Raw genomic sequence first — 56,506 nt, 5'->3', positions numbered from 1 at the left:
GGTGCTGACCCCGCCGCCGGCGCCCTGCACCAGGACGCGGTCACCGGGCGAGACCGCGGCGTTGGTGAACAGCATCCGGTAGGCCGTCAGCCAGGCCGTCGGCAGGCAGGCTGCCTCCTCGAAGGACAGACCGGCCGGCTTGGGCAGCAGGTTGCGGCGGGGCACGACGACCTGCTCGGCCAGCGTGCCCTGGTGCAGCTCGGACAGGATGCTGCGCCGGGGGTCCAGTGTCTCGTCACCCGTCCAGTCCGGGTCGCCGACCAGGGCGTGCACGACGACCTCGCGGCCGTCCTCGTCCACCCCCGCCGCATCGCAGCCGAGCACCATCGGCAGCCGGTCGGCGGCCAACCCCACGCCGCGCAGGCTCCACAGGTCGTGGTGGTTCAGGCTGGCGGCCCGCACCGTGACGGTCGCCCATCCCTCGGCTGCCTGTGGCTCGGGGCGGTCGCCGACCGTCAGGCCGGACAGCGGGTCATCGGCGGACTGGGAGGTGCAGGTGGCAGCAAGCATCCACCGACAGTACGAGGTGGCGGCTGCTAGAGCCGGGCGACCCCTTCGGTCCGGGCGGCCGCGGCGACCGCCTCGGCGACGGCCGGAGCCACCCTGGTGTCGAACACGCTGGGGATCACGCACTCCGCGCAGAGGTCGTCGCCGACGACCGCGGCCAGCGCCTCGGAGGCGGCCAGCTTCATGCCCTCGGTGATGCGGGTGGCGCGCACGGCCATGGCGCCGCGGAAGACGCCCGGGAAGGCCAGCACGTTGTTGATCTGGTTGGGGAAGTCGCTGCGGCCGGTCGCGACGACGCGTGCGCCGGCGGCACGGGCGACGTCGGGGTGCACCTCCGGGGTGGGATTGGCCATCGCAAAGACGATGCCGTCCGGCGCCATCGACGCGACCGCCTCGACCGGGATCGTGCCGGAGGACAGACCGACCAGGACGTCCGCCCCTGCCAGCGCCTCGATGAAGCTGCCGGTGCGGTTGTCCTTGTTGCTGATCTCGGCGAACAGCCGCTTCACGCCGTTGAGGTCCGCGCGGCCGGCGTGCACCATGCCTTTGCTGTCGGCGATCGCGAGCTCGCCGATGCCGGCCTCGAGAATCATCTTCGATACGGCGATACCGGCCGCGCCGGCACCGGAGACCACCACGCGCAGGTCGGACAGCGAGCGTCCGGTCAGGGTCGCGGCGTTGCGGAGGGCGGCGAGCACGACGATCGCGGTGCCGTGCTGGTCGTCGTGGAAGACCGGGATGTCCAGCCGCTCCTGCACCCGCCGCTCGACCTCGAAGCAGCGCGGGGCACTGATGTCCTCGAGGTTGATGCCACCGAAGGCCGGTGCCAGCCGCACGACCGTCTCGACCAGGTCGTCGAGGTCGGTGACGTCGAGGCAGATCGGGACGGCGTCGATCCCACCGAACTGCTTGAACAGCAGCGCCTTTCCCTCCATCACCGGCAGCGCGGCCGTCGGACCGATGTCGCCCAGGCCCAGCACCGCCGTGCCGTCGGTGACGACCGCGACCGTGTGCGACTTCCAGGTGTAGTCGTAGGCGAGGTCGGGCTGCTCGGCGATGGCGGTGCAGATCTTCGCGACACCTGGGGTGTATGCCAGCGACAGGTCCTCCCGGGTCTCCAGCGGGACGCTCGAGACGATCTGGACCTTGCCGCCCCGATGCAGGGCGAAGGCGGCGTCGGCGTCGCGGTCGGTGACCGGACCGACCAGGTCGAGAGCAGGTCGGGGCGCCGGCGTCGACACGCGCGAGCCCTCCAGCGGGGCGGACATGGTTCTCCTCGGACGGGATGGGTGGGCGAACGGCGCGGACCGGCCCGACGGGTGGGTCGAGCAGGGGCCGGCCGGACGGGGGTCACCCGTGCGAGACCACCCCATCCTCGCAGGTCCGGCGGCCGGTCGGCGCCGGACCCCTGACTAGGGTTCGTGGTGTGCAGGTCGACGAGCTGAAGGTGCCGGGTGCGTGGTCGTTCACCCCGCGGCAGTTCCCCGACCCCCGCGGGGTCTTCCTCGAGTGGTTCAAGGCGGAGGTCTTCGCGCGAGCGGTCGGCCAGCCGCTGACCGTGCAGCAGGCCAACCACAGCGTGAGCAGCCGGGGCACCCTGCGCGGCGTGCACTTCGCCGACGTGCCGCCGGGACAGGGAAAGTACATCTACTGCACCCGTGGAGCGGTCCTCGACGTCGTCGTGGACATCCGCGTCGGGTCGCCGACGTTCGGCATCAGCGACGCCGTCCGGCTCGACGACCGGGACCGTCGCGGCGTCTACCTGTCCGAGGGACTGGGCCACGCCTTCCTGGCGCTGACCGACAACGCCGACGTCACCTACCTGTGCAGCGAGCCCTACAACCCCGGGCACGAGCACGGCATCTCCCCCCTCGATCCGGCGCTGGACCTGCCGTGGCCGGACGACGTCGAGGCGCTGCTGTCCGACAAGGACGCCGCCGCGCCCACGCTCGCGCAGGCCCAGGCGTCCGGGCTCCTCCCGGCGTACGACGACTGCCTGCGCTGCTACGACAGCCTGCGCGGCAGTCTGCGGACCGGCAGCGGCCAGTAGCGCAGCACCACCCGGCCGAACACCTGCGCCGGCCCGTACCTGCGGCTGTCGTCGGTGACCGCCGGGTTGTCGCTCTCGAGCCACCACAGCTCGTCCACCGAGCGGACAGCCCGCTTGACCACCAGCAGGTCCGGCCGCGCCGGGAAGCGGGCCACCACGATGCATCCGGCGGTGACCCGACCTGCTCGTCGTACGAGCAGGCAGTCTCCGGGGTGCAGGGTCGGCAGCATCGACGGTCCCTCGACCAGGACGGTGCGCAGTGGACCTCCAGGGCTAGGGTCGTGACAGAGACCAGACCCCACCACGATCGGAAGGACGAGCATGCTCCTGCGCAGCTTCCTCACCGCCCTGCTCACTCCGCGGACCGTCGTCTCGGCCCACTGCGACCTGCCCTGCGGCGTCTACGACCCCGCCCAGGCCCGTATCGAGGCGCAGTCCGTCAAGGCCATGCAGGAGAAGTACCTCGCCAACGAGGACCCGGTCTTCCGCGGCCGGGCGATCGGCATCATCGGCGAGCGGGCCACGCTCGTGAAGCACCACCTCGCCGTGCTGTGGCACGACTACTTCAAGGCCGAGCACTTCGAGAAGTACCCGCAGCTGCACACCCTGGTCAACGACACGATCAAGCTGGCCAGCGGCACCGGCGCCAAGCAGAAGATCGACCCCGCCGAGGGCCAGAAGCTGCTCGACGGCATCGACGAGATCGCCACCATCTTCTGGGAGACCAAGGGCAAGGCGTACGAGAAGCCGGCCGCCTGATCCCGTTGCCGAAGGCCGGTCCCCGTGCGGGGCCGGCCTTCGGCATGCCAGGGTCTGCGGATGGCCGAGAGAGTGCTGGTACCGCCGCCGTGGAACGCCTAGTCCGCCCGGCCGTCGAGGCCGACGTGCCCGTCCTGCTCGAGCTGGTCCGCGAGCTGGCCGCCTACGAGCGTGAGCCGGATGCCGTCGAGGCCACCGAGCCGATGCTGCACGAAGCGCTGTTCGGGCCGCGCCCGGTGGCGTCGTGCCACGTCGCCCTCGCCGCCGACGGATCGGTCGCGGGCTTCGCGCTCTGGTACGTCACCTTCTCCACCTGGAAGGGCCGTCCCGGCCTGTGGTTGGAGGACCTGTTCGTCCGGCCCGCGGTCCGTGGACAGGGACTGGGCCGGGCGCTGCTGCAGGAGCTCGCGGCGGTGTGCGTGGAGCGTGGCTACCCGCGGCTGGAGTGGTGGGTCCTCGACTGGAATCAACCGGCGATCGGCTTCTACCGCTCGCTGGGTGCCGCGGCGCAGGACGCGTGGACGACCTGGCGGACGGAGGGCCGGCACCTCCGGGCGCTGGCCGAGGGCGCAGCCGGGCCCGAAGGCGTGCGCTGAGTGTCGGATGCTTCCGTGCGGACATAGGATTGTCCTGACCGGTGCGACCCACCGGTGCGTCCGGCTGCCGCTACCCGGCCCGGGCCCATGAGCAGGAGCGACCGCCGGCCACGCCGGCACCCGGAGGGCGCATGGCCGACCGCAAGGGCACGTCGACCAGGACGGAACGACCCGTGGCGGAGAACGCCGCCGCACTCTCCGGCGACGCCGGCCGTGACGTCGTGGTGCTCCGGCTGCCGGCGGCAGGTGCCTATCTGTCCGTGCTGCGCACGGCCACCGCAAGCCTGGCATCGCGGCTGGACTTCACCATCGACGACATCGAGGACCTGCGGATCGCGGTCGACGAGGCCTGCGCCATGCTGCTCACCCAGGCCATGGCCGGCGCCGACCTCGAGTGCCGCTTCGAACTGACCGCCGACGCCATCGACGTGGCGGTCAGCGTCCTGACCCTCGACGGGCAGCAGCCCTCGCGCGACACCTTCGCCTGGACGGTGCTGACAGCGCTGGCCGGTGAGGTGGACAGCTCCGTGGACGGCGACAGCCGGGTGACGCTGACCCTGCACAAGACCAAGGCCGACGACGACGGCCTGGCGCCGTGAGCGAGGCTCCCGGCATCGACGCTGTCGAGACCCCGGCGCAGCCGTTCCCGCCCGGCCAGGAGACGGTGCTCGACCTCGATGCACCTCCGGTCGAGGTGGAGGCCGTGCCGCTCACGGCCCGCGCCGAACGGACCGCCGCCGACCGCGCGCGGGCGCGGGCGATGTTCGAACGGCTGTCCACGATGCCGGAGGACGACCCGTCCCGGGTCCGGCTGCGCGAGGAGCTGGTCGAGGCGCACCTGCCGCTGGTCGAGTACCTTGCGCGCCGCTTCCGCAACCGCGGTGAGCCGCTCGACGACCTCATCCAGGTGGCGACGATCGGCCTGATCAAGTCCGTCGACCGGTTCGATCTGGAGCGGGGCGTGGAGTTCTCCACCTACGCCACCCCCACCATCGTCGGCGAGATCAAGCGGCACTTCCGCGACAAGGGCTGGGCGATCCGGGTGCCGCGCCGCCTGCAGGAGCTCAAGCTCAGCCTCACCAAGGCCACCAGCGAGCTGTCCCAGAAGAACGGCCGCTCCCCCACGGTGGCCGAGCTCGCGCAGCACCTGGGGATGACCGAGGAGGAGATCCTCGAGGGGCTGGAATCGGCGAACGCCTACTCCGCGGTGAGCCTGGATGCACCCGACGGCGGCGACGACGACTCACCGGCGGTCGCGGACTCCCTCGGCGTGCTGGACGACGCACTCGAGGGCGTGGAGTACCGCGAGTCGCTCAAGCCGCTGCTCGAGCAGCTCCCGGCGCGCGAGAAGAAGATCCTCATGCTGCGGTTCTTCGGCAACATGACCCAGTCGCAGATCGCCGCCGAGCTCGGGATCAGCCAGATGCACGTCTCGCGCCTGCTGGCCCGCACGCTCGCCCAGCTGCGCACCCGGCTGCTCGCCGAGGAGTAGGGCCGGTGCGGATCTCCAGCCGGTACGAGCCGTCGCGCAGCGCCGGCAGCTAGTCGATCCCGCGGAAGGCCAGCCGCGCCTCGGGCGTGGCCAGCTGGTGGAGGACGCCGCCCGCCAGCAGGAGCACCGGCAGCGCGGCGTACCAGACGCGGCCCTGGAGCAGTCCCACCCCGACGGGCACGGCGAGCAGCTGCACGACGACGGCCGGCGAGCGCGACCAGCCAGCAGTCCTGCGCAGGCCGCGCGCCACGAACAGCACCAGCCCGCCCACGACGACAGTGAACCCGGCCTCCACCAGCGTCGCAGTACGGTCGTACGGGGTGCCGAACACCCCGGCGAGGCCATAACCGAAACCGAGCAGGGCCAGCGCCCCGCCCTCGAACCCCACCAGCAGCGCGGCGCGGGTCACGGGCGAACTCACGATCGGCCAGACTACTGGCGGTAGGGTCGCTCACATGCGTGCGCTGCTGGTCGTCAACCCCAAGGCCACAGCCACCACCGAGCGGATGCGCGACGTGCTCACGCGCGCCCTGGCCAGTCAGGCCAAGCTGGATGTCGTGCAGACCGAGGCCCGCGGCCACGCCACCTCGCTGGCCCGCCAGGCCGTGGTCGACGGACTCGACGTGGTGGTGGCGCTCGGCGGCGACGGCACCGTCAACGAGGTGGTCAACGGGCTGCTCGCCGACGGCCCGGCCGCGGGGCTTCCCGCACTCGCCGTCGTCCCCGGTGGCAGCACCAATGTCTTCGCCCGGGCCCTCGGCCTACCGGCCTCACCGGTCGAGGCCACCAGCCAGCTCCTCGACGCCCTGCGCGAGGACCGCCGGCGCAGCATCGGCCTCGGGCAGGCCGACGAGCGCTGGTTCACCTTCTGCGCCGGTCTGGGCATGGACGCCGACGTCGTACGCCGGGTGGAGCGCAAGCGGGCCGCCGGCCACAAGGCGACGCCCGGGCTGTTCGTACGCCAGGGCCTCCGGCAGTTCTTCCTGCACGGCAACCGCTCCGAGCCGGCCCTCACCCTGCACGCCGACGGACGGCCGCCGGAGCGGATCGGCCTCGCGCTGGTGTGCAACAGCGACCCGTGGACCTATCTCGGCTCGCGGCCCGTCCGGCCCTGCCCCCATGCCTCCTTCGACGACGGGCTGGACCTTTTCGGCCTGCGCACCCTCGGCACCCTCAGCACGCTGCGGCACCTGCGGCAGATCCTGTCCCGGCGGGCGCGACCGCGCGGCCGCTCCGTGCTGTCGCTGCACGACGCCACGGGCTTCCGGCTCACCGCGGACCGGCCGGCGGCGTTGCAGGTCGATGGCGACGACCTGGGCGACCGGACCGATGTGATCTTCCGGGCCGTGCCGGACGCCCTCGACGTCCTGGCCTGAAGTTCCCGGCGCGCGGCAGGTGTAGCCGGTCGGAACGCGGGGCACGGCGAGCGCATGCGGGACAACGTGACGAAGGCCTCACCCCCGGAGCCGAATCACGTTCGGTCAACGCTTGCCACGCTCGTACCGCCGGTGCAAGGCTGAACGACAAGAGATCCGGCGACGGCTCTCAGCTGGATGAGGTGCCGGGCTACCCCCTGGCGACTACTAAGTTGCCCCTCGTGCTGCCTTTCGGCGGCACGCTCCTGACCCCCGCGGTCGACGTGCAAGGGCGCGCGGCCGCAGAACTGAGGAGTTGGACCGATGGACTGGCGCCACGAAGCGCTCTGCCGCGACGAGGACCCGGAGCTCTTCTTCCCGATCGGGACGACCGGGCCCGCCGCGACACAGGTCGAGCAGGCGAAGGTGGTCTGCCGCCGCTGCCCGGCGGTGGAGCCCTGCCTGATCTGGGCGCTCGAGACCGGCCAGGACGCCGGCGTCTGGGGTGGCACGAGCGAGGACGAGCGGCGTGCCCTGACACGGCGTGGCGCCCGCGCCGGCGTCCGCGCCGGCTGACCGTTCGCTTGACCGAACGCTGGATCCGGCCCCCGGTGCTGGCGCGCGAGCCCGCACCGGTCTGGGTGGCGGTCTGGCGGTTCCGGCTGCTCTCGCTGCTCCTGCTGGGTCTGCTGGTGGTGGGCGGTGTGCTGGCCTTCCGGCAGGTCACCGGGGCGAGCGCGCAGGACCCGGGCATCGGGGCCCCTCCGGTTCCGGCCGGCGGAACGCTCTGGACCCGAGGCGCGGTCTCGAGCGGGGTCTAGAGCGGCACCCGCAGCACCGCGCAGGTCCCCTGAGGGGTGCCGGGCTCGACGACCAGGGAGCCGCGCAGCTCGCCCTCGACCAGCGTGCGCACGATGCGCAGGCCGAGCCGAGCCGATCCCGACAGGTCGAAGCCCGCCGGCAGACCGGCCCCCTCGTCCCGCACCTGCACCACCAGCGCACCGGGCTCGCGCGCCGCGGCGACCACGATCAAGCCCTCCCCCGGCTCGGGGTAGGCGTGCTCGACGGCGTTCTGCACCAGCTCGGTGAGCACCATCGACAGCGCCGTGGCCACCTCGGCGGGCAGGTCGCCGAAGCTGCCGCTGCGCCGTACAGCGACGTTCGCGTCGGGTGCGGCCACCTCCGCGCACATCGCCAGCACCCGGTCGGCCACCTCGTCGAACGGGACTTCGCCCTCGAGCGTCTGCGACAGCGTCTCGTGCACGATCGCGATGGACGCGACGCGCCGTACGGACTCCTCGAGCGCGAGCCGGGCCTGCGGCGCGTCGACCCGCCGGGCCTGCAGGCGCAGGAGCGCGCCCACCGTCTGCAGGTTGTTCTTCACCCGGTGGTGGATCTCCCGGATGGTGGCGTCCTTGCCGAGGATCTGGCGGTCGCGGCGGCGCAGGTCGGTCACGTCGCGCACCAGCACCAGGGCGCCGCGCGGCTCACCACCAGGCGTCAGGGGCAGCGCACGCAGCAGCACCGTGGCGCCCTGCGCCTCCACCTCGGATTCGCGCGGCTCGCCGAAGCGGAGTACCGCCGCCAGCGCGGCCGAGGCACCCGGCTCGTCGAGCATGCCCGGAGCAGCGGTCAGCCGGGCCACTGTGCTGCCCAGGTGCGCCCCGAGCAGATCGCCCGGAACGCCGAGCCGCCGGTACGCCGACAGCGCGTTCGGGCTGGCGTAGACGACGTGCCCGGTGCGGTCCAGGCGCAACAGACCGTCCCCCACGCGCGGCGCGTGCTCGGGATCGGGCACGGGGCCTGGGAACGGGAAGCGGCCCTCGCCGATCATCTGGAGCAGCTCGCCGGCGGTGGTCAGGTAGGTCAGCTCGAGCGCACTGGGCATCCGGGTGGCCGTCAGATCGCTCTCCCGGGTCAGCACCGCGAGCACCCTGGAGCCTCGGCGCACCGGCACGACCTCCACCCGTACCGGCACCCGGCCGCGCCACGCGGGCTCACCCTCCCGCGAGAGGCGGCCGGTCGAGGCGGCCAGCTCGAACCGGCGAGCAGCGGCGGCCGGCACCTCGGCGCCGACGATGTCCTCGGCCCAGGTCGTCGGGCCGGTCGTCGGCCGCATGTGGGCGACCGTCAGCCAGGAGCCCTCGTGCGTACGGACCCGCAGGACGAGGTCGGCGAAGGACAGGTCCGCGACCAGCTGCCACTCGCCCACCAGGCGGTGCAGCCACTCGACGTCGCTCTCGTCCAGGCCGGTCCGCGCCCGGACCAGGTCAGCGAGGGTCGACACCCGCCCAGGGTAAGCAGGCGTACCGGCCGGGCAGGCACTCGTCGCTACGAGGCGACCGCGAGCGGGGAGAGCCGGCCGAGCACCCAGGACAGCCCGTCGGGGTCGGTGCGCCGCTCGCGCCAGCCCTCGAGCATCACGTCGACGTCACTCTCGCGCCGCACGACAGCGAGCACCTGCACGTCGGTGCACGTCCCGTCGTAGCCGTCAGCGCGGCAGAGGTAGAGCTCGCCGGTGTCGCGCAACCAGGACAGCCGCCAGGCGTCGTTGGAGCCGCTACGTCGCCAGGTGGCGGCCAGGTCCAGCTGGTCGGAGGTTCCGCGGCGGGGGTCGTCGGCGATGAAGGCGACCTCGTCCGGCCAGGTGCTGTGTGCGGTCACGGTGCCTCCTCGAGAGCGGTGCGCAGACGAACGGATCGCGCTGAGCAGCAGGCTGCCTGGCCGCGGCGTACGCCCCGTGTCGGCCACAAGAAGACTGCGTGACGGTGTGCGGGGCGCGGCTGGCAGACTCAACGCTCATGACCGAGCTGATGGTGGATGTCCTCCAGGCCGCGCGCGAGCAGGTGCTCGAGCGCGGCGTTCCCTTGACCCAGGAGCAGGCGCTGGCCTGTCTGCAGCTGGACGGGGATCGGCTGCCCGAGCTGCTGCAGCTGGCCCACGAGGTCCGGCTGCGGTACTGCGGCCCGGAGGTGGAGGTCGAGGGGATCATCAGCCTCAAGACCGGAGGCTGCCCGGAGGACTGCCACTTCTGTTCCCAGTCCGGACTGTTCCCCTCCCCGGTGCGCGCGGCCTGGCTCGACATCCCGTCGCTGGTGCAGGCGGCGGTCGAGACGGCGGCCACGGGCGCGACCGAGTTCTGCATCGTCGCCGCCGTACGCGGACCGGACGACAAGCTGATGGCGCAGGTCGAGGCGGGGGTGAAGGCGATCCACGCGGCGGTCGACATCCAGGTCGCCTGCTCACTCGGGATGCTCACCCAGGAGCAGGTCGACGCGCTGACCGCGATGGGTGTGCACCGCTACAACCACAACCTGGAGACGGCGCGTTCGCACTTCCCCGCCGTCGTGACCACCCACACGTGGGAGGAGCGCTGGGAGACCCTGCGGATGGTGCGGGATGCGGGCATGGAGGTCTGCTGCGGCGGCATCCTGGGCATGGGCGAGACGCTCGAGCAGCGCGCGGAGTTCGCCGCGCAGTTGGCCGCGCTCGAGCCGGACGAGGTCCCGCTGAACTTCCTCAACCCGCGGCCGGGCACGCCGTTCGGCGACCTGCCGGTGATGGAAGCGAACGACGCACTGCGGGCGATCGCGGTCTTCCGGCTGGCGCTGCCACGCACGATCCTGCGCTTCGCCGGCGGCCGCGAGATCACCCTCGGCGACCTGGCCCGCAACGGGATGCTCGGCGGCATCAACGCCGTCATCGTCGGCAACTACCTCACCACCCTGGGCCGACCCGCCACCGAGGACCTGGACATACTGCAGAACCTGCAGATGCCGATCAAGGCGATCTCGCAGACGATCTGACGATCTGATGCCGAGGTGCTTCGGGGAGGGCGATGCCCTCTACGAGCGCTACCACGACGAGGAATGGGGCCGGCCCCAGCGCTCGGAGCAGGCGCTCTACGAGAAGATCTGCCTCGAAGGCTTCCAGGCGGGGCTGGCGTGGGTCACCGTGCTGCGCAAGCGGGCGGCGCTGCGCGAGGTCTTCGCCGGGTTCGATCCCGAAGTCGTCGCCGACCTGGACGTCGCGCCGCTGATGTCCGACGCGCGGCTGATCCGCTCGGCGCCGAAGCTGCGGGCCTGCGTCACCAACGCCCGGGCAGTACTCGAGCTGCGCGAGCGTGGCGGGCTGCCCGCTTTGCTGTGGTCGTACGCCGAGGTCCCGTCGACCCGGTACACGGCCTGGTCCGACGTCCCGGGCTCGACCCCGGCCAGCGCCGCCGCCGCCCAGGCCTTGAAGCGGGCCGGCTTCGCCTTCGTCGGCCCGACCACGGTGTACGCGCTGATGCAGGCGTGCGGCCTGGTCGGCGACCACCTGGCCGGCTGCCCGGTACGCGACGAGGTCGAGGCGCTGCGAGCGGCCGGCGGGAAGCAGGCTGCAGGCTGACCGGCCCGCCTGCGCCGGCCGGGCCGTCTGTCGACAAGCATGATCAACGCCGGTTTTCCCCACTTTTGCTGGCCGCCGTAGATGAGGAAGTCCGGCGTTGATCATGGTGCGTCAGCGGGCGGTGAGCGGGCGGCGGGCGGCGGGCGGTGAGCGGGCGGCGGGCGGCGGGCGGCGGGCGGCCGGTGGGCACAGCGGCGTACAGCTGCGCGCGCACGCACCTGCAGAGCGTCGTGCGATGTCTTGCTAGAGCACGCCGAAGATCAGCAGCAGCACGACGGTGACGACGATCGACAGGAGCAGGCTCGGCAGACAGCCGAGAGTGTTCGAGAAGAAGAAGAACATGTTCTGCAGTCTGCCCCTGTGTCAGCGTTCCATGACCGCTCCGGCACGATCGTCGGGTGCCGTCGCTCACCGTCCTCGTCGCCCGACCCGAGCAGTGGGAGGCGGTGGCCGAGCTGACCGTGGCGGTCTACCGCGGTGAGGGTTACAGCTCGGCCGACTACGAGCCGGCGCTGCGTGCCGTGGCCTCCCGCGCCGGGACGGCGACGGTCCTGGTGGCCGAGCTGACGGGAAGGGTGGTCGGGGCGGTCACGGTCGCCACCCGCGGCGGCGAGTGGGCCGAGCAGGCGGCGCCGGGTGAGGCGGTGATCCGGATGCTCGTGGTGGGTCCCGCCGCCCGCGGCTCGGGCGTCGGCGAGGCGCTGGTGCGGGCCTGCCTGGAGGCGGCCCGCGCCGACGGCTGCAGCCTCGTACGCCTGTCGTCGCAGGAGGACATGACCGCCGCACACCGGCTGTACGAACGACTCGGCTTCGTCCGCACCCCCGCCTTCGACTGGTCACCGGTGCCGGGGCTGGACCTGCGGACCTACGCGCTGCCGCTCGCACCGTGGTGCGGGCAGTGCGGAGAGGTGCTCACCGCGGAGGGACACCTCGCCTGTCGGCGCGCGGCCGAACTCGACCCGCCCCGCTACTGCGCGCACTGCCGTCGGCGGAGGGTCGTCCAGGTGACGCCCACCGGCTGGTCGGCCCGCTGTGTCGAGCACGGCACATCCACCACGTAGCGTCCTGCCAACTCGAGCGCAGCCAGGTTCAGAGGGCAGGACGCAAGGCCAGGGGTCAGGCGACCAGGCCGAGGCGGCGGAGCTCGACGGTGAGGTCGTGCGGGCTGGTGCTGGCGGCCATCGCCGCCTCCATCGTGATGACGCCGTCCCGGATGAACGACACCAGATGCTGGTCGAAGGTCTGCATCCCGTAGTAGGAGCCGTCCGCGATCAGCTGCCCGATGGTCGAGGTCTTGTCGGGATCGGCGATGGCGTCGGCGATGCGGCCGGTGTTGACGGCGATCTCCATGACGACGCAGCGGCCCTCCCCGTCGGCGCGCGGCACCAGGCGTTGGCAGATGATGCCGCGCAGCGAGGCGGCCAGCGCCAGCCGGACCTGCTTCTGCTCGTGCGGCGGAAAGAAGTCGATGACCCGGTTGATGGTCTCCGCAGCGTCGGTGGTGTGCAGCGTCGACATGACGAAGTGGCCGGTCTCGGCGGCGGCGAGGCCGGCCTTGACCGTCTCGTGGTCGCGCATCTCGCCGACCAGGATGACGTCGGGGTCCTGCCGCATCGCGGCCCGCATGGCGGTGACGAAATCCTCGGTGTCGACCCGCACCTCGCGCTGGTTGACCATCGCCATCTTGTCGAAGTGCAGCACCTCGATCGGGTCCTCGATCGTGACGATGTGCACCTCCTTGTTGGCGTTGATGTGGTCGATCATCCCGGCCAGCGTCGTCGTCTTGCCCGAGCCGGTCGGGCCGGTCACGAGCACCAGGCCGCGGGGCTCCATCGCCAGCGAGGCCAGCACCGCGGGCAGGCCGAGCTCGGTCAGCGGAATCGCGCCGACGCTGACCCGGCGGAAGACCAGACCGCACGAGCCGCGCGACCGGAACGCGTTGACGCGGAACCGCCCCACCCCGCTCATGGAGTAGGCGAAGTCGGCCTCGTTCGTCCGCTGGAAGTCCTCGACCAGGTCCTCGCGCAGCACGTCGCGGACCATCTGGTCGGTGTCGGCGGAGGTCAGGTCCCGGGTCTGCAGCTTGCGCAGCTTGCCGTCGATCCGCACCCGGGGCGGCGAGCCGACCTTGCAGTGCAGGTCGGAACCGCCGCACTCGACCAGAGCGCGCAGGAAGGGCTCGATGGAGGAGGTCACGGAGGATCCTTCGGCGCCCGCGGCCGGGACCTGAAGCGCTCGCTCAGGGGAGCAGTCGCGCCATCCAGGCCTCGACACCGTCGGGGTCCCGCGGCAGCGCGGCGCTCAGGTTGCGACAGCCGTCCTCGGTGATGAGGATGTCGTCCTCGATCCGTACGCCGATCCCCCGCAGGTCGGCCGGGACCGTCAGGTCGTCGGGCTGGAAGTACAGGCCCGGCTCGACGGTCAGGACGTGACCCGGCTGCAGCGGGCCCTCGCGGTAGACCTCGGAGCGCGCGCGGGCACAGTCGTGCACGTCGAGCCCGAGCATGTGGCTGACGCCGTGCAGCGTGTAGCGACGATAGAGCTGCGCGTCCTCGGCGAGCGCCGTCTCGGCGTCCGCGAGCACCCCGAGCTCGACCAGCCCGTGCGCCAGCACCTGCATCGCGGCCCGGTGGGGCTCGAGGAACTCCGCTCCGGGGCGGCAGGCGGCGATGCCCGCCTCCTGCGCCCGGTAGACCAGCTCGTAGACCTGGCGCTGCCGGGGGGTGAAGGTGCCGCTGACCGGGAGCGTGCGGGTGACGTCGGCCGTGTAGAGCTCGGCGTTCTCCACCCCCATGTCGAGCAGCACCAGCTCGCCGTCCCGAACCGCGCCGTCGTTGTCGGTCCAGTGCAGCGTGCAGGCGTGGGCGCCGGCGGCGCAGATGCTGCCGTAACCGACGTCGTTGCCCTCGACCCGCGCCCGCAGCCCGAACACCCCTTCGATCCAGCGCTCGCTGGTGGCCTTGGCGCGGTCGAGCTGGCGTACGACGTCCTCGAAGCCCGCGATCGTGGCATCGACGGCGTCCTGCAGCTGGATCACCTCGTGCTCGTCCTTGACCAGCCGCAGCTCGCTCAGGAACGTCGTGAGCTCCTTGTCCGCCTCCTGCTCTGTCGTGAACAGCTCCTCGACACGGCGGTCGTATCCCCCCACGACCCGCGCCGGGCCGCTGAGCTTGTCCAGCTCCTCGAGCGGACGGGTCTCGATCCCGAGCCGGACCTGCGTCGCCTCCAGCGACGGGCGCGGCCCGACCCACAGCTCGCCGTACATCCGGTCGGTGAAGAAGGCGGGCGTGGAGCGATCCAGAACCGGCGCCTGGTAGAGCACGCTGCTGCCGTCGGGCTCCACGACCAGGACGGCGTCCGGCTCGTGCGAGCCCACCAGGTGGGCGAACTCGGTGGCCGGGCGGAAGCGGTACTCGGTGTCGTTGGCGCGGGTCTTGTAGCCGCCGGTCGGGACGACCAGCCGCTCACCGGGGAAGCGGGCGGCCAGGGCGGCGCGGCGGCGGGCGCGGTAGGCGGCGCCGGGGGCCTCTGCCGGCAGGTCGTCCGGGCGCGGCGCCCAGCCGGTGGCCATGAACTCCAGCAGGGCCGCCGGGCGGTCCGGGTCGTGGCCGGCCGAGCCCGGGGTGTCGAGGACGGTCTCGCTGGGCGGCTGCTCACTCATGCCGGGCAGCGTACGACCGCCCTTGCGTCCTGCTGAGCCCCGCGTACAGGTGGCCTCTCAGCAGGACGCAAGGGGGGTTCCCTCTTGCGTCCTGCTGAGCCCCGCGTACAGGTGGCCTCTCAGCAGGACGCAAGGCGTTTGCTCAGCGGCCCTTCCACTGCGGCGTGCGCTTGTGCAGGAAGGCCCCGACGCCCTCGGCGGCGTCCTCGGTGGTGTTCAGCAGCGACAGCTGCGCCTGCATCGCCTCGAGCCCGGGTGCCAGCGTCGTCTCCATCGCCGCGTGGAAGGCGGCCTTGCCGAGGCGTACGGCGACCGGCGGCTTGCGGGCCAGCGCGGTTACGAGCTGCTCGGTCTCGGCACGCAGGTCGGCGGCGGGAACGACCCGCGACAGCAGGCCCATCTCGAGTGCCTCCTGGGCCGGGACCCGGCGGGCGGACAGCATCAGCTCCATCGCCCGCTTGGGGCTGACGTGCCGGCCGAGCAGGGCGCCCACCATGAACGGCCACAGGCCCAGGTCGACCTCCGGCAGGCCGAAGGCCGCGGTCTCGGCGGCCAGCACGAGGTCGCAGCCGAGCACGAGCCCGACGCCGCCGGCCAGACACAGCCCCTGGACGCCGGCCACCACGGGCACCGGGCAGGCCCGCATGGCGAGCACCACCTCACGCAGCAGCCCGCGGCCCTCGTGCACCTCGAGTCCGGTGGCGCTGGGAGCCATCTGCACGAGGTCGACGCCGGCGCAGAAGACGCGGTCACCGGCGCTGGTCAGCAGCACGACCCGTGCCCCGGCCGGCTCGCGCAGCGCCGCGAGCATCGGCCGCAGCACGTCCGCCGACAGCGCGTTGCGCTTGGCCTCCCGGTCGATGTGCAGCCGCAGGATGCCGCCCTCGGAGCTGATCTGCAGGTCGGGCACGCGGGTCCTCTCCCTCAGCGGGTCGCGGGGCGGGCCCACGCGGCGGCGGCGAGACTAGCGGGGTGTCCCTCGTCCTGGTCGTACTGGTCGCCGCGCTGGCCATCGGCTGGGCACGGGGCGGCAGCCTGGACCGGCTGGGGTCGCTGCCGCTGCGCTCGCGCCGGCTGGTCGTGGGCGCGCTGGCCGCGCAGCTGCTGGGAGCCGTCGGGGGCGGGCCCCTGTACCCGCTCGGCCTGATCGCCTCCGCGGCCCTGGTGGTCGCGTTCCTCGTGCGCAACCGCGGCATCCGCGGCACCGGCCTGGTGGCTGTCGGCCTGGCGGCCAACGCCCTGGTGGTGGGAGCCAACGGCGCGATGCCGGTGTCGGCGGAGGCTGCCGGCCGGGCGGGGGTGGGTGTGCAGGACCTGCTGACCGGTACCGGTGCCCGACACGAGCCGGCGGGGGCCGACACCCGGCTACACCCCCTCGCAGACGTGATCCCGCTGCCGCTGCCGCTGCGACCCGAGGTGATCAGCATGGGCGACGTGCTGGTGGCCGCGGGGCTCGGTCAGCTGGTGACGCTGGGGATGATCGGGGTCGGCGCGACGGGCCGGGCGGCCGGGCCGGGGCGGCGCGGGTCCCTTCGGCGCCCGCTGCCGCCCCTGCCGCCACTCGCGACTAGACCGTCGCCGGCTCGTCGTCGTGCGTTGCCTCCACGGCACCCTGCTCGGCCGGACGGCGAGTCGTGATCGGGACCCGTACGGTCGCCGGCTCGGGCTGCACGACGCCGCGCACCCGTACATCGAGCAGGCCGGCGTCGTAGGCCGCCTCCACCTGCTCGGGGGACACCCCCGGCGGCAGCGCGAACTCACGGCGGAACTGCCCGTAGCGCAGCTCGCGCACCAGCACACCCTCGGTCTGCTCGTTGCGCGCATCGCGGCGCTCACCACTGATGATCAACTTGCCCCGGTCGACCTCGATCGCCACGTCGTGCTCGATGTCGACCCCCGGCAGCTCCACCCGCACCACGACGTCCTGGCCCTCACGCACCACCTCGACGGCCGGCACGAAACCGGCCATCGCAGCAGTCCTGTCACGACTGCCGGTCAAGCCGCGGCGAACCAGCTCGTCGAACTCGCGGTCCATCCGGGCGAGGACGGTGAAGGGGTCGAACCTCTGGACCTGCATGACTTCCTCCATGCTGTCTACTCGATCCACAACCTTGAGCGCCCTGCGCTCAGCTCACATTGTGTGCAACGCTGGTGGCCGCCGTCAAGAGGAGGTCCGACCATGGCCAAGCGAGGTCGCAAGCGCCGCGCGCGCAAGAAGAACGCCGCCAACCACGGCAAGCGCCCGAACGCCTAGCTCCCGTACGAAGATCATCCCATACGAAGATCCCGTACGAAGATCCCCGCATGAGCAGAGCCCCCGCCCCGCCAGGGAGCGGGGGCTCTCGCGCGTCCGGCGGCTGCTGTCGGGCGGCTCAGGGATGCCGCAGCTGCCAGCCGGCCCAGGCGCTCTCGACCATGGACCGCAGGTCGTGCGACGCGGTGAAGCCCAGCCCCCGCTCGATCCGCTCGACCGAGGCCACGATGCGCGCCGGGTCCCCCGGCCGGCGGTGCACGACCTCCGGGGTCGCGTCCAGACCGGTGACCTGCCCGACCACCCGCAGCACGTCGAGTACCGAGCTGCCCTCGCCCCGCCCGATGTTGTAGGTCGCGCCGGCGGCGCCCGCCTCCAGCGCCCGCGCGGCGGCCAGATGGGCGGCGGCGACGTCCCCGACGTGGACGTAGTCGCGCACGCAGGTGCCGTCCGGCGTGGGGTAGTCGCCGCCGAACACCCGCGGCCGCTTCCCCGCCTGCAGCCGCTCGAAGACCATCGGGATCAGGTTGAACACGCCAGTGTCGCCCAGCTCGGGGACCGCGGCTCCCGCCACGTTGAAGTACCGCAGGTTCATGGCCCGCAGGCCGTACGCCCGTTCACAGTGCCGCAGGACCCACTCACCGATGAGCTTGCTCTCGCCGTACGGCGACAGCGGCACACCGGGGGTGTCCTCGTCGACCAGGTCGACGTCGGGCAGCCCGTAGGTGGCGGCGCTGGAGGAGAAGACGATCCGGTCCACGGTTTCGTCACGGCAGGCGTCGAGCAGCGCGATCAGGCCCTCGACGTTCTCCCGGTAGTAGAGCAGCGGGTCGGCCATCGACTCGCCGACCTGCTTCTTGGCCGCGATGTGCACCAGCCCGGTGACCTCGTGCCCGCGCAGGACCCGACGGACCAGGGCCCGGTCCAGCACGCTGCCCTCGACCAAGGCCGCGGCCGGGTCGACCCGGGAGGCATCACCGGTGGACAGGTCGTCCAGGACGACGACCGGTGCGCCGTCCGCGACCAGGGCCCGCACCACGTGCGCGCCGATGTAGCCGGCACCGCCGGTCACCAGCCAGGTCATCCTGCAGACCCTATTCGGCCCGGTACTCCACCTGTTCGATCTCGAGGCGGACCTGCTGGATACGGGTGAGGACGCGGGTCCGCAGCTCGAGCGGCGCGTGGTCGCTGCCGCAACAGCGGGCGACCAGGGACTTCACGGCCTGCTCCAGGCCGTACTGCCGCAGGCACGGGGCGCACTCGTCGAGGTGGATGCGCACCTGCTCGTGGTGGTGCGCGTCCTGCTCGCCGTCGAGGTAGAGGTAGACCGCCTCGAGAACCTCGCTGCACGGGGTCTCGTGCGGGTCACCGCAGCTCATGCCGACCCCTCGGTACCGGTGCCCACCGGCACCAGCCCGCGCTCGACGGCGTAGTCGGCCAACAGGCTTCGCAGGCCCCGCCGGCCGCGGTGCAGCCGGCTCATGACGGTGCCGATGGGAGTGCCCATGATCTCGGCGATCTCCTTGTAGGCAAAACCCTCGACGTCGGCGAGGTAGACCGCCATCCGGAAGTCCTCGGGCAGTGCCTGCAGCGCCTCCTTGACGTCGGAGTCGGGCAGGTGGTCCAGCGCCTCCATCTCGGCGCTGCGCAGGCCGGTGCTGGTGTGCGCCTCGGCCGCGGCGATCTGCCAGTCGGTGATCTCCTCGGTGGGGCTCTGCTGCGGCTGCCGCTGCTTCTTGCGGTAGGTGTTGATGAAAGTGTTGGTCAGGATCCGGTAGAGCCAGGCCTTGAGATTGGTGCCCTCCTGGAACTGGTGGAACGCGGCGAAGGCCTTGACGAAGGCCTCCTGCACCAGGTCCTCGGCATCGGCCGGGTTGCGCGTCATGCGCAGGGCCGCGGAGTAGAGCTGGTCGAGGAAGGGCAACGCGTCGCGCTCGAAGCGCGCGCGCCGCTGCTCGCTGGTCTCTGCCTCCACTGCTCCCACCTCCTCCGGCACTGCGCGGTCCCACACGGGGCGAACCACGACCACGGGGTCAGAGGGTACGCGGGCGGCGGGCGGCCGCGTCGGACCGGTAGCGACGGACCCGGCGATCACCGGCCAGGGCGCCCAGCCGCCGGCCGCGGCGGCCGCACCGGCGGCGTCGGATCTGCTGGCAAGAGGGTGAACCTGCACGGTGTGTCAGAACGTCGCCCGGACCGGTGTCTGTTCCCCGGCTCCCGCCGCCGCCGGGACGTACGATCGCGCGCATGGAAGGCCATCACCCCGCGGTCGAGCAGTACCTGGAGACCGTCCTCGAGCTCGAGGAGGCGGGGATCAGCCCGATGCGCGCACGCATCGTCGAGCGGCTCGGGGTGTCCGCACCGGCGGTCAGCGAGACCGTGAAGCGACTGGAGCGGGAGGGCTACCTCACGCTGGACACCGACCGGGTCCTGCACCTCACCCCGACGGGACGGGCCTACGCCACCTCGATGCTGCGTAAGCACCGGCTGGCCGAGGTGCTGCTGGTGGACGTGTTGAAGGTCCCGTGGCCGCAGGTGCACGAGGAGGCCTGCCGACTCGAGCACGCGATCAGCGACAGCCTCGAGCGCCACCTGGTGGAGCTGCTCGGCGATCCGGGCAGCTGCCCCCACGGCAGCCCCATCCCGGGCTCGGCCAACGTCGTGGAGAACGGCCCGCTGCAGAAGCTGTCCGCCGTGCCGGCCGGCCGGCCGTGCGTCGTCCGCCGGATCGACGAGAACCTGCAGACCCAGGTCCACCGGATGCAGGAGCTCGAACAGCTGCGGCTGCTGCCCGGTCAGGAGATCCTCGTCGACGGATCCGCGGAGGGGCAGGTGCTGCTCACGATCGGCGGCACAGCCGGGCGGCTGGATGCCGCGGTCGCCGACGAGGTCTACGTCAGCGTGTAGCCGAGCCGGTCGCCCGAGGTCTACGGGTAGCTGAGCCGCCCGAGCCAGGCCGCGACGACCGCACGCACCTCGGCGGCCACCTGCGCCGCGGTCCGCCCGTCCGCCCGACGCACCGCGAAAGCGTGGTCTGCCCCGGCGACGACGTGCAGGTCGACGCCGGACGCGGGCTGCGGCACCCCGAAGGCGTCCCGGTCGCCCTGGACGACCAACCGCGGGACGTCCGGCGCCAGCAGCTCCGGCAGCCGGGTCCGCTCCGGGCAGCCGGGCGGGCGCAGTGGGAAGGCCAGCGCGAGCACGGCCACCGCCCCCGTGGCCGTGGCGGTCCGGCAGGCGACCCGCGCCCCGGCGCTGCGTCCGCCCACCACGACCGGACCCTCGAGGCCGCCCAGCACGGCCGTCCATGCCACGTCGAGTCGCGCTGCCGCCTCGGCCACCCTCCGGCCGCTCACCCGCCACGGCTGCTCGACCCGCACCACCCGCAGGCCCACCGCCAGCGCCGCATCCCGGGCGGCAAGCAGGTCGGGCGCGTGGATGCCGCCACCCGCGCCGTGCCCGAGGACGAGCGTCGCCCCTGCGGGCGGCCCCTCGGTCAGCGTGCGGGCGGGGCCGACCGGAGTGATGATCTGTGCGCTCGAGCAGGAGTCGGCCACGCCGCAGAGGGTAGGACGCTCCGGTGCGCGGCATCTGGCCACCGACTCGGCTGCTGGCGCAGGACGCTGTCCCGGCGACCGCTGTCCAGGCGACTCCGGTGCCGCCGCCCGGCTCGCCCTACTGGCTCTTCTACGACCGGGTAGCGGCCGCGCAGCTGGCCGAGTGGCTGCCGGAGCAGCCGGCACGCATCCTCGACATCTCGGGCGGGCGTCGGTTCGCCGAGCAGCTGGCCGCGGACGGCCACGAGGTCGTGCACGTCATGTCGCGCACCGTGGAGCCGCCGGCGGCCCCCGCCCCGGGCCGGCTGCTGCCGGTGGTCGCCGACTCGCGCTCGCTGCACTGGCTGCAGGACGGCGCCGTCGATCTCGTGCTGGCGGAGTCGCGGGCGCTGTCGATGTGCCTGGCCACGGAGGTGACGGCGGAGCACCTGGTGCGCATCCTGCGGCCCGGCGGCAGGCTGCTGCTCGTCGTCGAGTCGCTGCTGCTCGGGCTGGCGCGGCTGGCCGAGCAGGGCCGCTGGGCCGAGCTCGCCGACGCGCCGTCGGCCGACGTGGTGCTGGTGCCCACCAGCGACGGCAGCATCCTGCGCTGCTTCTGGCCGGAGGAGCTGCACGCCCTGCTGACCATGGCCGGCCTGGACGTCGAGTGGGTGCGGCCGCGCACGGTGCTGAGTCCGGCGACGGTCGAGCGGGCGCTGGATCTGGGCGGAACGGCGGCGCTGCACACGCTCGTGACGACCGAGCTGGCGCTGACCGTGGACCGTGAGGGGGAGTCGACCGGCCTGCACCTGGTGGCCAGTGCCCGGCGGCCCGGCTAGGCGTTCGCCGCCTCGTACTTCTCCTGGTCGAGCACGCAGCGCGCCGCCTCCGGGCGCACCTCGAGCCGGGCGTCCGGGATCGGCTGGCCGCAGTCCAGACAGGTGCCGTAGGTCCCGTCGTCCAGGCGGGCCAGCGCGGCCGTGACCTCGGCGCGCTGGACCGACGAACTCTCGATCAGGGCGTTCTGCTCGTCGGCGTCCTGCAGCTCGCTGGCGGTGTCACCCGGGTGCTGGTCGGAGTGGCTCAGCTCGCTGGACTCTCCCGCGCCCTCTCCGGCGAGGACCGCGGTCGTGCTGTCGATCTCGCGGAGCATCTGCTCGAGCTGCTGGCGGGCGTCCTGACTGTCCACGGGTAACGGCGCTCCTTGATCGGGGGGTGGTGCGTCGGGCCAGCCCTACCCGCGGGCCCGGCGGTTTCACCCGCGGGACCTCGCCTGTACCGCAGCAGGTGCCGGTGGGCCGCAGCCGAGTCAGAGCAGCTGGGTCAGAAGAGCATCGGCGGCTGCTCCGGCGCCACCGGCTGCACCAGCTCCGGCCCGTCGTTGCGGACGTTGCCGACGGCGGGCCCCACGGCCAGGCGACGGGCGCACCGGAAACGGCCGGGACGAGCAGCTGAGCTCCTGGGTCCTCGACCGCCGGGTCGAGCCAGCGAGCCGCCGTCCGGGCTGGACAGGAACCACGGCTGCTTGCGGGTTCCGTCGACCTGCCACTCGTCGTAGCCGTCGGCGGGCAGCAGGCAGCGTCGGCGGGCGTAGGCGGTGCGAAATGCCGGGGTGCGGGTGACCGTCTCGCGGCGCGCGTTGATCAGCCGGGCCGCCCCCGGGGGTCCTTCGCCCACGACGGCACCAGCCCCCAGCGCAGGACGCGCAGCTGCCGGACGTCGCCCCGCTGCAGCACGGCGTGGACCGGGTCGGTCGGGGCGACGTTCCAGGAGGCGGGCAGGACCTGCTCCACGGGCTCCTCGACGTCGAAGATCCGGGCCAGTTCCCGGGCGTCCCGGCTGGAGGCGTAGCGGCCGCACACCCGGCCATTCCACCAGTGCTTGACTGAACGGGTGAATCCTGACCCTTGGCCGGCGCCGCGTGCACGGGGCCCGCTGCAGGCGGTCGTCGCACTGCCGGGCTCCAAGTCGGTCACCAACCGCGCGCTCGTGCTGGCCGCCCTGGCCGACGGGCGGTCGACCGTCCGTCGCCCGCTACATTCGCGCGACACCGAGCTGATGGCGGCCGCCCTCCGCAACCTCGGCGTGGACGTGACCGACACCGACGACGGCGACTGGCTGGTGGACGGGGTGGCCGGGCCGCTGCAGCCGCGCGTGGACACGCTCGACGTCGGCAACGCCGGGACGGTGGCCCGGTTCCTGCCTCCGGTCGCCACGCTCGCCCAGGGAGCGGTCGGCTTCGACGGTGACGCCCGGGTACGCGAACGGCCGCTGGGACCGCTGCTCGCCGCGCTGGTCGCCCTCGGCGCCGACCTCGACAACGTGGCGGGGCTGCCGCTGGTGGTCCGGGGCAGGGGTCGCCTTCCCGGCGGCGCCGTGACGCTCGACGCGTCGCAGTCCTCCCAGCTGGTCAGCGGGCTGCTCCTGGCGGCACCGCGCTTCGAGGAGGGCGTCACCGTGCGGCACGAGGGCGGCGCCCTGCCCAGCGCGCCCCACCTGGCCATGACGGTCGAGGCCCTGCGGGCTGCCGGCGCCACCGTGCAGGACAACACCGCCGGGCTGTGGACGGTCGCCCCCGGCGGCTTGCGGACACGCGACGCCGTGGTCGAGCCCGACCTGTCGACGGCAGCGGCCTACCTCGCCGCCCCGTTGGTCGCCGGCGGGTCGGTCACGGTGCCGGGCTGGCCCCGTGGCACCTCCCAACCCGGCGCGGTACTGCCCGCGTTGCTCGAGGCGATGGGCGCGGTCGTGGAGCGGACCGACGACAGCGTGACCGTGTCCGCCGGGACCGGCCTGCACGGGATCGAGGCCGACCTGCGCGATGCGCCGGAACTGACGACGGTGCTCACCGCCCTGGCCGCAGTCGCCGACTCCCCCAGCCGCTTCTGGGGGGTCGCGCACATCCGGCTGCAGGAGACCGACCGGCTCGCGGCGCTCGCGAAGGAGCTCAACGTCCTCGGCGGAGACGTCCGCGAGCACCCGGACGGGCTGGAGGTCCGCCCGCGCCGGCTGACCGGCGGCGTCATGGGCAGCTACGACGACCACCGGATCGCGATGGCCTGGGCGGTGCTCGGCCTGGCCGTCGACGGGGTGCAGATCCGCGATGTCGCGACGACCCGCAAGACCGTGCCCGACTTCGTCGGCTCGTGGACCCGGATGCTGTCGTCGTCTCGAGCGCCGCGAGCAGATGAGCCCGCGTGAACTCGACGAGGACGACGTGCGGGTCCGTCCCGGGCGCAGCTCCCGCCCGCGCACCCGCACCCGGCCGTCCCACGAGGACGCCGCACCCGCCGACGTGCTCAGCGTCGACCGGGGCCGCTACCGGCTGCGGTCGCAGGACGGCAGGCTCCTGACGGCGGTACGCGCGCGCGAACTCGGCCGGCGGGCGGTCGTGGTGGGCGACCGCGTCGCCGTCGTCGGCGACCTGTCGGGCGGCCCGGACGCGCTGGGCCGCATCGTCCGGATCGAGCCGCGCACGTCGCTGCTGCGGCGTACCCCCGACGACACCGATCCGGTCGAACGGGCGGTCGTCGCCAACGCCGAGGTGCTCGTCGTCGTGACGGCGCTGGCCGACCCGGTGCCCCGCCCGCGGCTGGTCGACCGGTGTCTGGTCGCGGCCTACGACGGTGGGCTGGTCCCGCTGCTCTGCCTGACCAAGAGCGACCTGGCGGCCCCGGAGGAGCTCGTGGCGCTCTACGAGCCGCTGGGCGTCGAGGTCGTGGTGACCGGCCCCGGCGCCGAGCACCCGGGCGTCGACCGGCTGCGCGCCCGGCTCGCCGGCCGTACCAGCGTGCTGTTCGGGCAGTCCGGCGTCGGGAAGTCGACCCTGGTGAACCGGCTCGTCCCGGACGCCCAACGGGCGGTCGGCGACGTCACCGGGGTCGGCAAGGGCCGGCACACGTCCTCCTCCGCCGTGGCGCTGGCCCTGCCGGGCGGCGGCACCGTCATCGACACGCCGGGGGTGCGGTCGTTCGGGCTCGGCGCCGTCACCGTGGAGCGGGTGCTGGCGGCGTTCCCCGACCTGGCGGAGGGTGCGGCCTTCTGCCCGCCCGGCTGTGACCACCGGGCCGGGACGGCCGGCTGCGCGCTCGACGGCTGGGTCGCCGAGGGGCGGGCGACCTCCGCCCGGCTGGACTCGCTGCGCCGGCTGCTCGAGGCGCTGTCCGCCGCGGAGGAGTAGCCGCCGCTGCGCCGCGCCTGGCCGACCGAGCCACCGAGCGGTGATCTTCTGCCGACTGGATCCGCAGCGGACACGCCGGTGTGTCTGCTGCCGATCCAGCCCGCAGATGATCCACAGCGGCTGAACGCCTGATCCCGTGCCACGACAGCCGGACCCTCAGCTCTCGAACGCCATCGCGATGGTCTTCTCGACCTCCTGCCCGCGCACCAGCAGCTCGCGCTTCTCCACGTCGAGAAGGTCGGCGAGGTCCTCGTCCTGCTTCATCAGCGCGGCCAGGTCGACCCCGGCCATGTCGAGCACGCCCATGTCCGCGAAGGCGCTCTGCACCTTCGTGCCGAACAGCCCGATGTCCTTGACGCACGGGGCGATCCGGCTGAAGAGCAGGGACTGGAACAGCTTGAAGTACTGCGAGTTCTCCACCGACTTCATCGACTCCTCGACGTCGAAGCCGAGGTTGCCCCACACCTCCTCCTGCCGGAAGCGGTCGCGCATCAGGGAGCAGCCCTCGACGACGAACTCCTCGCGCTCCGCCTTCTCCGCCGACGTCAGCTGGGCGTAGTAGTCCTTGAGCACCAGCCGCCCGAAGGCGACGTGACGCGCCTCGTCCTGCATCACGTACGCCAGGATCTGCTTGGGTAGCGGCTTGTCCGTCATGTCCCGCAGCAGCCCGAACGCCGCCAGCGCCAGTCCCTCGATGAGCACCTGCATGCCGAGGTAGGGCATGTCCCAGCGACTGTCGGTCAGCGTGTCGTCGAGCAGCGACTTCAGGTGGGGGTTGATCGGGTAGACCAGCCCGACCTTGTCCTGCAGGAAGCGCGCGTAGGTCTCGGCGTGCCGCGCCTCGTCCATCGTCTGCGTCGCCGCGTAGAACTTCGCGTCCAGATCGGGGACGGACTCCACGATCCGGGCGGAGCAGATCATCGCGCCCTGCTCGCCGTGCAGGAACTGGCTGAACTGCCAGGCCGTGAGGTGCTGCTTGAGTTCGGCGACGGCCGCACGGTCGTTCTTGATCCGGTCCCACTGCGCGGTGCCGAAAAGGGGGATCGTCTCGTCCGGCATGCCGAGGACGTCCAGCGGGTCGACCTCGAGATCCCAGTCGATCCGGTGCACCGAGTCCCACTGCTTGTCCTTGCCCTTCTGGTAGAGCGACAGCAGGCGGTCACGCCCCTCGTCGTACTCCCAGGTGAAGCGGGAGGCGCCCTGCATCCGGACGTCCCACGTCGCGTGCTCGGCCGGCACGGTGTACAGCTCGTGCGTGCTCATGTCAGGCGCTCCCAGGCAGTAGCGAGTCGACGAGGCGGGCGAGATCAGCGGCCGTGGCCAGCACTACGAGGGATACCCGATGTCAGGTGGTCGGCGCCCCCCGGACGACGACCACCCGGTCGGTCCGCCGCAGCTTGACGTCGTGATCGGTGTTGAACAGCGTGGTGACGCCGTCCCGGATGATCGCCACGACCAGGTCCCGGCAGGCCCGCGGCGGCAGCCCCACCTCCTCGCGCAGGACGTCGCGCTCGGTCAACTCCAGGCCCTGTCCCGGGACGAGCAGGTCCTCGAAGATGGCGCCGGTCGAGGGACTCGAGGCGGCCACCCCCAGCAGCCGGCCGGCCGCCTCGGAGGAGACGACGACGCCGTTGGCGCCGCCCTCCCGCAGCAGCGGGGCGTTCTCCGCCTCGCGCACCGCCGCCACGACGTAGGCCTTCGGGTTGTGCCGGCGCACCGTGAGGGTGACCAGGACGGCCGCGTCGTCCCGCGGCACGGCGACGATGACCCGGGCGGCATGCTCGACGTCGGCCTGACGCAGCACGTCCGCCCGGGTGCCGTCCCCGCTGATCGCCGCGATGCCGTCGTTGTTGGCGTCGGTGATGTGCTCCGGATCGTTGTCGACCGCCACGATCATGGACTTGTCGGCCCCGTCGTCCAGCAGCGCGCGGACCGCGCTGCGCCCCTTCGTGCCGTAGCCGACGACGACGGTGTGCTCGCGCAACGCGGACCTCCAGCGGCTCTGCCGCAGCTGATCCCGGGTGCGTTGCGTGAGCACCTCGAGAGTCGTGCCGACCAGGATGATGAGGAACAGGACCCGCAGCGGCGTGATCAGGAGCACGTTGACCAGCCGAGCCTGGTCGGTCACCGGCGTGATGTCGCCGTAGCCGGTGGTCGAGAGGCTGACCGTGGCGTAGTAGAAGGCGTCGAGCAGGTCGACGACGCCGTCCGAACTGTCGGTGTAGCCGTCCCTGTCGCCCCAGACGATCAGGGCGACGGCCACGAGGGCCGCCAGCGCGATCACCACCCGCCGGAGCACGGCCCGGACCGGACCGATCTCCGACTGCGGCAGGACGACGGCGGAGGTGGCGCGGCCGGCCGACCTCGCCGGCACAGGCGTCCCTCTCGGGAGCGCGCTCACAGCACCGTCGCGCACTGCCCGGCGCGCACACTGGTGGGGACCACTCCGCGAGACTAGAGCCGCCCCGGCGCCCGGCGCTCGGCGGCCAGAGGCAGGGGGACCGCGTGGACGAGCACGACCTCGACGACCGGCCCGGCGACCCCGTGGTCGTCCAGAGCTGGCTCGGCGCCCCGGCCCGCTCCTACGCCCGCAGGCCGCCGACGGTGCTGCACGTGCTGGACCGCGCCGTACGCCGCTGGCCGCGGCGGACCGCGTTCGTGGACGTGGACGGGACGCAGGTGACCTACGACGCGTTCGCCGCACGGGTCGAGACGGCCGCCGCCGCGCTGCGAGCGCGGGGCCTGCCGGCCGGCTCGTCGGTCGCCGTGGCCAGCGGCAACACGCTGGACCTCGCGACCGCCGTCTTCGCCTGCGCCCGGGCCGGCCTGGTCATGGTCGGCCTCAACACGCGGCTCGCCCCGTCCCAGTGGGCCTACCTGCTCGAGCACTCCCGGGTGCAACTCTCCCTCGGCAGCGAGGCGTACCTGGACGGCCTGCGGGCCGCCGGCGCCCTCGCCGCACTGCCGCTGGCGGACGTGCTGCGGGAGGTGGATCCGCGATCGTGGGCCTTCGACCCGCAGGATGCGCCGGCGGAGGACGGCACCTACGCCGTCGTCTACACCTCGGGCACCACCGGGCGGCCCAAGGCGTCGCAGGTCGTGCACCGGTGCTCCGTGCACTCCGGCATGAGCTACCAGCGGGTGCTGCAGCTCGGCCCGGACGACGTGACCGCGGTGCTGTTCCCGATGTACTACATCTCGGCGATGCACGCACACGTGCTGCCGGCCATGCTGGCCGGTGCCCGCTGCGTGCTGGTCGACACGGTCTCGCCGAAGGAGTACGTCGCCCTGCTCGCCCGGCACCACGTCTCGTGGGCGTACGCCGTCCCGTCCTGGTGGCGACTGTGCCTGCGGGTCGGGAACTTCCGGGACCTGCCGGCACTGTCGCGGCTCGCCGCGGGCGGCGCCCCCTTCCCGGCGGACCTGGTGGCCGCGCTGCGCGAGCGACTACCGCAGGTCCGGCTGCACGACGTCTACGGGCTGTCCGAGACGCACTCCCCCGGCTGCATCGCCACCGACGACGACCTACGCGGGCGTCCCGGCAGCGTCGGCCGGACGCTGGACTGCATGCAGGCGCAGGTGCGCGGCGACGACGGCACCGTCCTGGGACCGGGCGAACCCGGCGAGCTGTGGCTGCGCGGCTCGCTGGTCACCACCGGCTACGCCTGCGACGCCGCCGCCACGGCGGCCGCCATCGTCGAGGGTTGGTTCGACACCGGTGACATCGCCCGGATGGACGCGCAGGGATACGTCACCGTGCTGGACCGCACCAAAGACATGATCAACCACGGCGGGACGAAGATCTTCAGCGCCGAGCTGGAGGAGCTGCTCCGGCGACACCCGGCGGTCGAGGACGCCGCGGTGGTGGGCGTGCCGGACCCGCTCGCGGGCGAGGCGGTCGCGGCCTTCGTGGTGGCCGGCGCGCCCCTCACGGCGGCCGAGGTGCGCGCGTGGGTGCGCGAGGGGATGGCCGACTACGCCACGCCGAAGCTGGTCGAGCTGGTGGACGCGCTGCCGCGCAACGCCGTCGGCAAGACCGACAAGCCGGCCCTGCGCGCCCGGTTAGCCTGACCGGCATGCCGCTGCTCGACGGGAAGCGCCTGCTGGTGACCGGCGTGCTCACCGAGCAGTCGCTGGCCAGTGCGGTGGTGCGCACCGCGCTGGACGAGGGGGCCGAGGTGCTGCTCAGCTCGCCGCTGTGCCGGGCCTGGCCGCTGACCAGCAGGACGGCCGGCCGGCTCGGTGTCCCCGCCCCGGTCCTCGAGCTCGACGTGACGCTGCCGTCCGACCTCGCGCGGCTGGAGGCGGGGGTGCGCGAGGCCGGCTGGGACCGGGTCGACGGCGTGCTGCACGCGATCGCCTATCTGCCGGCGGGTTCCGGCTCCGGGGACTTCGCCGCCCAGCCATGGGAGATGACCGGGGAGGTCTTCCAGACGACCGCGTGGTCGCTCGCGGCCGTCGTCCACGCGCTGCGTCCGCTGCTCCCGTGCGGCGGCTCCGTGGTCGCGCTGGACGTCGACGCCTCCCGCGCGTGGAGCTCGCTCGGCTGGCTCGGCGTCGCGCAGGCCGGCCTCGAGGCGACCGCGCGCTACCTCGCCCGCGAGCTGGGCCCGGCCGGTGTGCGGGTGAACGTCGTCGCGACCGGCCCGCACCGCACGCTGCTGACCCGCGCGCTTGACGGGCACCACGAGCTGGCGGACCGGTGGGCGCGGGACGCGCCGCTGGGCTGGGACCCCGGGGACGCCACCGCCGTCGCGAAGGCCGCGGTGACGTTGCTGTCGGACTGGCTCCCGGCCACGACCGGCGAGGTGCTCCACGTCGACGGCGGGATGCACGCCGTCGGCTAGACACGTAGCGTCGCGCTGTGCTGCACCACTTCTACGACGGCCGACGGCAGGTCCCCCTGGCCGAGGGCGTGACTCCGGTCGTGGACCCCTCGACCGGTTCGGCGTACGACAACGCGCCGGTTGCAGCCGGGCCGGACCTCGATGCGGCCTTCGCCTCCGCGGCCCGCACCTTCCCCCTCTGGCGGGACCGGACGCCGGCCGAGCGGTCGCGGCTGCTGCTGCGGCTGGCCGACCTGCTCGAGGAGCGGGCCGGGCAGTTCGTCACCGCCGAGTGCCGCAACACCGGCAAGCCGGTCTCCGCCATGCGCGCGGAGATGCCGCACATCGTGGACGTGATCCGCTTCAGCGCAGGCGCCTCCCGCGTCCAGGAGTCGATGGCCGCGGGTGAGTACGCCGAGGGGCACACGTCGTTCCTGCGTCGCGAGCCGCTGGGGGTGGTCGCGCAGATCACGCCCTGGAACTACCCCCTGATGATGGCGACCTGGAAGTGGGCCCCGGCGGTCGCGGCCGGCAACACCGTCGTGCTCAAGAGTGCCGAGACCACGCCCGTCACACCGCTGATGCTCGCCGAGCTGGCCGCGGAGGTGCTCCCGCCGGGGGTGCTCAACGTCGTCTGCGGCGACCGCTCGACCGGCGCCGCCATGGTCGGGCACGACCTGCCGGCGATGGTCTCGCTCACCGGCTCGGCCCGCGCCGGACGCGAGGTCATGGCCGCTGCCGCGCCGAGCATCAAGCGGCTGCACCTCGAGCTCGGCGGCAAGGCTCCGGTGCTCGTCTTCGACGACTGCGACCTCGACGTGACCGTCCAGGGACTGCTGGACATCGGCTACTACAACGCCGGCCAGTCCTGCACCGCCGCCACCAAGGTGCTGGCCGGGCCCGGCGTGCACGACGAGCTGGTCGCCCGGCTCGCCGCCGGCGCGGCCCGGTTGCAGGTCGGCGAGCACGGCTACTACGGCGCGCTCAACAACCCCCAGCAGCTGGCCCGGGTGGCGGGGATGGTCGACCGACGCGGGCCGCACACCGAGCTGCTCGCCGGCGGCACCCCGCTCGCCCGCGACGGCTTCTACTACCCGGCCACCGTCGTCGCGGGAGTCCGCGAGCAGGACGAGCTGGCGACCGACGAGGTCTTCGGGCCGGTGGTCACGGTGCAGCGGGTGACCGACGAGGCGGACGCGCTGGCCACCGCCAACGACACGCCGTACGGCCTGGCCGCGAGCGTCTGGACGACCGACCACGGCCGGGCCATGCGCTGCGCGAAGGCGCTCGACTTCGGCGCCGTATGGCTCAACTGCCACTCGGTGCTCGCGACCGAGATGCCGCACGGCGGCTACGCGTCGTCCGGTTTCGGCAGCGATCTGTCGGCCTACTCCCTGCGCGACTACACCCGCCTCAAGCATGTCGTCAGCCGGCTGGCCTGACGGCCGGACGCAGCCCGCCGCCGGCCCGACCTGCGGAATCTGCCTGCCTGTCCTAATCTTGCCTCTTCCACTGACCCGGAGGCTCCCCGCATGACCCGCATCGCCGTCTGCGGTGGCGTCTACTCCAACCCCTACGCCCTGCGCGCCTTCGTGCAGGATGCGCGTGCCCGGGGCGCCGAGCAGCTCTACTGCCTGGGCGACCTCGGCGGCTACGGCGCCGAGCCGGACGCGATCTGGCCGCTGCTGCTCGAGAACGACGTCACCGTCGTGGCGGGCAACTACGACGTCGCGGTCGGCCGCGGCGACACCGACTGTGGTTGCGGTTACAGCGACCCGCGGGACAACGAGTTCGCCCAGCTGATGTACGACTACACGCTGGCCCACACCAGCCGTGACTACGCGCGGTGGATGACGACGCTGCCCACCGAGCGCCGCTTCGAGCTCGACGGCGTGGACGTGCACCTGGTGCACGGCTCGACACTGGCGCTCAACGACTTCTGGTGGGAGTCGCTGCCCGAGGAGCAGCACGTGCTGCGGGTGCAGGAGTCCGGCGCCGACCTGATCATGTGCACCCACTCCGGCCTGCCGTGGCAGCAGCAGGTGGGCGACACCCTCGTCGTCAACGTCGGCGTGCTGGGCCGTCCCGCCAACGACGGCCGGCGCGAGGTCTGGTACGCCCTGGTCGACCTCGGCGACGGTCGCGCCACCGCCGAGCTCGTCCCGCTGGCCTACGACTGGGAGGCGCAGGCCGCCTCCATGCGAGCCGGCGGGCTGCCCGAGGCGTTCGTCGAGACCGTCGAGGCCGGCTGGTGGACCACCTGCCTCGAGATCGTCCCGCCGTACGAGCGCAGTCTGGGCCGCTACCAGCTCTACCGCTCGGCACTGCCCTCGGGCTTCGAGCAGGAGCAGGTCTCCTGGGCCGACGCGCCGGAGGTCGTCGACGACGGCCTGCCGGTGGTGCCGCTGTTCGGCTCGCCGATGTTCCCGCCGCGGCTGTGGCTCTACACCAACTTCCACTGCAACCTGGCCTGCTCCTACTGCTCTGTCGCCAGCAGCCCGCTGGCCCGCCGGCGCTCGCCCGGTCTCGGACGGGTCAAGGGGCTGGTCGACGAGGCGGTGATGGAGGGCTTCACCGAGATCTACCTCACCGGCGGGGAGCCGTTCCTCGAGCCCGACATCGTCGAGATGGTGCTCTACGCGACCGAGCGGCTCGACGTGGTGCTGCTGACCAACGGCATGCTCTACCAGGGCTGGCGGCTCGAACAGCTCCAGCGGCTGGCCGGCAGGGAGCGGCTCGTCCTGCAGACCTCGATCGACGCCGCGTCGCCGCAGGGGCACGACGTCAACCGCGGCGCCGGCTCGTGGCAGAAGGCGATGGACGGCCTGCGCCTGGCCGGCGAGCTCGGCCTGCCGGTCCGGGTCGGCATGACCGAGACACCGCAGAACGCGCACGAGGTGGAGCCGCTGCGAGAACTGCTCGCCGGGATGGGGATCGTCGGCAGGGACTTCGCCGTACGACCTCTGGTGCAGCGCGGCTTCTCCGACTCCGGCGCCAAGATCTCCGACCTGAACACCGTGCCGGAGCTGGCCGTCACCACCGACGGGGTGCACTGGCACCCGGCCGGCGCCGACGTGGAGACCAGCCCCGACATGCTGCTCGCCCGGCACCCGTCGGCCGACCGCTGGGTGTCGCTCGCCGAGGGCAAGCGGCTGGTCGTCGAGCACTTCCTCACGCTCCGCCGGGCGGACGGCTCCCTGCCGCTCGTCTACAACTGCGCCGTCTGACCTGCCCGCCAACCCGCCGAGAGAGAAGCCCCGTGACCCCACTGAGCACCGGCCCAGACGTCGAGCAGGCCGTGGCCGAGCGCTACAGCGCCGGCGCGCAGGCACTCGAGGCAGCGCTGTGCTGCCCCGTCGACTACGACCCCCGCTTCCTCGAGGTCATCCCGCAGGAGGTGCTCGACCGCGACTACGGCTGCGGCGACCCGAGCCAGCACCTCGGCGAGGGCGAGACCGTGCTGGATCTCGGCAGCGGTGGCGGCAAGATCGCCTTCATCGCCTCGCAGGTCATCGGCGAGAGCGGCCGGGTCATCGGCGTCGACATCAACGACGAGATGCTGGCGCTCGCGGAGAGCGCGAAGCCACAGGTGGCCGACGCCATCGGCTACTCCAACGTCGAGTTCCGCAAGGGCCGTATCCAGGACATGCGCCTGGACGTCGCCGCAACCGAGAAGTGGCTCGCCGAGAACCCGGTCACCGACCTCGCGTCGCTGCAGGCGTTCGAGGCCGAGACGGCGCGCCAGCGCGCGCAGTCGCCGCTGATCCCGGACGCCAGCGTCGACGCGGTCGTCTCCAACTGCGTGCTCAACCTGGTCGCGACCGACCTCAAGGGCGAGCTGTTCGCCGAGATCTTCCGCGTCCTGCGCAAGGGCGGCCGGGCCATCATCAGCGACATCGTCAGCGACGTCGAGGTGCCCGAGCACCTGCAGGCCGACCCCGAGCTGTGGAGCGGCTGCATCTCCGGCGCCTTCCAGGAGGAGGCCTTCCTGAAGGCGTTCGAGGACGCCGGCTTCTACGGCGTCACGCTGGAGAAGCGCGACAGCGCCCCGTGGCAGGTCGTCGAGGGCATCGAGTTCCGCTCCGTGACGGTGGTGGCCTACAAGGGCAAGCAGGGCCCCTGCTACGACCACGGCCAGGCAGTCGTCTTCAAGGGGCCCTGGAAGGCTGTGCTGGACGACGACGCCCACGTCTACGAGCGAGGCGTCCCGACCGCGGTGTGCGCCAAGACGTTCCAAATCCTGCAGGGTGCGCCGTACGGCGGCCAGTTCGAGCTGCTCGAGCCGGCCGAGCCGGTCGACCCCGACAACGCGCCACTGTTCGCCTGCGCGTCTCCGGTGACGCTGAGCGCCGAGGGGCCGTCCGCACCCGTCCGTCGTCCGGTGAGCGGCCTGTCGACCACCGCGAGCACCGACGGCGCCTGCTGCTGACGTGAGTGCTGCCCCGTCGGGGATCGACGTCGTCGGCGCACTGCGCGCCCTCGGTGAGCCGCACCGGCTCGCGCTCCTGCAGGCCCTGCGCCTGCAGGAGCGGTGCGTGCGGGACCTCGTCGCCGCCGTCGGGCTCAGCCAGCCGCTGGTGAGCCACCACCTGGGCCGGCTGGCCGCGGCGGGTCTGGTCACGAGCCGGTACGCCCACGGCTTCACCCACTACGCACTCGACGCCGGAGGACTCGCTGCCCTGGACGAGGCGGTGGGCGCGCTGCTGGACGTCCGCAACCTGCCGGCCTCGGCACACCCGGGTGGCAACGACCGCTGTTGCCGCTGACAAAACGCCGATTGATATGCATTGAGGTTTATGCCACGGTACGGCCCTCCTACTGCCCCTGGAGTCCGCCCGTGCCGATCCACCGTGTGCCGCTGCTCGCCCTCGCCGCCCTCCTGCCGCTGCTGCTCGCCGGTTGCGCCTCCGGGAGCAGCGCCAGCGGCACCAGGTCGCAGACGCTGCGCATCAGCGGGTCGACCACGGTGAACCCGGTGGCGGCCGACGCGGCCGAGGCGCTGCGCGGCGACGGCCTGCAGGTCACCGTGGACACCCAGGGCGGCTCCGCCGGCGGTCTGACGCAGCTCGCGGCCGGTCAGGTGGACATCGCGATGAGCTCCAAGGAGGTCGGGGACAAGGACCGCCGAGCGGCTCCCGACGTCGACTTCGTCGAGCACCGGATCGGCGAGGACGCCGTCGGCATCGTCGTGGACGCGGACGTGCTCGCCAGCGGCTTCGACAGCGTGACGAAGGCTCAGCTTCGGGCGCTGTTCGAGGGCAAGGTGGCGAACTGGGCGGAACTCGGTGGACCCGACCTCGACGTCTTCGTGTACGACAAGGAGCCCGGCCGCGGGACGCGCGAGGTGCTGGACGCCTACCTCTACGGCAAGAACGGCGTGCCGCCCGGGCCGCCCACCAGCGCGCGCTACGCCATCGTCGGGGGGAACGAAGAGACCCGGACCAAGCTCGTCTCCACCCCCGGCTCGGTCGCGCCGCTGTCCTCGGCGTTCGCCGAGGGACAGCAGGAGCTCGGACTGCTCGCGGTCGAGGACACCGTGCCCACGGCCGGGACGATCGCTGACGGCAGCTACCCGTTGAGTCGGCCGCTGTTCCTAGTGACCGACGGCGAGCCGACGGGGGCGGCGAGGACGTTCATCGACTACGTGCTCGGCCCGCAGGGGCAGCCGCTCCTCACCCGGCACGGCTACCTGACGCTCGCACAGCTCACGGACTGACGGCCGATGACCGCCGTGCTGGAGCGGGCGCGCACTGCCGCGCCAGCGCGCCCGCGCGGTCCCGTCTGGGTGCCGGTCCTGTCCGGCACCGGCGGGTGCCTGGGGCTGCTCGGCGCGCTGCTCGTCGTGGGTTTCGTCGCCGCCGGACTGGCCTCCGGTGAGATCGCCTGGCGCACGCTGCTCACCACCCCGGTCTGGGACCCGCCGAACGGCATCTTCGGCGTCACCGCGATGGTGTGGGGCACCGCCGCGGTTTCGACCGTCGCGCTGGCACTCGCCGTGCCGATCGGCTGGGGAGCAGCCGTGGGCCTGCACGAGCAGCTGCCGCCACGACTCTCGCGCCCGCTGCGCAGCGCGGTCGAGCTGCTCGCCGCGGTGCCGTCCATCGTCTACGGGCTGGTCGGTGTCGCGGTGCTGCGGCCGTTCGTGTCCCGCCTCGGCGACGTCCCGGGCGGGGACAGCCTGCTGGCCGCCGGGCTGGTGCTCGCGGTCATGGTCCTGCCGACGATCGTCGCGGTCAGCGTCGATGCACTCGCGGCCGTCCCCGCCTCCGTGCGTGAGGCGGCCTACGCCCTCGGGCTGACCCGGCGCGAGGTGATCCGCGCGGCGGTGCTGCCGCTGGCCCGGCCCGGCATGCGCGCCGCGGTGCTGCTCGGCCTGGCCCGGGCGCTCGGTGAGACGATCGCGGTGTTCCTGCTCATCGGCCGCGCCGACGGCCGGCTGCCCGACCCGGGCTCCGCGCTGCAGTCGCTGCTGTCGCCCGGCCAGACGCTGACGACGAAGCTCGGCGGTCCGGAACCGGTGCTCGCCGGAGCTGTCGGCGAGCACCGGGCCGCGCTGTCGGCGGTCGCCCTGCTGCTCCTGCTCACCGTCGCCGGTGCGACGCTCGCGGGCAGCCGCCGCGGCCGTCCTGCGCGCCGCGGCGCGCGCCGCCCGGCGGGGCGCTGGCGGCCGGGCACCGACCACGCCGTCACCCTGCTGCGGTCCGGCGCCGTCCTGCTCCCCGTGCTGCTCCTGGGCGGCATCGTCACCCTGCTGCTCGCCCGCGGCGGGAGCGCGCTCTCCCCGTCGTTCTGGTGGAGCCCGGCCGTCGGGTCGAGCGGCGGCGGCGTGCGCGACCAGATCGCCGGCACGGTCCTGCTGGTCGCGGCCGCGGGTGCGGTGGCGCTGCCCGCCGGACTGGGCCTCGGTCTGGTCCTCGGCGAGTACACCGGCGCCCGCGCCACCCGCGCGCTGCGCACCGCCACCCTCACCCTCGGCGGTGTGCCGACGATCCTGCTCGGGCTCGCCGGCTACGCGTTCTTCTCCACCGCGCTCGGTTGGAGCAAGTCCTGGCTGGCCGGCTCCCTGGTGCTGGTGGTCGTCACCATGCCGATCGTCGCGCTGGCCACGGCCGCACGCCTGGACCAGCTCGCGCCGGCGCGGCGGGAGGCAGCGCTCGCGCTGGGCCTGACCCGCAGCCAGCTGGTCCGCTCGGTGCTGCTGCCGCACGCGCGGCCGGCGGTCCTGACCGGGCTGCTCCTGGGCCTCGCCCGCGCAGCCGGCGAGACCGCACCGCTGCTGTTCACGGCGACCGTGTTCGCCGGTGCGGCGACCTTTCCGAGCGGCGTCGTGCAGGCGCCCGTCCAGGCGCTGCCGACGCACATCTTCACCCTCGCCCAGGACGCCGCCGATCCCGCCGCCCTCGACGCTGCCTGGGGCAGCGCCCTGGTGTTGGTGGCCCTCGCCGGCCTGCTGCTGCTGGCGGCGATCCCGGCACGGCGCCGGCTGGAGCGGGCATGACCGCCGTCTCTGCGCAGGACCTCGTCGTCCGCTCCGCCGACCGGGTGCTCGTCGGGCCGGTCAGCTTCCATGCCGCTCACGGCACGACGGTGGGGCTGCGCGGCCCGTCCGGCGCCGGCAAGTCGACGGTGCTGCGGGCGATCGTGGGGCTGCTGCCGCCGGGCCTGCGTGCGGAGGGCGAGCTGCACGTGCTCGGGCGACGGCTCGACGGCACCGGTCGGCTGTCGGACCTGCGGGCCCAGGCCGGCCTGGTCGGGCAGTCACCGGTCGTGTTCCCGGGCAGCGTGCTCGACAACGCCCTGTTCGGACTGCGGCACGTGGTGCGCGCCCCCAGGGCACAGCTGCACGAGCGGGCCGTGGCCGCGCTCGAGGAGGCCGGTCTGTGGCGTGAGGTGGCCGATCGCCTCGACGCGCCCGCCGAGCAGCTGTCCGTCGGGCAGCGCCAGCGGCTGTGCCTGGCGCGCGCGCTCGCCCTCGACCCGGCGCTGCTGCTGCTCGACGAGCCGACCAGTGCGCTCGACCGGGGCTCGCGCGGCGTCGTGGAGGAGTCGATCGCCGGCCTGCGCGGACGCCGGACGGTGCTGCTGGTCAGCCACGACAGCGACCAGCTGGCCCGCCTGTGCGACGAGGTGGTCGACCTTCTCCCTGTCGCGGCGAGCTAGGCCGGCTGCAGCGCGGCCAGTTCGGCGTCCAGGGCGGCGAACACCTCGGCCACCTGCTCCCAGCCGACCCGGAGCAGGAAGGTGTTGTTGCGCCCGTAGCTCTTGACGCCGAGCACGAAGAACCGCGGCTCCGGGTTGCGCAGCGCGTCGACGCCGAGGGAAGGCTGCGCGAGGCAGTCCGCCGCACCGCTGCCCATCAGGGTCGCGGCGAGGTTCATCGGGCCCTCGGTCGCGTAGCACTCGTGCACCTGCAGCTGCCGGTAGAGGGAGGCGTCCGGGGCGGCCCCCGTCATCGACACCACCTCGTCCACGACCAGCTCCCGCCGGTCGCCCTCCTGGTCCCGCAGGCCGACGACCACCCGCCCTCCCTGCTCGCGCAGGAACTCGACGACGACGCCGGGCACCAGCTGGACACCCGCCACCGCTCCGCCGGCCAGCCGCCGGGACGACGCGACGAGCGCGACCCGGTCAGGCAGCGGATCGCCGGCCACGGCGCCCCACGACGGCCGCTGCGCACGCACCGCCCAGTGCAGCCGGGCACCGACCTGCGCGAGGTCGCGGGCGACCGTCTGCGCGCTGTTGCCGGCTCCGACCAGGAGCACCTCGCGATCGGCCCATCGCTGCGGCTCGCCGAGCACGTCGGGAAGCCGCCGCACGATGCGGTCCCCCAACCGACGCTCCCCCTGCGCCGGGATGCCGCCGTCGCCGGTCGGTAACGGATTGCCCCAGCTGCCGGTGCAGTCCAGCACGACGTCGGCGTGCTCCACCAGCTCCTCGCCGTCCGGGCCGGTCAGCAGGAGGCGGAACGGCCGCGCGGCGCGCCGGTCGCTGCCGATCTCCTCGCTCTTGAGCAGCCCCTCGCGAGCCACCGCCTCGACCCGGGTGGACAGCTGCAGCCGGTCGCCCAGCAGCGCGCCGACGCGGTCCAGGACGTCGGCCAGCTCGTGCCCCGTCGGCGACTGCTCCCCCGTCGACAGCCCCCCGAGCGCCTCGACCACCCGCGGGGACACGTCCATGGACCACGGTGTGAACAGCCGCACGTGGCCCCACTCACGGACGTGGCGGGCGACGTGCGGGGCGGCCTCGTACACCGTGACGTGCCAGCCGCGCTGGACCGCGGCGAGCGCAGCTTCCAGTCCGGTCGGGCCCGCGCCCAGAACGGCTATGCGGGGGACACTGACGGGGCTCATGTGACGGTCTCCTGAACGCGGTGCGGGACGTTAGGAAAGGATGCCCCACGTGGACCGCGAAGGCTGGATGACCCTGCTCGACCTCGGTGAGGACGAGGTGCCCCGCCTGCTCGTGCTGGAGGGCACCTGGTGGCGGCAGAAGGCACTGGACACCCGGCTGCCGCTGCTCACCGAGGTGCGCGAGCTGGGCATGCCTGACCTCTGGCACGGCTGGTACGGTGACGTGCCGGTGGCCTACTGCCCCGCCTACGGCGCGTCCCGGGCGGTGGAGCCCGTGCACGTGCTCGGCACGATCGGCACCGCCAACGTGGTGCAGATCGGCTCGTGCGGCAGCCTGCAGCCCGGGGTCCGCACCGGCGACATCGTGCTGTCCGAGCGGGCGACCATCGGCGAGGGTGCATCGCAGTACTACGGCGGGAAGGCTGTCGCCGAGGCCAACCTGGGTCGCGTCGCCCGGGCCGCGTCGCTGCTGGCCGCCCGGGGCATGTACGCCCACCGCGGGCCGACCGTGACGACCTCGGCACTGCTGGCCCAGCCGCCGGAGCTGCTCCGCCGGTGGGCGAACGCCGGCCATCTTGCGGTCGACATGGAGACCTCTGCGGTCTTCTCCGCCGCACGTGCCTTCGGGATGCGCGCCGCGTCGGTGCTCTTCGTCTGGGACGAGCTGCCCGGCCGGTCGTGGGTCGACAGCTTTACGGCGGAGGAGGAGCGGGCCCAGGCCCGGGCGGGCGCCGCCGTGTACGAGATCGCGCTCGAGATGGGCTAGGAACGCGCCCCGGCCGCTGGTGGAGACGGGCGGGATGGGCAGCCTCGGGCTGCGCAGGGCCGGGGCACTCGAGCATCGACCTGTGCTGCGCAGCGAGGTGTACCGCACAGGTCAACTTTTCCGGATTGTTGACCTGTGCTGTACACCGGCCGACAGCACACACCTCTCCGGAGCGGCACGCCGTGCCCGAGCCAGGCCTGGCCGTGACGTCAGCCGGGCGGCGACGGGCCGAGCAACACCTCGCGCACCTCCGCCAGCGCTGCCGGGTCGTCGATGGTGGCCGGCGGTGCGACCTGCTCGCCGTCGGCGATGCGCCGCATCGGGTCGCGCAGGATCTTGCCCGACCGGGTCTTCGGAAGCCGGTCGACCACGCGTACGTCCTTGAGGGTCGCGATGGCACCGATCTTCTCGCGGATCTGCTGGCGCAACTCGGCGCGGATCTCCTCGTGGTCCCGGGTCACCCCCGACGCCAGCACGACCAGGGCCATCGGCAGCTGTCCCTTCGTCGGGTCGGCCACCCCGAAGGCCGCGGCCTCGGCCACGTCCGGGTGGGCGACCAGGACCTCCTCGAGGGCGCCGGTCGACAAGCGGTGTCCCGCGACGTTCATGACGTCGTCGGTCCGGCCCATGACGCAGACGTAGCCGTCCTCGTCGATCAGGCCGCCGTCGTTGCTGCTGTAGTAGCCGGGGAACGCGGTCATGTAGCTCTGGACGAAGCGCTCGTCGTCGCGCCACAGCGTCGTCATGGCGCCGGGCGGCAGCGGCAGCCGGACAGCCAGCGTGCCCGTGCTGCCCGCAGGAACCGGCGAGCCGTCCTCCCCCAGCACCTGCAGGTCCCAACCGGGCACCGGCTTGCCGGCCGAGCCGGGCCGGGTCGGCGTCGGCTCCAGGCCGAGCGGGTTCGCGGCGATGGCCCAGCCGGTCTCGGTCTGCCACCAGTGGTCCAGCACCGGCCGGTCCAGCAGCCGGCCCGCCCAGGCGTAGGTGTCGGGGTCGAGCCGCTCGCCGGCCTGGAACAGGTAGCGGAACCGGCGGAGGTCATGGCCCTCCAGCAACCGGCCCTGCGGGTCCTGGCCGCGGATGGCGCGCAGCGCGGTCGGCGCGCAGAACAGCGCCTTGGCGCCGTGCTCCGACACCACCCGCCACAGCGCACCCGCGTCCGGAGTCCCGACCGGCTTGCCCTCGTACAGCACTGTCGTGCAGCCCAGCAACAGCGGCGCGTAGACGATGTAGGAGTGGCCGACGACCCAGCCGATGTCGGAGGCGGTGAACCAGACGTCCTCCGGCGCGATGTCGTAGAGGTGGCGCATGCTCCAGTGCAGCGCCACCGCGTGCCCGCCGTTGTCCCGAACGATCCCCTTGGGCCGTCCGGTGGTGCCGGAGGTGTAGAGGATGTAGAGCGGGTCGGTGGCGGCCACCGGGACGCAGTCGGCCGGGGTGGCGGCGGCGACCAGCTGGGCCCAGTCGTGGTCGCGGCCCTCGACGAGCTCGGCCGGAGCCTGCGGCCGGGCCAGCACCACGCAGGCCTGCGGTGGGTGCGACGACATCCCGATCGCGTCGTCCAGCAGCGGTTTGTACGGCAGCACCCGGCTGGCCTCGACCCCACAGGACGCGGACAGCACGACCTTGGGCTCGGCGTCGTCGATCCGCTTGGCGAGCTGTGCGGCCGCGAAGCCGCCGAACACCACCGAGTGCACGGCGCCGAGCCGGGCACAGGCCAGCATGCCCATCACCGCCTCGGGCACCATCGGCATGTAGAGGACGACGCGGTCGCCCTTGCCCACGCCGAGCCCGGCCAGGGCTCCGGCCAGCCGGGCGACCTCGTCGCGCAGCTCGCGGTAGCTCAGCTGCCGGACGGTGCCGGTGACCGGGCTGTCGTAGACGAGCGCGGTGCGGTCACCCTGGCCCGCGTCGACGTGCCGGTCCAGCGCGTTGTGACAGGTGTTGAGCTCGCCGCCGACGAACCAGCGGCTGAACGGCGCCCTGTCGTCGTCCAGCACCCGGTCCCACCGCCGGTACCAGTCGATCCCGCTCGCGGCCTCCCCCCAGAACTCCTCGGGGTCCCGGAGGCTGCGCCGGAAGGCCGATCCGTAGGCACCCACGTCCCGCTCCACTCACATGTCCATTCCGCCGTTGACGCCCCAGACCTGCCCGGTGATGTACGAAGAGGCGTCCGCGGCCAGGAAGTGGACCACGCGGGCGATCTCCTCGGGCCGGCCGAGCCGGCCGACGGGTATCTGCCCCTTCAGCTTCTCCAGCACCTTGTCCGGGATGTGTTCGAGCATCTCGGTCGCGATGAAGCCCGGGGTGACCGTGTTGACCGTGATGTTGAGCCCCTCGTCGGTGCGCTTCCCGGCCTTGTGCAGCTGGTGCGCCGCCTCACGGGCCATCGTCTTGGTCAGGCCGAACAGCCCGGCCTTGGACGCCGCGTAGTTCGCCTGACCGATGTTGCCCATCTCCCCGATGACGGAGGAGATGTTCACGATCCGCCCGCTACCGCGGTCCGCCATGTGTTCCAGCGCCGCCTTGGACATGTGGAAGGCGCCGGACAGGTTGACGGCCAGGACACGCTCCCACTCCTCGGCGCTCATCCGGCTGACCGTCCGGTCCATCGTGATGCCGGCGTTGTTGACGAGGATGTCGAGTCGCCCGTGCCGGTCGATCACCTCCTGCACGGCGCGGTAGCAGTCCCCGGCGCGGCCGACGTCACCCTGGTGGATGCTTCCGGGGCTGTCCGGGAAACGCTGCCGGAAGTCGGTGAGGAACGCTTCCGCACGCTCGCGGTTGCCGGCGTATCCGGCGGCGACCGTGGCGCCCTGGCCGGCCAGGGAGTGGCAGATCGCGGCGCCGATCCCGCGCGTGCCCCCGGTCACGAGCGCGACCCGGCCGCGCAGCTTGTCGCCGCGCACCGTGGCCACGTCCGGCTGTCCCTCGTGCGAAGTCACGTCCAGTGTCGTCACCGCTACTCCTTCGTGGTCGGATCCTCCGCCTGGTACCGGAGGGTGGACTGCTCCCCCTCCTGCCCGGCCCTGGTCCGTTCGATCCCGCGCTCGACGGCCTCGACCAGCTCCTGGCGCAACCGCACCGCCGGGATGATCCGATGCACCGAGCCGACCTGTTGCGCGCGCTCGATGCTGTGCACCCGGTCGAACTCGATCGCCACCTCGCTGATCTTCGCCGCGCGGGTGGCCGAGCGCAGCTCCGCCAGCTCTACCCGCAGGTGCGCTGCTGTCGTGTCGTCGGCGGCGGCCACCGCCGCCTGCAGCTCGCGCACCAGCGGATCGGTCTCGGTGCGCTTCTTGACCTCCCCGGCGAACACGACGGCGGCCGCGGGCGCCCCACCGATCACCGAGGCGTAGGAGCCCTCGACCGCGAGAACCTCCATGCCGTCGTGCAGCGCCCCGGAGAACACGACGAAAGCTCCACCGTGGTAGCGGGAGACGACACAGAAGACGATCGGCCCGTCGAAGTTGACGATCGCTCGGCCGATCTCCGCGCCGTACTCCAGCTGCAGGTTGCGCAGCGACTCGGGCGAGCCGTCGAACCCGGACAGGTTGGCCAGCACGACCAGCGGCCGGTTGCCGCTCGCGGCGTTGATGGCCCGCGCCGTCTTCTTCGACGAGCGCGGGAACAGCGTGCCGGCCGTCCAGGTGTCCGGACCGTCCGCGGGTGGCTTTCCGCGCCGTGGGACCGGCCGCGACTCGACCCCGAGCAGCGTGACGGGGTAGCCGCCCAGGTGCGCGTCGAGCACGACGGAGGTCTCGGCTTCCGCCATCTCCGACCAGCGCTCGAGCGGGGGGTGGTCCTGGTCCGCTACCGCGCGCAGCAACGTCCGGATGTCGAACGCCTTCTTGCGCTCGGGGTTGGCAATGTTGGAGAAGATGTCGCCGACGGTGGTGAAGTCGCTGCCGGGGAACACGTGCGGGTGCTCGCCGACGTCGCGCCCGACCGGGTCGCTCGTCCGCGCCCGGCGCGGGAAGCGCTCGCCGGGCACCACGTAGGTGTGGTCGTAATGGGCGAAGAGCACCTCGCAGGCGCGGGCGAGGTCGGGCGCCCAGTACTGCGCCTGGCCGTTCGGCCCCATCACCCGGTCGTAGCCGCCGATGCCGAAGTTGTCCTCGGCCGAGACACCGCCGGAGTAGTCCAGGGACTGTTTGCCGGTCAGCACCATCGCGCTCTCCGGCGTCATCACCAGGATGCCGCGGGTGTGCTGCAGCATGGTCGCCTCGGCGTTCCAGTACGGCTGCGCGCCGACGTTGATGCCGGCCACCACGACGTTGATCTCGCCGCCGGCCTGGGTGAAGGTGATGATCCGGCGCAGGGCGCGGGCGACCCAGTCCATGTTCTCGGTGCCGCTGTCCATCGAGATCTTCGCGCCCGAGGACAGCGCGAACCACTCGATCGGGACACCCAGCTGCTCGGCCAGGTCGATCGCCGCGACGACACGGGCGCATTCAGGCTCGGCGACCGAGCCGAGCGCCCGCGTCGGGTCGCCGAACATCGCGACCCGCGTCATGCCCTCCGGGTGCCGCCGGGTCGGGGTGGTCACCACGCCGGCGACGATGCCGGCCGAGTTGCCGCCGGGTGGCCGGTCGACCGGGACCAGCCGACCCTGCCCGTCGAGGTCGTGCTCCACGAACGTGCCGGCATCGCCGGTGAGCAGCGGGACGAGCTCGTACGGGTAGACGTTGCCGCGGGCCCGGGCGCGGCGGACCTTCTGCTCGTAGGCGTCCATCGTCGGCATCGGATAGGTGGGGGGGTCGGCCACGGTCAGCCGCAGGCCGGTTCCCGGCTGGTAGGAGACCCGTACCGCCACGTCGCGTGGCGACTCGCCCTTCTGCTCGACCAGCCGGGCCAGCATCATGACCTGCTCGAGGCCGGCGCCGGCCGTCAGCGGCGCGAGGGCGCGGGCTGCCTGCATCAGCTCCTCGGGCGGCACCTCGACCGACGGCCAGGAGTAGAGGAAGACCCGGTTGGCCTCCGCCAGGCGGGCGGCCGGGAACTGCGCCTGTGCCCGCCGGATCGAGTCGACGCAGCTGGCCAGGATCCGCTCCACCGCAGGCAGCGCCGCCAGCCGCCCCGACGCGTCGCGAAGCTGGGTGACGTCGCGGACCTCCGCCAGGGCGACCAGCCGCTCGTCGTCGGCGTTGTCCCGGGCGACGCACCGGAACAGGTAGACGTCCTCCGGCGCCGGCAAGCGGGTGACGTCGAAGTTCGCGAGCCGCCAGAAATCCAACCGGTGGGCTATCAGCGGGTGCAGGCCGCGGATCACCCGGTCCTCGACGAACCCGTCCGCGGACGGCCGGAAGGTGAACGTGCGCAGGTCGGCGCCGCCGGCACTGCTCGCCGCGACGGTGACCCGCCGGACCCCGGCCGGCACCGCGGCGCCGGTCAGCACGTCGAGCAGGTGCGCGGCCATCTCGTCCTCGCCGGGCGGGTCGTCCCAGGCCAGGTAGACGTCCCCCACCAGCCGCGCCGTGGTGTCGGCCTGACCGGCCGCCGAGGCCACCGCCGACAGGGCGGCGGACAGCTCGGAGATGTCGGCGAGCGTGGCCACCAGCTGCAGCCGCTCGCCGTCCAGGTCGTAGCCGGCGGTCACGAACGGGCGGTCGTCGACCTGATAGGCACGCAGGTCCTGCAGGCCGCGCAGCTTGTAGTACCGCCGGGTGATGACCTCGAGCATCGGCTGCCGCGCCCGTCCGCGCAGTCCGAGCCGTTCGCTCAGGAACCGGATGATCGGCTCCGGACTGGCCACCAGTACGGCGACCCGCTCGGCGTAGTCGGGGGTGTCCGGATTCCTGGTGAGGTGCTTGAGGTGTTCCCGCACCGCGTCGTAGGTGCGCGCACGGGCCTGCTCGATGAGCGGCTGGTCGAAGAACCGGAAGCGCACGCTCCGGGCGAGGTCGCCCACCACCGGGTACCGCAGCGCCGTCGTGGCCACGAGCCGCTCGACCACGTCCTGCAGATGCTCGCGCAGCTGTTCCGGCAGCTGCTCCGGCAGCGACGGCGGTGCGCTGAGCCAGCGCTCGAGCAGGGCCGTCACCGCACCGGCCTGGGACTCCATCAGCTCCAACGCGAGGAAGGCACGGTAGACCGCCGCCTCGAGCTCGGGGCCGTCCGTCTGGTCGTCGACTCCGTAGTGCGCCAGCGCGCGGGACAACCGGACCCGGAACCTCTCGGGCAGCCCCTCGCGCTCCACGTCCAGCGAGTGCAGGTAGGCGTGGAAGAACTCCCGCGGGCTGTGTACCCGCTCCGAACTCTCCTCCCCGTCCGCCGGACGGTTGCGCGACAACTCGCAGAGGTCGGCGTAGACGCGCAGCACCTGCAGCTCGCCCGCGAGCAGCTGCGGGTCGGCCGCCCCGACCGCGGCGTGCGCCCGGTCCAGTCGGCGCAGCTGCTCGGTCGTCTCGTCGGCGCTGACGTCGTAGCCGGTGATGCGGGCCTGCAGCGCGGCCAGCGCGCGGTCCGCCTCGCCGTGCCCGTCGCGGGCGGACTCGGGGGCCGCGAGCTCGAACGACACGAGCGGCGCGTCGGTCTGCGCCGCCCGGTCGGCCAGGAGTTCCAGCTTCAGCAGCGGAGCACCGACGTCGACCTGGGTCCCGGCGGCGACGAACACGTCGCGCACGTAGCCGGCGTACGGCGCCGTGACCACGGTCTCCATCTTCATGCTCTCGAGCACGACGAGGGCGGCGCCGCTGTCGACGGAGTCGCCGTTGCCGACCCGGGTGGCGACCACAACCGCGGGCGCCGGCGCCCGGACCAGACCGCCCTCGTCGCGGGACACCCGGTGACTGACCCCGTCGACCTCGACCAGGTGGTCGGGGCCGTTCTGCACCGACATCACATGGTGCCGGCGCCCCCCGACCGACAGTCTCAGCTCGGGGCCGGCCAGCCGGTCGACCTCGACCTCGACCGGCCGCCCGTCGACGTCGACGCGGTACGTCGACGGCCCCGTGCGGGACACCGAGAAGCGGTACGGCGTGCCCGCGTAGCGGACGTCGACGGGCCGCGCCACCGTGTGCCGAGCCCGTGGGCGTCCGCCGCGGGCGGCGGCGAGGAATGCCTCCCGCTCCCAGGCCTCCTCGGCGTCGTACACGTCCACCGCCACCGCCAGCAGGGCGACGGACGCGTGCGGCGCCGGCCCCTCGGTCCGCGCTGCCCCGTCGCGGTCCAGCCAGCCGGTGTCCGCGGTTCCGTCGATCACCTCGGGCTGGTCGAGCAGGTGCAGCAGGAAGGCCTTGTTCGTGGTTCCGCCCTCCACCACGACCGTCGTCTCGGCCAGCGCCCGGCGCAGCCGCGCGTACGCCTCCTCCCGGTTCCGGCCCCAGCCGATCACCTTCGCGACCATCGAGTCGTAGTCGGCGGAGATGACGTCGCCCGCGGCGATGCCGCTGTCCACCCGCACGCCCGGGCCGGAGGGCAACCGCAGCAGGGCCACCGTCCCCGGTGCCGGTGCGAAACCCCGGTCCGGGTCCTCGGCGTTGAGCCGGGCCTCGACGGCGTAGCCGTACCCCGGCGGCGGCTCCCCGACGAGCCGCTCGCCGTTCGCGACCAGCAGCTGCAGCTTGACCAGGTCCAGGCCGGTGGTCGCCTCGGTGACCGGGTGCTCGACCTGCAGCCGGGTGTTCACCTCGAGGAACGAGAAGGCCCGCTCCTCCGGCTGATAGAGGAACTCCACGGTTCCGGCGTTGCGGTAGCCGGCGGCCCGCACCAGCTCGCCGGAGGACTTCTTGAGGTCGGCCACCTGCTCCGGCGTCAGCACCGGCGACCCCGACTCCTCGAGCAGCTTCTGGTTGCGCCGCTGCACGGAGCAGTCCCGCACCCCGACCGGCCAGACCGTGCCGAAGGCGTCCGCGATCACCTGCACCTCGATGTGCCGGCCCCGCGGGACCCGCCGCTCCAGGAACACGACCGGGTCGCCGAAGGAACGGGCCGCCTCGGCCTGGGTGCGTTCGAAGGCCTCCGCGAGCTCCTCCGCCCGCGACACGACCCGGATGCCGCGGCCGCCCCCGCCGCTGCGTGCCTTGATCATCAGCGGGTAGCCGATGTGCTCCGCCGAGCGGGTCGCCTCGGCCAGGCTCTCGACCGGGCCGCCGCTCCACGGCGCGACGGGGACACCGACCTGCTCGGCCAGCCGCTTGGCCTCGATCTTGTCGCCGAGGCGCCGCATCGCCTCCGGCGGCGGCCCGACGAAGACGATGCCCAGACGCTCGCACAGCTCGGCGAAGGCCGGGTCCTCCGCGACGAAGCCCCAGCCCACCCAGGCCGCGTCCGCACCGGCCGCGCGCAGCGCCCGCTCGAGCTCGGCGTGGTCGAGGTAGGGGCTGCCCGCGGCCGCCTCGCTGCGCAACTGGACCGCCTCGTCGGCCTCCCGGACGAACATCGCCGCCCGCTCGGCAGCCGTGTGCAGGGCGACGGTCCGGATGCCGTAGCCGTACTGCGCGTTCAGCTCGCGGACGGCCCGGATCAGCCGGACGGCCGGCTCTGCACGGTTGACGATCGCGACCCGACTGAACACGCCGTTTCCTCCTGGTAGCCCTTTGTCGGTCAGTCCCCGAAAGCGATCCGGACGTCCTCCAGGCCGGTCGTCGTCGCCGAGCCGTCCTCGACCCCCGCACCGACAGCGCGGTGCTCGGCCGCGCTGGTGCGGCCGAGGGCGACGATCCGCGGGTCGATGCGCAGAACGGCGTAGCCGCCGACGGCTCCGGCGCCGAAGCCGGGTGCGAAGATCCGCAGGGGGCGGTCGATGACCCCCTCACGCACGGCGTCGTAGATCGCCAGCGGAATGCTGGCAGCCGACACGTTGCCGACGTCGGCGATGTTGAAGTACAGCCGGTCGGCGGCCAGTCCCGCGTTGTCGGCGAGCTTGCCGATCATCGTCTTGTTCGCCTGGTGCGGCACGACGAGGTCGATGCTGTCCAGCAGCGAGCCCGCGGGCCCGTCCGGATGGGGCAGCGCGCGCAGCTCGTCCATCATCTGCGCCAGGTAACGACCGGCCAGTGACTTCACCTCCGGTCCTTGCACCGTGAGGCTGTTGTCGAAAACGGGGTTGGGCCACAGGATCGAGTTCACCTCGCTCGCCGGCCCGCTGGCGTAGGTGTTGAGGTAGTCGACGTCGCCGTCCTCGCCCTCCGGCGCCGGGCCGACCACGAAGGCCGCCGCGCCGTCCCCGAAGATCATGCGCGAGGGTCGCACAGTGCCGATCTTGTCGGAGAACTTCTCCGCGCAGACCACCAGGACCGGGCGCTCGACCTCCTGCAACAGCCGGGTCGCCTCGGACAGGCCGTAGGGGAAGCCGGCGCACGCCGCGATCACGTCACAGGACGCATGCGTCTGCTGCATCCCGAGCTCGCCGGAGATCCAGGTGGCGACGGACGGGATCAGCCGGGTGCTGGTGCACGTGCAGAACAGCACCGCCCCGATCTCCTCGGGAGCCCGGCCGGCGTGGACGAGGGCCTGGCGCGAGGCCTCGAGCGAGATCTCCTCGAGCGACCGGGAGGTGTAGAGCCGCTGCTCGATCCCCGTCTTGTCCCGGATGTCGTCGGCGGTCATCGGCGACCAGGAGTAGGCGCTGTTGCGGATGAGGTCGTCGTTGGTGCAGACCTGCTCGCCCTTGACGACGGCCAGCGACTCCAGCCGCGGCTGGACGGCGAAGCGCGCCCGCACCTCGAGTGCCGGGTAGGGGCGCACCGGCGGCCTGGCCTCCGGCGCACTGCGAGGCACCGGGGTCACCCGCTCGGCGCGGCGAGCCGTCTGGAGGAAGCGGGCCACCTCGCGGTCCCGTGGGTGGAAGAGCACCACGACGTCGTCGTCGCGCAGCGCCCCGACCTCGACCAGCTCGGTCTGCGAGAGATCCCAGGGCTGGTCGTCGTGCAGCACCATCGCCCACCGGTGCAACGCCTCCAGCTCGGCGACCTCCTCGCCGCAGTCGATGATCGCCTGCAGCCCGAACCTGGGGTGGTCGGGGTCGTACGTCGGCAGCCGCCAGGTCTGGTTCCTCGGGTCCGCGAGCGCCTCCGCGACCGTCGGCTTGCCGGCGGGCATCTCCGTGGCGTGGTGGCGGCGGTGCCGGAAGACCCCGAACAGCAGGGTGAAGATGCGGTCCTCGGCGTCGGCGTCCCACGCCGGCGGGAGCGCGGCGTAGGCCTGCTCCACGGCGGCGACCTTGGCGTCGCCGTCCTGCCAGGCCCGGAACGTCGGCAGATAGACGTCGTCGCGGTGCCGCGGCACGTCACGCCAGCGGGTCGGCCGCTTGTCGTACATCGTGAGCGCGTAGCGGTAGGCCCAGAACAGGTTCAGCGCCATGTCGCGCATCAGTGCGTGCCGGTCGGCGTACCGCCCGCGCTGGATGCGTTCCAGGATGTCGGTGCCGGTGGGCGCCTTGCTCTCGAAGTCCCGCCGGATCACCCGGCTCAGCTGCTCCTCGTCCTGGATCACGGAGAAGTCCAGCTGCGGGAGGAAGTTCGAGGGAAAGACGACCCGCCCACGCGCGTTGAGGACGAACGGCTGCATCTGTGATCCTCCTGCGCGTCTGCGCTGGTCTCCGGCCCCGCCGGGCAGCCTAGACCGCCCGGTGCACCAGCGGTTCGCCGCGGTGCCAGCGCTCCACATCGCCGCAGATCATGTCCGTGTGGTGGCGCACGACGTCCAGGGCGGCTCCGGCCAGATGCGGCGTCAGCAGCAGGTTCGGCGCAGTCAGCAGCGGGGAGTCACGCGGCAGCGGCTCGCTCGCGAAGACGTCCAGCGCCGCGCCGCCCAGGCGACCCTGCTCGAGTGCCGCGACCAGGGCTTGTTCGTCCACGATGCCGCCGCCCGCCGTGTTCACCAGCAGCGCACCCGGTCGCAGCAGGCCGATCCTGCGCGCGTCCAACAGCCGCTCGGTCTGCGGGGAGCGCGGGCAGTGCAGCGACACGATGTCGCAGGCGCGCAGCAGGTCGTCGAGCGGAATCGAGCCCCGGACGACCGGATCGGTGAACAGCACGCGCATGCCGAAGCCGTCTCGGGCGCGCTGCGCCACGCGCTGCCCGACGGCACCGTGGCCCACCAGCCCCAGCACCAGTCCGGCCAGCTCCCGGCCCCGGAAGTGCAGGTACGGCAGCTCGCCGCCGACGTGCCAGCCCTCGCTGCGCAGGTGCTGCTCGGCGGCGCTGATCCGGCGGCTGAGCGACAGCAGCAGACCGAGGACGAAGTCCGCCACCGAGTCGGCGTTGCGCGCCGGCGTGAACACCACCGGGATGCCGCGCGCGGCGCACGCGGCCAGGTCGACGTTGACCGGACCGCCGCGGGCGGTCGCCACGAGCCGGACCGCCGGCAGCGCCTCCAGCACGTACTCGTCGACCGCCTCGATCTCGGTGACGAGCAGCTGTGTGCCCACGGCCGCCGCCACGTAGGCGTCCCGGTCGAGCGCCTGCCGGGTCGTCCCCCAGCCGGCCCGCACGACGTCGTAACCAAGGGCCGTCAGCCGCTGCGCACCCTCGTCCATCAGCTCGGCGGTCACCAGCGCCCTCATGAGCCGCCGTCCGGAAGGGCGGCTCGCAGCGCGGCATGCGTGGCGCACCACCGGTCGTACTGCTCGTCCCACGACGAGCTGTCCCCGGCAGCGCACACCGACTCCGGCAGGGCCGGCGGGTGCGTGTGCGCCCCGACCGCCCGAGCGACCAGCAGGGCACCGGCGGCGGCGGCACCCGACGCGCCCCGCGCGTGGTGCACGTCGCGTCCGAGCACCTCGGCGAGCAGGGTCGGGAGGCGTCCGTCGGCCGCCGCGCCACCGCAGACCACCACCGCAGCGGCCGGCCCGCCGAGCGCCCGCTCGAGGTCCTCCACGTTGCCCCGCACCGCGAAGGCGTGCGCCTCCAGCAGTGCGGCCTGCACGTCGCCGGCGCTGGTGTCCGGCCGCAGTCCCAGCAGCGACACCGGCGGCTTGTGCTCCCACGTCTCCTGCGACCAGTAGGGCGCGGCAGTGACCGCCGTCAAGCCGTGCCCCCGGCGGGGGCCGTCGCCGGGAGCGAGCGCCGCCCACCAGCCGGAGAACGTCCCGGGATAACCGGCATTGCCCTCCACCGCCCACAGGTCGGGCGCGGCGTGCGTCGACACCCACGGCCGGCCGAGCGGGTCGCGGACGGGAGCGGCCGTCGCGGCCTGCACGGGCGTGGACGAGCCCGCGACGACGGTGAGCACGCCGTCACCGAGGCCGCCGACGCCCATCGCGGCCAGCTGCGTGTCGCCGCAGCCCGCGACGACCGGCAGCGTCGCCGGCAGCCCCCACCCCGCGCGCAGCTCGCCGACGACCGTGCCGGACTCGACCACGGGGGCCAGCAGCGACGCCCCGATGCCGGTGTCCTCCAGCAGGTCGAGTGCCCAGGTGCGCGCCGGGACGTCGGCCATCGCTCCCGCGCAGGCGTACGAGATCTCGGTCGCGTGGACGCCGGTCATCCGGGCGACCAGCCAGTCGTGCAGGAACAGCACCCGGGTCGTCGCGGCCCAGCGGCCGGGCTCCTGCTCGCGGACCGCGAGCAGCTTGGGCAGGGTCAGCTCGGGCGCCGGCCAGTGGCCGGTCAGCTCGTGCGTCCCGGTGAGCACGCCGGCGTACGGGCCGCCGCGCCGGTCGCTGTTGAGCACGCCGTTGCCGAGCACCTCGCCGGCCCGGTCCAGCAGCACGAAACCCTGGCGCAGCGTCGAGACCGTCACGCCGAGCCAGTCGCCGGCCGGCGCGGCCGCGACGGTGGCGCCGAGCGCGCCCCGGCAGGCCTCCTCCCAGACCGCCGGCTCGAACTCGACGCGGTACGGCGCCGGCCGGACGGACGGGAGGGTGCGCACCGCCTCGGCGTGCACCCCGCCCTCGAGGTCGGCGACCCACGCCTTGACGGAGGAGCCGCCGACGTCGAGCCCGGCGACCAGTTGCACGTCAGTGACCCGCCCGGGCGGCGGCTTCGCCGGCCCGGATCGTCTCGAGGTAGGAGGGCGGGCAGGCCGTCGTGGTGTCGCCGAGCTGAAGCATCGTCAGCGTCGCACGGGCCGCCTCCTCGAGGTTGCTGGCCCGCTTCCACGCCAGCTCGACGGTGTCAGCGACGACGGAGCAGCCGTGGTGGCCCAGGATCACGCAGTTGCAGCCGTCGGCCACGGCCTGCGCCCCCGCCTCGGCCAGCTCCGGTGTGCCGCTCTGGAGAAAGGGCGTCGACCGGACCTCGCGCACGTAGTAGGCGTGGTCGATCGTGAGCAGCCGGACCGGATGGCCGAGGGCGTCCAGCAGCACCGAGATCTGCGGGTGCAGGTGGACCAGCGCGTTGGCGTCCGGGCGGACCCGGTAGGTCGCGAGGTGCAGCGGCACCTCGCTGCTGGGCACGGGGTGGCCGTCGCGCACCCGGCCGTCGGCGATCCCCACCAGTGAGAACTGCTCCGGCGTCAGCTCGTCCAGCGCGCTGCCCGAGCAGGTGATCAGGCACTCGTCGGCGCCCGGGACGCGGGCCGACAGGTTCCCGCCGGAGCCGATGACCAGTCCGGCGGAGACGGCCTTGCGGCCGACCGCGATCAGCTGCCCGACCAGGTCCGGCGTCACGCTCCGAGCTCCCGGAGCAGCTGCAGCGTCGCCTCGCGGATCGGCGCGGTCTGCGCCTGCACCAGCTGGAAGACGGCCTCACGCATCAGCCGCTGCGGAGCGGCGTCCAGCGCCATGGCCGAGCCGCCGGTCGCCGCGACCAGCGCGGTCGTGGTGCGGACGGCGAGCTCGAGCGAGACGGCGCGTACGCCCAGCCGGTCCTCGATCCGCTCCTGTACCGGGACGTCGTCGATCAGCGTGTACGCCACCCGGCGCAGCCGCTCGCCCTCACGCCCCAGCTGCTGCGCCAGCGCCGCGGCGGTGCCGTCGTCGCGGCGCGAGGCCGTCCCGGCCAGCCGCCGCACCGCCTCGCGCTGCAGGCCGAAGGTGTGCGGGCTCGCGTTGGCGGTCTTGGCGGCATCCACCGCCAGCCAGTCCACGGCCGGCAGCACGGTCGCGACGTCGGCATCGGCCACCGGGAAGCCGGACAGCTCGAGGGTGACCGTGCCGGTGGCCGACATCGCGGCGAGCTGCATCGGCGCCGAGGCGGTGAGGCCGGCACCCTCGCACGCGGGCACCATGGCCAGGACCGCCTCGCCGTCGGCCGAGACGCCGGCGAGCAGGAAGACGTCGCAGATCCCCCAGCTGGTCATCCACCCGACGTGGCCGTCGAAGCGCCAGCCGCCGTCGGTGCGGGTCGCGGTGACGGCCGCCGGTCCGGGCCGGCGCAGGTGCGCCACCGCCACCCCGGACAGCAGCCGGCCGGTGCACAGCCCGCGCAGCAGCCGCTGCTTCAGCGCGTCGTTCGTGGACGCCGCGACGGTGCCGAGCGGCATGGCGTGCTGGGTGGCGACGAACCAGGTCGCGCCGCACGCGCCGGCCAGCAGCTCGGTCACCTCGCGCCCCACCTGCGCCGGCGCGCCGCCGCCGCCGTACGCCGGGGGTCCGGCCAGGCCGAGCAGGCCGGCGCTGCCCCAGGCATCGAGGTGCGAACGCGGGACGACGGTGCGATCGACCTGCTCGGCCTGGGGGCGCAGCAGCGAGTCGGCGAGGGAGCGGGCCAGCTCCACCGCCCGGACGGGGGTCACGGTGGTCACCCGGGCAAGCCTAGGTTCCGGCCGACCCACGCGCCGAACGAGCAGGCAGCCGGCAGCGTCGGGTCGGCGGGTCCGGTCGGGTCAGCGGGTCGGGTCGGGTCAGCGGGTCGGGTCGGCGGGTGAGCCGGAGCTGGTCCTGGCCGCGATGAGGTCGACGAAGGCCCCGATCGTCCTCAGCCCGCTCAACTCCTCCTCGGGCAGTTCTATCCCGAGGGTGTCCTCGAGTTCCATCGTGAACTCCACCAGGGACAGCGAGTCGACCTGCAGGTCCTCGACGAAGGATTTGTCCTCCTGCACCTGGTCGGCCTCGACCTCGAGCAGCTCGACCGCCTTGTCCCGCAGGACCTGCAACACCTCGGAGCGCTCCATGGAGGCGCAACGTAGCCGAGCAGGCCCCCGCAGCGGTCCGGCGGGCGATCCGGGCGGGTCCGCATCTAGGCTCTGCTGTCGTGAAGGCGATCGTGCAGGCCTCGTGAGCACGCCCGACGACGTGTCGGCCCGGCTGCTGACGCTGTCGGCCGAGCAGCTCTCGGTCCCGCCGGCGGAGTTGCGGCCCGACGCGGTGCTCACCGACGACCTGGGCGTCGACAGCCTCGGCGCCATCGAGTGGGGCATGACGATCGAGGACGCCTTCGGCATCTCGCTGCCCGAGGACGCCTGGGAGTACGTCCGGACCTACGGCATGGTCGACGAACTGGTGCGCCGACTCGGTACGAAACGACAGGCCTGATGCGGGCCACACCCGCGCCGCGGCGCGTGGTCGTCACCGGTCTCGGCGTCCTCTCCCCCGGCGGCACCGGCCTCGAGGCGTTCTGGAAGGGGCTGGCGACGCCGCCCGCCGACCGTCGGGAGCGGACGGTCGAGGACTTCGACCCGGCACCGTGGCTGTCCGCCAAGCAGGCCCGGCACCTCGACCGCTTCACCCAGCTCGCGGTGGTCGCGGCGCAGCTCGCCCTCGACGACTGCGGCGGTGTGCCGGACGTCCCCGCCCCGCGGGTCGGGGTGCAGCTGGGCACCGGCATCGGCGGGGTCGGCACGCTCGAGACGCAGGTCGGGGTGCTGGCCGCACGCGGGCCCGGCCGCGTCTCGCCCTTCACCATCCCGATGGTCATGCCCAACGCCGGCGCCGCCGCGGTGTCCCTGCGGTACGGCTTCCAGGGGCCGTCGGAGACGCTCACGACGGCGTGTGCCGCGGGCACCCACTCTGTCGCGGCGGGCGCCCGGATGGTGGCCGACGGCCGGTGCGACGTGGTGCTCGCGGGTGGCGCGGAATCCTCCATGACACCGACGACGGTGGCGGCCTTCACCGTCATGACCGCGCTGTCCAGGACCGGTTTGTCCCGGCCGTTCGACACCGGCCGGGACGGCTTCTGCATCGCCGAGGGCGCCGCCGTTCTCGTGCTCGAGGAGCGTGCGGCAGCGCTCGCCCGGGGCGCCCGGGTCTACGGCGAGGTGCTGGGCGCCGCCTCCACCTGCGACGCCCACCACATCACCGCCCCCTCCCCCGGCGGGGCCGGGGCCGCGGCCTGCATGCGCCTGGCACTCGAGGACGCCGAGCTCCAGCCCGGCGACATCCGCGCCGTCAACGCCCACGGCACCTCCACGCCGCTGAACGACGCCGCAGAGGCCGCGGCCGTCCGCACCGTCTTCGGCGCGGGCGCCGTCCCGGTGTCGAGCATCAAGGGCGTCACCGGCCACGGTCTGGGTGCCGCGGGGGCGCTCGAGGCGGCCAGCGTGCTGTTGTCGTTCGTGCACCGCGAACTGCCGCCCACGATGGGCACCACCACCGTCGACCCGGAGCTCGAGCTCGACGTCGTGCTCGAGCCGCGGGCCTGGCAGCCCGGGCCCACGATCAGCAACTCCTTCGGCTTCGGCGGTCACAACGGCTCGCTGGTGCTGGGCCCCGCATGAGCCGTGGCCGGTCGCCGTCCCCCCGCTCATGAGCAGCCTCGCCGCCGACCTGGCGCTGGCCCACGAGCTGGCCGATGCCGCCGACGCCATCACCGTCGCGCGCTTCGGCGCGCTCGACCTGGCCGTACGGTCCAAGCCGGATCTGACACCGGTCAGCGACGCCGACGTCGCCGTCGAGCAGGTGCTGCGCGCGCGGCTGGCCGCCAGCCGGCCCGGTGACGCGGTGCTCGGCGAGGAGGACGGCGA

The 56,506-nt window shown here is 73.2% G+C and carries 57 protein-coding genes and 1 pseudogene (2 of these 58 running past the window's edge); 29 read left to right on the top strand and 29 right to left on the bottom strand.

What is annotated here, in order from left to right:
* On the bottom strand, window positions 1–510 hold the 5' portion of the coding sequence (locus WD794_15460; GenBank protein MEX2291709.1) for a zinc-binding dehydrogenase. 456 nt of this gene lie to the left of the window's left edge; 510 of the gene's 966 nt are visible here — the first part of the coding sequence; the start codon lies at window positions 508–510; the stop codon falls past the left edge of the window.
* 26 nt (window positions 511–536) lie between these two features.
* Window positions 537–1,775, bottom strand: coding sequence for an NADP-dependent malic enzyme (locus tag WD794_15455; GenBank protein ID MEX2291708.1), 1,239 nt, complete (start codon window positions 1,773–1,775; stop codon window positions 537–539).
* Between the two features lie 158 nt (window positions 1,776–1,933).
* Between WD794_15455 and rfbC the strand changes: the two genes are divergently transcribed.
* Window positions 1,934–2,557, top strand: a complete 624-nt coding sequence (rfbC, locus tag WD794_15450) for a dTDP-4-dehydrorhamnose 3,5-epimerase (protein ID MEX2291707.1) — start codon at window positions 1,934–1,936, stop codon at window positions 2,555–2,557.
* Here rfbC and WD794_15445 read toward each other — a convergent pair.
* Complete coding sequence (locus WD794_15445) at window positions 2,512–2,880, bottom strand: S24 family peptidase (GenBank protein MEX2291706.1); 369 nt, start codon at window positions 2,878–2,880, stop codon at window positions 2,512–2,514. The genes rfbC and WD794_15445 overlap by 46 nt on opposite strands.
* On the opposite strand from WD794_15445, the gene sodN reads away from it, so the two are divergent.
* The 4 genes from sodN (at window position 2,879) to WD794_15425 (ending at window position 5,404) form a co-directional block, all read left to right on the top strand.
* Window positions 2,879–3,316, top strand: a complete 438-nt coding sequence (gene sodN, locus WD794_15440; protein ID MEX2291705.1) for a superoxide dismutase, Ni — start codon at window positions 2,879–2,881, stop codon at window positions 3,314–3,316. The genes WD794_15445 and sodN overlap by 2 nt on opposite strands.
* 89 nt (window positions 3,317–3,405) lie before the next feature.
* Window positions 3,406–3,912: a GNAT family N-acetyltransferase gene (locus tag WD794_15435; GenBank protein ID MEX2291704.1), complete on the top strand. Its 507-nt coding sequence runs from the start codon at window positions 3,406–3,408 to the stop codon at window positions 3,910–3,912.
* A gap of 131 nt (window positions 3,913–4,043) precedes the next feature.
* Window positions 4,044–4,511, top strand: coding sequence for an anti-sigma regulatory factor (locus WD794_15430; protein ID MEX2291703.1), 468 nt, complete (start codon window positions 4,044–4,046; stop codon window positions 4,509–4,511).
* Window positions 4,508–5,404: an RNA polymerase sigma factor SigF gene (locus tag WD794_15425; protein ID MEX2291702.1), complete on the top strand. Its 897-nt coding sequence runs from the start codon at window positions 4,508–4,510 to the stop codon at window positions 5,402–5,404. Before WD794_15430 ends, WD794_15425 begins: the two co-directional genes overlap by 4 nt.
* Window positions 5,405–5,453: 49 nt before the next feature.
* Here WD794_15425 and WD794_15420 read toward each other — a convergent pair whose 3' ends face one another.
* Window positions 5,454–5,825, bottom strand: a complete 372-nt coding sequence (locus WD794_15420) for a hypothetical protein (protein MEX2291701.1) — start codon at window positions 5,823–5,825, stop codon at window positions 5,454–5,456.
* Between the two features lie 34 nt (window positions 5,826–5,859).
* Here WD794_15420 and WD794_15415 point away from each other — a divergent pair, with 34 nt between their 5' ends.
* The 3 genes from WD794_15415 to WD794_15405 all read left to right on the top strand — a co-directional run bounded on the left by WD794_15415 (window position 5,860) and on the right by WD794_15405 (window position 7,580).
* The gene (locus tag WD794_15415; protein ID MEX2291700.1) at window positions 5,860–6,780 is read left to right on the top strand and encodes a diacylglycerol kinase family protein; all 921 of its coding nucleotides are present in this window, start codon (window positions 5,860–5,862) and stop codon (window positions 6,778–6,780) included.
* Window positions 6,781–7,083: 303 nt separating this feature from the next.
* Entirely contained in the window at window positions 7,084–7,335 is a 252-nt protein-coding gene (locus tag WD794_15410) for a WhiB family transcriptional regulator (GenBank protein MEX2291699.1), read from the top strand.
* 8 nt (window positions 7,336–7,343) lie between these two features.
* Complete coding sequence (locus WD794_15405) at window positions 7,344–7,580, top strand: hypothetical protein (GenBank protein MEX2291698.1); 237 nt, start codon at window positions 7,344–7,346, stop codon at window positions 7,578–7,580.
* On the opposite strand, the gene WD794_15400 is transcribed toward WD794_15405, so the two are convergent.
* A complete protein-coding gene (locus WD794_15400) occupies window positions 7,577–9,046 on the bottom strand; it encodes a histidine kinase N-terminal domain-containing protein (GenBank protein MEX2291697.1) in 1,470 nt (489 codons plus the stop codon). The genes WD794_15405 and WD794_15400 overlap by 4 nt on opposite strands.
* A gap of 44 nt (window positions 9,047–9,090) precedes the next feature.
* Window positions 9,091–9,423: a hypothetical protein gene (locus tag WD794_15395; protein ID MEX2291696.1), complete on the bottom strand. Its 333-nt coding sequence runs from the start codon at window positions 9,421–9,423 to the stop codon at window positions 9,091–9,093.
* A 137-nt stretch (window positions 9,424–9,560) separates the two neighbouring features.
* On the opposite strand from WD794_15395, the gene bioB reads away from it, so the two are divergent.
* From bioB to WD794_15380, 3 genes and pseudogenes are all read left to right on the top strand, one after another.
* A complete protein-coding gene (gene bioB, locus WD794_15390) occupies window positions 9,561–10,565 on the top strand; it encodes a biotin synthase BioB (protein MEX2291695.1) in 1,005 nt (334 codons plus the stop codon).
* A 7-nt stretch (window positions 10,566–10,572) separates the two neighbouring features.
* Window positions 10,573–11,148 carry a DNA-3-methyladenine glycosylase I gene (locus WD794_15385; protein MEX2291694.1) on the top strand — a complete coding sequence of 192 codons (576 nt, stop codon included), beginning with the start codon at window positions 10,573–10,575 and terminating at the stop codon, window positions 11,146–11,148.
* Window positions 11,149–11,546: 398 nt separating this feature from the next.
* A pseudogene (locus WD794_15380) lies at window positions 11,547–11,957 on the top strand (GNAT family N-acetyltransferase).
* Between the two features lie 307 nt (window positions 11,958–12,264).
* Here the strand turns inward: WD794_15380 and WD794_15375 are convergent.
* The 3 genes from WD794_15375 to WD794_15365 form a co-directional block, all read right to left on the bottom strand.
* Window positions 12,265–13,344 carry a type IV pilus twitching motility protein PilT gene (locus WD794_15375; protein MEX2291693.1) on the bottom strand — a complete coding sequence of 360 codons (1,080 nt, stop codon included), beginning with the start codon at window positions 13,342–13,344 and terminating at the stop codon, window positions 12,265–12,267.
* Window positions 13,345–13,387: 43 nt separating this feature from the next.
* The gene (locus WD794_15370; protein MEX2291692.1) at window positions 13,388–14,809 is read right to left on the bottom strand and encodes an aminopeptidase P family protein; all 1,422 of its coding nucleotides are present in this window, start codon (window positions 14,807–14,809) and stop codon (window positions 13,388–13,390) included.
* A 142-nt stretch (window positions 14,810–14,951) separates the two neighbouring features.
* Complete coding sequence (locus tag WD794_15365) at window positions 14,952–15,719, bottom strand: enoyl-CoA hydratase/isomerase family protein (protein ID MEX2291691.1); 768 nt, start codon at window positions 15,717–15,719, stop codon at window positions 14,952–14,954.
* 62 nt (window positions 15,720–15,781) lie between these two features.
* Between WD794_15365 and WD794_15360 the strand changes: the two genes are divergently transcribed.
* A complete protein-coding gene (locus WD794_15360; protein ID MEX2291690.1) occupies window positions 15,782–16,447 on the top strand; it encodes a DUF5317 domain-containing protein in 666 nt (221 codons plus the stop codon).
* Here the strand turns inward: WD794_15360 and WD794_15355 are convergent.
* The 4 genes from WD794_15355 to WD794_15340 all read right to left on the bottom strand — a co-directional run bounded on the left by WD794_15355 (window position 16,377) and on the right by WD794_15340 (window position 19,056).
* Window positions 16,377–16,886: an Hsp20/alpha crystallin family protein gene (locus tag WD794_15355; GenBank protein MEX2291689.1), complete on the bottom strand. Its 510-nt coding sequence runs from the start codon at window positions 16,884–16,886 to the stop codon at window positions 16,377–16,379. The two genes, WD794_15360 and WD794_15355, sit on opposite strands and share 71 nt — an antisense overlap.
* 295 nt (window positions 16,887–17,181) lie before the next feature.
* On the bottom strand, window positions 17,182–18,144 hold the full coding sequence (gene galE, locus WD794_15350) for a UDP-glucose 4-epimerase GalE (protein ID MEX2291688.1): 963 nt from the start codon (window positions 18,142–18,144) through the stop codon (window positions 17,182–17,184).
* A gap of 10 nt (window positions 18,145–18,154) precedes the next feature.
* Window positions 18,155–18,439: a mycothiol system anti-sigma-R factor gene (gene rsrA, locus WD794_15345; protein MEX2291687.1), complete on the bottom strand. Its 285-nt coding sequence runs from the start codon at window positions 18,437–18,439 to the stop codon at window positions 18,155–18,157.
* Window positions 18,436–19,056 (bottom strand): sigma-70 family RNA polymerase sigma factor, encoded by a 621-nt coding sequence (locus WD794_15340; GenBank protein ID MEX2291686.1) that lies wholly within the window; start codon window positions 19,054–19,056, stop codon window positions 18,436–18,438. Before WD794_15340 ends, rsrA begins: the two co-directional genes overlap by 4 nt.
* Before the next feature lie 251 nt (window positions 19,057–19,307).
* Between WD794_15340 and WD794_15335 the strand changes: the two genes are divergently transcribed.
* Window positions 19,308–19,967: a metal-dependent transcriptional regulator gene (locus WD794_15335; protein MEX2291685.1), complete on the top strand. Its 660-nt coding sequence runs from the start codon at window positions 19,308–19,310 to the stop codon at window positions 19,965–19,967.
* A gap of 20 nt (window positions 19,968–19,987) precedes the next feature.
* Here WD794_15335 and WD794_15330 read toward each other — a convergent pair whose 3' ends face one another.
* A complete protein-coding gene (locus WD794_15330) occupies window positions 19,988–20,617 on the bottom strand; it encodes an alpha/beta family hydrolase (protein ID MEX2291684.1) in 630 nt (209 codons plus the stop codon).
* Between the two features lie 23 nt (window positions 20,618–20,640).
* Here WD794_15330 and WD794_15325 point away from each other — a divergent pair, with 23 nt between their 5' ends.
* On the top strand, window positions 20,641–21,435 hold the full coding sequence (locus WD794_15325) for a hypothetical protein (protein MEX2291683.1): 795 nt from the start codon (window positions 20,641–20,643) through the stop codon (window positions 21,433–21,435).
* Here WD794_15325 and WD794_15320 read toward each other — a convergent pair.
* The 3 genes from WD794_15320 to WD794_15310 form a co-directional block, all read right to left on the bottom strand.
* Window positions 21,432–21,785 carry a TraR/DksA C4-type zinc finger protein gene (locus WD794_15320; GenBank protein ID MEX2291682.1) on the bottom strand — a complete coding sequence of 118 codons (354 nt, stop codon included), beginning with the start codon at window positions 21,783–21,785 and terminating at the stop codon, window positions 21,432–21,434. The two genes, WD794_15325 and WD794_15320, sit on opposite strands and share 4 nt — an antisense overlap.
* Window positions 21,786–21,919: 134 nt before the next feature.
* Window positions 21,920–22,273 carry an SOS response-associated peptidase family protein gene (locus WD794_15315; protein ID MEX2291681.1) on the bottom strand — a complete coding sequence of 118 codons (354 nt, stop codon included), beginning with the start codon at window positions 22,271–22,273 and terminating at the stop codon, window positions 21,920–21,922.
* Complete coding sequence (locus WD794_15310) at window positions 22,240–22,458, bottom strand: SOS response-associated peptidase family protein (GenBank protein ID MEX2291680.1); 219 nt, start codon at window positions 22,456–22,458, stop codon at window positions 22,240–22,242. The genes WD794_15315 and WD794_15310 overlap by 34 nt, the downstream gene beginning before the upstream one ends.
* Before the next feature lie 31 nt (window positions 22,459–22,489).
* Here WD794_15310 and aroA point away from each other — a divergent pair, with 31 nt between their 5' ends.
* Window positions 22,490–23,797 carry a 3-phosphoshikimate 1-carboxyvinyltransferase gene (gene aroA / locus WD794_15305; GenBank protein MEX2291679.1) on the top strand — a complete coding sequence of 436 codons (1,308 nt, stop codon included), beginning with the start codon at window positions 22,490–22,492 and terminating at the stop codon, window positions 23,795–23,797.
* Window positions 23,784–24,776 carry a ribosome small subunit-dependent GTPase A gene (rsgA, locus tag WD794_15300; GenBank protein MEX2291678.1) on the top strand — a complete coding sequence of 331 codons (993 nt, stop codon included), beginning with the start codon at window positions 23,784–23,786 and terminating at the stop codon, window positions 24,774–24,776. The genes aroA and rsgA overlap by 14 nt, the downstream gene beginning before the upstream one ends.
* A 156-nt stretch (window positions 24,777–24,932) precedes the next feature.
* On the opposite strand, the gene WD794_15295 is transcribed toward rsgA, so the two are convergent.
* Together WD794_15295 and WD794_15290 are read right to left on the bottom strand one after the other, a co-directional pair.
* The gene (locus WD794_15295; GenBank protein ID MEX2291677.1) at window positions 24,933–26,039 is read right to left on the bottom strand and encodes a ferritin-like domain-containing protein; all 1,107 of its coding nucleotides are present in this window, start codon (window positions 26,037–26,039) and stop codon (window positions 24,933–24,935) included.
* Window positions 26,040–26,121: 82 nt separating this feature from the next.
* On the bottom strand, window positions 26,122–27,150 hold the full coding sequence (locus tag WD794_15290) for a potassium channel family protein (protein ID MEX2291676.1): 1,029 nt from the start codon (window positions 27,148–27,150) through the stop codon (window positions 26,122–26,124).
* Between the two features lie 131 nt (window positions 27,151–27,281).
* Between WD794_15290 and WD794_15285 the strand changes: the two genes are divergently transcribed.
* The 9 genes from WD794_15285 (at window position 27,282) to WD794_15245 (ending at window position 37,762) form a co-directional block, all read left to right on the top strand.
* A complete protein-coding gene (locus WD794_15285; GenBank protein MEX2291675.1) occupies window positions 27,282–28,847 on the top strand; it encodes a class I adenylate-forming enzyme family protein in 1,566 nt (521 codons plus the stop codon).
* A gap of 5 nt (window positions 28,848–28,852) precedes the next feature.
* Window positions 28,853–29,623: an SDR family oxidoreductase gene (locus WD794_15280; protein MEX2291674.1), complete on the top strand. Its 771-nt coding sequence runs from the start codon at window positions 28,853–28,855 to the stop codon at window positions 29,621–29,623.
* Between the two features lie 17 nt (window positions 29,624–29,640).
* On the top strand, window positions 29,641–31,044 hold the full coding sequence (locus tag WD794_15275) for an aldehyde dehydrogenase family protein (protein ID MEX2291673.1): 1,404 nt from the start codon (window positions 29,641–29,643) through the stop codon (window positions 31,042–31,044).
* Between the two features lie 90 nt (window positions 31,045–31,134).
* Window positions 31,135–32,829: a radical SAM protein gene (locus tag WD794_15270; protein MEX2291672.1), complete on the top strand. Its 1,695-nt coding sequence runs from the start codon at window positions 31,135–31,137 to the stop codon at window positions 32,827–32,829.
* A gap of 32 nt (window positions 32,830–32,861) precedes the next feature.
* The gene (locus tag WD794_15265; GenBank protein ID MEX2291671.1) at window positions 32,862–34,031 is read left to right on the top strand and encodes a methyltransferase domain-containing protein; all 1,170 of its coding nucleotides are present in this window, start codon (window positions 32,862–32,864) and stop codon (window positions 34,029–34,031) included.
* 1 nt (window position 34,032) lies between these two features.
* A complete protein-coding gene (locus WD794_15260; protein MEX2291670.1) occupies window positions 34,033–34,368 on the top strand; it encodes a metalloregulator ArsR/SmtB family transcription factor in 336 nt (111 codons plus the stop codon).
* 71 nt (window positions 34,369–34,439) lie between these two features.
* Window positions 34,440–35,318: a phosphate ABC transporter substrate-binding protein gene (locus tag WD794_15255; GenBank protein MEX2291669.1), complete on the top strand. Its 879-nt coding sequence runs from the start codon at window positions 34,440–34,442 to the stop codon at window positions 35,316–35,318.
* A gap of 6 nt (window positions 35,319–35,324) precedes the next feature.
* Window positions 35,325–37,100 (top strand): phosphate ABC transporter permease subunit PstC, encoded by a 1,776-nt coding sequence (gene pstC, locus WD794_15250; GenBank protein MEX2291668.1) that lies wholly within the window; start codon window positions 35,325–35,327, stop codon window positions 37,098–37,100.
* On the top strand, window positions 37,097–37,762 hold the full coding sequence (locus tag WD794_15245; GenBank protein ID MEX2291667.1) for an ATP-binding cassette domain-containing protein: 666 nt from the start codon (window positions 37,097–37,099) through the stop codon (window positions 37,760–37,762). Before pstC ends, WD794_15245 begins: the two co-directional genes overlap by 4 nt.
* On the opposite strand, the gene WD794_15240 is transcribed toward WD794_15245, so the two are convergent.
* Complete coding sequence (locus WD794_15240; protein MEX2291666.1) at window positions 37,759–38,952, bottom strand: NAD(P)-binding protein; 1,194 nt, start codon at window positions 38,950–38,952, stop codon at window positions 37,759–37,761. The two genes, WD794_15245 and WD794_15240, sit on opposite strands and share 4 nt — an antisense overlap.
* A 49-nt stretch (window positions 38,953–39,001) precedes the next feature.
* Between WD794_15240 and WD794_15235 the strand changes: the two genes are divergently transcribed.
* On the top strand, window positions 39,002–39,718 hold the full coding sequence (locus WD794_15235; protein MEX2291665.1) for a hypothetical protein: 717 nt from the start codon (window positions 39,002–39,004) through the stop codon (window positions 39,716–39,718).
* Between the two features lie 209 nt (window positions 39,719–39,927).
* On the opposite strand, the gene WD794_15230 is transcribed toward WD794_15235, so the two are convergent.
* From WD794_15230 to WD794_15190, 9 genes are all read right to left on the bottom strand, one after another.
* Window positions 39,928–41,820, bottom strand: a complete 1,893-nt coding sequence (locus WD794_15230; protein MEX2291664.1) for a propionyl-CoA synthetase — start codon at window positions 41,818–41,820, stop codon at window positions 39,928–39,930.
* Between the two features lie 12 nt (window positions 41,821–41,832).
* Complete coding sequence (locus WD794_15225) at window positions 41,833–42,678, bottom strand: 3-oxoacyl-ACP reductase family protein (GenBank protein MEX2291663.1); 846 nt, start codon at window positions 42,676–42,678, stop codon at window positions 41,833–41,835.
* A gap of 2 nt (window positions 42,679–42,680) precedes the next feature.
* Window positions 42,681–48,236, bottom strand: coding sequence for a biotin carboxylase N-terminal domain-containing protein (locus WD794_15220; protein MEX2291662.1), 5,556 nt, complete (start codon window positions 48,234–48,236; stop codon window positions 42,681–42,683).
* A gap of 29 nt (window positions 48,237–48,265) precedes the next feature.
* The gene (locus WD794_15215; GenBank protein MEX2291661.1) at window positions 48,266–50,230 is read right to left on the bottom strand and encodes a 3-oxoacyl-[acyl-carrier-protein] synthase III C-terminal domain-containing protein; all 1,965 of its coding nucleotides are present in this window, start codon (window positions 50,228–50,230) and stop codon (window positions 48,266–48,268) included.
* Window positions 50,231–50,279: 49 nt separating this feature from the next.
* On the bottom strand, window positions 50,280–51,227 hold the full coding sequence (locus tag WD794_15210) for an NAD(P)-dependent oxidoreductase (GenBank protein MEX2291660.1): 948 nt from the start codon (window positions 51,225–51,227) through the stop codon (window positions 50,280–50,282).
* Window positions 51,224–52,621 carry an FGGY-family carbohydrate kinase gene (locus tag WD794_15205; protein MEX2291659.1) on the bottom strand — a complete coding sequence of 466 codons (1,398 nt, stop codon included), beginning with the start codon at window positions 52,619–52,621 and terminating at the stop codon, window positions 51,224–51,226. Before WD794_15205 ends, WD794_15210 begins: the two co-directional genes overlap by 4 nt.
* A 1-nt stretch (window position 52,622) precedes the next feature.
* Entirely contained in the window at window positions 52,623–53,273 is a 651-nt protein-coding gene (locus tag WD794_15200; GenBank protein MEX2291658.1) for a class II aldolase/adducin family protein, read from the bottom strand.
* Window positions 53,270–54,349 carry an acyl-CoA dehydrogenase family protein gene (locus WD794_15195; GenBank protein ID MEX2291657.1) on the bottom strand — a complete coding sequence of 360 codons (1,080 nt, stop codon included), beginning with the start codon at window positions 54,347–54,349 and terminating at the stop codon, window positions 53,270–53,272. The genes WD794_15200 and WD794_15195 overlap by 4 nt, the downstream gene beginning before the upstream one ends.
* Window positions 54,350–54,448: 99 nt before the next feature.
* Window positions 54,449–54,718 (bottom strand): acyl carrier protein, encoded by a 270-nt coding sequence (locus WD794_15190; GenBank protein ID MEX2291656.1) that lies wholly within the window; start codon window positions 54,716–54,718, stop codon window positions 54,449–54,451.
* 103 nt (window positions 54,719–54,821) lie between these two features.
* Here WD794_15190 and WD794_15185 point away from each other — a divergent pair, with 103 nt between their 5' ends.
* The 3 genes in view from WD794_15185 to WD794_15175 are tightly spaced (at most 28 nt apart) and all read left to right on the top strand, a layout consistent with a single transcriptional unit that may run on beyond the window.
* Window positions 54,822–55,079: a phosphopantetheine-binding protein gene (locus tag WD794_15185; protein MEX2291655.1), complete on the top strand. Its 258-nt coding sequence runs from the start codon at window positions 54,822–54,824 to the stop codon at window positions 55,077–55,079.
* Window positions 55,079–56,260 carry a beta-ketoacyl-ACP synthase II gene (locus WD794_15180; protein MEX2291654.1) on the top strand — a complete coding sequence of 394 codons (1,182 nt, stop codon included), beginning with the start codon at window positions 55,079–55,081 and terminating at the stop codon, window positions 56,258–56,260. The genes WD794_15185 and WD794_15180 overlap by 1 nt, the downstream gene beginning before the upstream one ends.
* Before the next feature lie 28 nt (window positions 56,261–56,288).
* Window positions 56,289–56,506: the 5' end (the start) of an inositol monophosphatase family protein gene (locus WD794_15175; GenBank protein MEX2291653.1), read on the top strand. It continues 565 nt past the right edge of the window; the window shows 218 of its 783 coding nt (coding positions 1–218); it begins with the start codon at window positions 56,289–56,291; its stop codon lies beyond the right edge, outside the window.

The sequence above is a fragment of the Mycobacteriales bacterium genome (genome assembly GCA_040902655.1).
GTDB lineage: Bacteria > Actinomycetota > Actinomycetes > Mycobacteriales > SCTD01 > SCTD01.
Note: the sequence above shows the minus strand (reverse complement) of the source record. Positions and strands in the feature narration are given on the sequence as shown.

Bases quoted from the DNA above. Each gene is read 5' to 3' on its own strand.
- rsrA (MEX2291687.1), bottom strand. From the start codon at position 18,439: ATGAGCTGCGGTGACCCGCACGAGACCCCGTGCAGCGAGGTTCTCGAG.
- WD794_15370 (MEX2291692.1), bottom strand. From the start codon at position 14,809: ATGAGTGAGCAGCCGCCCAGCGAGACCGTCCTCGACACCCCGGGCTCG.
- bioB (MEX2291695.1), top strand. From the start codon at position 9,561: ATGACCGAGCTGATGGTGGATGTCCTCCAGGCCGCGCGCGAGCAGGTG.
- WD794_15445 (MEX2291706.1), bottom strand. From the start codon at position 2,880: ATGCTCGTCCTTCCGATCGTGGTGGGGTCTGGTCTCTGTCACGACCCT.
- sodN (MEX2291705.1), top strand. From the start codon at position 2,879: ATGCTCCTGCGCAGCTTCCTCACCGCCCTGCTCACTCCGCGGACCGTC.
- WD794_15280 (MEX2291674.1), top strand. From the start codon at position 28,853: ATGCCGCTGCTCGACGGGAAGCGCCTGCTGGTGACCGGCGTGCTCACC.
- WD794_15210 (MEX2291660.1), bottom strand. From the start codon at position 51,227: ATGAGGGCGCTGGTGACCGCCGAGCTGATGGACGAGGGTGCGCAGCGG.
- WD794_15335 (MEX2291685.1), top strand. From the start codon at position 19,308: ATGGAAGGCCATCACCCCGCGGTCGAGCAGTACCTGGAGACCGTCCTC.
- WD794_15455 (MEX2291708.1), bottom strand. From the start codon at position 1,775: ATGTCCGCCCCGCTGGAGGGCTCGCGCGTGTCGACGCCGGCGCCCCGA.
- WD794_15180 (MEX2291654.1), top strand. From the start codon at position 55,079: ATGCGGGCCACACCCGCGCCGCGGCGCGTGGTCGTCACCGGTCTCGGC.
- WD794_15240 (MEX2291666.1), bottom strand. From the start codon at position 38,952: ATGAGCCCCGTCAGTGTCCCCCGCATAGCCGTTCTGGGCGCGGGCCCG.
- galE (MEX2291688.1), bottom strand. From the start codon at position 18,144: ATGACCTGGCTGGTGACCGGCGGTGCCGGCTACATCGGCGCGCACGTG.
- WD794_15190 (MEX2291656.1), bottom strand. From the start codon at position 54,718: ATGGAGCGCTCCGAGGTGTTGCAGGTCCTGCGGGACAAGGCGGTCGAG.
- pstC (MEX2291668.1), top strand. From the start codon at position 35,325: ATGACCGCCGTGCTGGAGCGGGCGCGCACTGCCGCGCCAGCGCGCCCG.
- WD794_15415 (MEX2291700.1), top strand. From the start codon at position 5,860: ATGCGTGCGCTGCTGGTCGTCAACCCCAAGGCCACAGCCACCACCGAG.
- WD794_15385 (MEX2291694.1), top strand. From the start codon at position 10,573: ATGCCGAGGTGCTTCGGGGAGGGCGATGCCCTCTACGAGCGCTACCAC.
- WD794_15295 (MEX2291677.1), bottom strand. From the start codon at position 26,039: ATGAGCACGCACGAGCTGTACACCGTGCCGGCCGAGCACGCGACGTGG.
- WD794_15355 (MEX2291689.1), bottom strand. From the start codon at position 16,886: ATGCAGGTCCAGAGGTTCGACCCCTTCACCGTCCTCGCCCGGATGGAC.
- rsgA (MEX2291678.1), top strand. From the start codon at position 23,784: ATGAGCCCGCGTGAACTCGACGAGGACGACGTGCGGGTCCGTCCCGGG.
- WD794_15410 (MEX2291699.1), top strand. From the start codon at position 7,084: ATGGACTGGCGCCACGAAGCGCTCTGCCGCGACGAGGACCCGGAGCTC.
- WD794_15430 (MEX2291703.1), top strand. From the start codon at position 4,044: ATGGCCGACCGCAAGGGCACGTCGACCAGGACGGAACGACCCGTGGCG.
- WD794_15270 (MEX2291672.1), top strand. From the start codon at position 31,135: ATGACCCGCATCGCCGTCTGCGGTGGCGTCTACTCCAACCCCTACGCC.
- WD794_15245 (MEX2291667.1), top strand. From the start codon at position 37,097: ATGACCGCCGTCTCTGCGCAGGACCTCGTCGTCCGCTCCGCCGACCGG.
- WD794_15215 (MEX2291661.1), bottom strand. From the start codon at position 50,230: ATGCAGCCGTTCGTCCTCAACGCGCGTGGGCGGGTCGTCTTTCCCTCG.